48 protein-coding genes (1 of these 48 running past the window's edge) are annotated in these 45,799 nt (G+C 44.0%); 24 read left to right on the top strand and 24 right to left on the bottom strand.

Annotation, left to right across the window (positions count from 1 at the left end):
- From rfbD to DYP60_RS01525, 4 genes are all read right to left on the bottom strand, one after another.
- A partial coding sequence (gene rfbD / locus DYP60_RS01540; protein ID WP_117329098.1) for a dTDP-4-dehydrorhamnose reductase occupies positions 1-694 on the bottom strand: 694 nt, incomplete at its 3' end.
- Between the two features lie 9 nt (positions 695-703).
- On the bottom strand, positions 704-1,588 hold the full coding sequence (rfbA, locus tag DYP60_RS01535) for a glucose-1-phosphate thymidylyltransferase RfbA (protein ID WP_117329097.1): 885 nt from the start codon (positions 1,586-1,588) through the stop codon (positions 704-706).
- A 65-nt stretch (positions 1,589-1,653) separates the two neighbouring features.
- Positions 1,654-2,622, bottom strand: a complete 969-nt coding sequence (locus tag DYP60_RS01530; protein WP_117329096.1) for a glycosyltransferase — start codon at positions 2,620-2,622, stop codon at positions 1,654-1,656.
- Positions 2,623-2,684: 62 nt separating this feature from the next.
- The gene (locus tag DYP60_RS01525; protein WP_117329095.1) at positions 2,685-3,851 is read right to left on the bottom strand and encodes a hypothetical protein; all 1,167 of its coding nucleotides are present in this window, start codon (positions 3,849-3,851) and stop codon (positions 2,685-2,687) included.
- Between the two features lie 502 nt (positions 3,852-4,353).
- On the opposite strand from DYP60_RS01525, the gene DYP60_RS01520 reads away from it, so the two are divergent.
- The 4 genes from DYP60_RS01520 to DYP60_RS01500 all read left to right on the top strand — a co-directional run bounded on the left by DYP60_RS01520 (position 4,354) and on the right by DYP60_RS01500 (position 9,552).
- Complete coding sequence (locus DYP60_RS01520) at positions 4,354-5,526, top strand: polysaccharide pyruvyl transferase family protein (protein WP_117329094.1); 1,173 nt, start codon at positions 4,354-4,356, stop codon at positions 5,524-5,526.
- Between the two features lie 235 nt (positions 5,527-5,761).
- Positions 5,762-7,294: a lipopolysaccharide biosynthesis protein gene (locus tag DYP60_RS01510; protein WP_117329092.1), complete on the top strand. Its 1,533-nt coding sequence runs from the start codon at positions 5,762-5,764 to the stop codon at positions 7,292-7,294.
- Positions 7,287-8,273, top strand: a complete 987-nt coding sequence (locus tag DYP60_RS01505; RefSeq protein WP_117329091.1) for a glycosyltransferase family A protein — start codon at positions 7,287-7,289, stop codon at positions 8,271-8,273. The genes DYP60_RS01510 and DYP60_RS01505 overlap by 8 nt, the downstream gene beginning before the upstream one ends.
- A gap of 265 nt (positions 8,274-8,538) precedes the next feature.
- On the top strand, positions 8,539-9,552 hold the full coding sequence (locus DYP60_RS01500; RefSeq protein ID WP_117329090.1) for a nitroreductase family protein: 1,014 nt from the start codon (positions 8,539-8,541) through the stop codon (positions 9,550-9,552).
- A 318-nt stretch (positions 9,553-9,870) separates the two neighbouring features.
- Here the strand turns inward: DYP60_RS01500 and DYP60_RS01495 are convergent, their stop codons facing one another.
- Positions 9,871-10,623 carry a riboflavin kinase gene (locus DYP60_RS01495; protein ID WP_165849462.1) on the bottom strand — a complete coding sequence of 251 codons (753 nt, stop codon included), beginning with the start codon at positions 10,621-10,623 and terminating at the stop codon, positions 9,871-9,873.
- A complete protein-coding gene (locus DYP60_RS01490; RefSeq protein ID WP_206363087.1) occupies positions 10,620-11,954 on the bottom strand; it encodes an APC family permease in 1,335 nt (444 codons plus the stop codon). Before DYP60_RS01490 ends, DYP60_RS01495 begins: the two co-directional genes overlap by 4 nt.
- A 238-nt stretch (positions 11,955-12,192) precedes the next feature.
- Between DYP60_RS01490 and DYP60_RS01485 the strand changes: the two genes are divergently transcribed.
- The 3 genes from DYP60_RS01485 (at position 12,193) to DYP60_RS01475 (ending at position 13,669) form a co-directional block, all read left to right on the top strand.
- Positions 12,193-12,405 carry a helix-turn-helix transcriptional regulator gene (locus DYP60_RS01485; RefSeq protein ID WP_117329087.1) on the top strand — a complete coding sequence of 71 codons (213 nt, stop codon included), beginning with the start codon at positions 12,193-12,195 and terminating at the stop codon, positions 12,403-12,405.
- A complete protein-coding gene (locus DYP60_RS01480; RefSeq protein WP_117329086.1) occupies positions 12,402-12,728 on the top strand; it encodes a HipA N-terminal domain-containing protein in 327 nt (108 codons plus the stop codon). The genes DYP60_RS01485 and DYP60_RS01480 overlap by 4 nt, the downstream gene beginning before the upstream one ends.
- Before the next feature lie 92 nt (positions 12,729-12,820).
- On the top strand, positions 12,821-13,669 hold the full coding sequence (locus DYP60_RS01475) for a HipA domain-containing protein (protein WP_117329085.1): 849 nt from the start codon (positions 12,821-12,823) through the stop codon (positions 13,667-13,669).
- Positions 13,670-13,723: 54 nt separating this feature from the next.
- Here the strand turns inward: DYP60_RS01475 and DYP60_RS01470 are convergent, their stop codons facing one another.
- On the bottom strand, positions 13,724-14,815 hold the full coding sequence (locus DYP60_RS01470; RefSeq protein ID WP_117329084.1) for a plasmid pRiA4b ORF-3 family protein: 1,092 nt from the start codon (positions 14,813-14,815) through the stop codon (positions 13,724-13,726).
- A gap of 45 nt (positions 14,816-14,860) precedes the next feature.
- Positions 14,861-15,457, bottom strand: a complete 597-nt coding sequence (locus DYP60_RS01465) for a DUF7685 domain-containing protein (RefSeq protein ID WP_117329083.1) — start codon at positions 15,455-15,457, stop codon at positions 14,861-14,863.
- Positions 15,458-15,679: 222 nt separating this feature from the next.
- Between DYP60_RS01465 and DYP60_RS01460 the strand changes: the two genes are divergently transcribed.
- The 4 genes from DYP60_RS01460 (at position 15,680) to DYP60_RS01450 (ending at position 17,716) form a co-directional block, all read left to right on the top strand.
- Entirely contained in the window at positions 15,680-15,877 is a 198-nt protein-coding gene (locus DYP60_RS01460; protein WP_117329082.1) for a hypothetical protein, read from the top strand.
- A gap of 39 nt (positions 15,878-15,916) precedes the next feature.
- Positions 15,917-16,108 carry a hypothetical protein gene (locus DYP60_RS14415; RefSeq protein ID WP_206363086.1) on the top strand — a complete coding sequence of 64 codons (192 nt, stop codon included), beginning with the start codon at positions 15,917-15,919 and terminating at the stop codon, positions 16,106-16,108.
- A gap of 68 nt (positions 16,109-16,176) precedes the next feature.
- Entirely contained in the window at positions 16,177-16,374 is a 198-nt protein-coding gene (locus DYP60_RS01455; RefSeq protein ID WP_133299265.1) for a hypothetical protein, read from the top strand.
- A gap of 127 nt (positions 16,375-16,501) precedes the next feature.
- The gene (locus tag DYP60_RS01450) at positions 16,502-17,716 is read left to right on the top strand and encodes an ATP-binding protein (RefSeq protein WP_117329080.1); all 1,215 of its coding nucleotides are present in this window, start codon (positions 16,502-16,504) and stop codon (positions 17,714-17,716) included.
- A gap of 135 nt (positions 17,717-17,851) precedes the next feature.
- Here the strand turns inward: DYP60_RS01450 and DYP60_RS01445 are convergent, their stop codons facing one another.
- Together DYP60_RS01445 and DYP60_RS01440 are read right to left on the bottom strand one after the other, a co-directional pair.
- Entirely contained in the window at positions 17,852-19,138 is a 1,287-nt protein-coding gene (locus tag DYP60_RS01445) for a type II toxin-antitoxin system HipA family toxin (protein ID WP_117329079.1), read from the bottom strand.
- Positions 19,138-19,389, bottom strand: coding sequence for a helix-turn-helix domain-containing protein (locus tag DYP60_RS01440; RefSeq protein ID WP_117329078.1), 252 nt, complete (start codon positions 19,387-19,389; stop codon positions 19,138-19,140). The genes DYP60_RS01445 and DYP60_RS01440 overlap by 1 nt, the downstream gene beginning before the upstream one ends.
- 718 nt (positions 19,390-20,107) lie before the next feature.
- Between DYP60_RS01440 and DYP60_RS01435 the strand changes: the two genes are divergently transcribed.
- The 5 genes from DYP60_RS01435 to DYP60_RS01415 all read left to right on the top strand — a co-directional run bounded on the left by DYP60_RS01435 (position 20,108) and on the right by DYP60_RS01415 (position 25,050).
- Positions 20,108-21,058, top strand: coding sequence for an ATP-binding protein (locus tag DYP60_RS01435; RefSeq protein ID WP_117329077.1), 951 nt, complete (start codon positions 20,108-20,110; stop codon positions 21,056-21,058).
- Positions 21,059-21,396: 338 nt separating this feature from the next.
- Entirely contained in the window at positions 21,397-21,975 is a 579-nt protein-coding gene (locus DYP60_RS01430; protein WP_165849461.1) for a type II toxin-antitoxin system antitoxin SocA domain-containing protein, read from the top strand.
- A gap of 1,022 nt (positions 21,976-22,997) precedes the next feature.
- Positions 22,998-24,044, top strand: coding sequence for a helix-turn-helix domain-containing protein (locus DYP60_RS01425; RefSeq protein ID WP_117329075.1), 1,047 nt, complete (start codon positions 22,998-23,000; stop codon positions 24,042-24,044).
- A complete protein-coding gene (locus DYP60_RS01420; RefSeq protein WP_117329074.1) occupies positions 24,044-24,532 on the top strand; it encodes a PIN domain-containing protein in 489 nt (162 codons plus the stop codon). The genes DYP60_RS01425 and DYP60_RS01420 overlap by 1 nt, the downstream gene beginning before the upstream one ends.
- A gap of 176 nt (positions 24,533-24,708) precedes the next feature.
- Entirely contained in the window at positions 24,709-25,050 is a 342-nt protein-coding gene (locus tag DYP60_RS01415) for a helix-turn-helix domain-containing protein (protein WP_117329073.1), read from the top strand.
- Positions 25,051-25,129: 79 nt separating this feature from the next.
- On the opposite strand, the gene DYP60_RS01410 is transcribed toward DYP60_RS01415, so the two are convergent.
- Both DYP60_RS01410 and DYP60_RS01405 read right to left on the bottom strand, forming a co-directional pair.
- Positions 25,130-25,711 carry a type IV toxin-antitoxin system AbiEi family antitoxin domain-containing protein gene (locus DYP60_RS01410; RefSeq protein WP_133299264.1) on the bottom strand — a complete coding sequence of 194 codons (582 nt, stop codon included), beginning with the start codon at positions 25,709-25,711 and terminating at the stop codon, positions 25,130-25,132.
- 215 nt (positions 25,712-25,926) lie between these two features.
- Positions 25,927-26,199 carry a MurR/RpiR family transcriptional regulator gene (locus tag DYP60_RS01405; protein ID WP_117329071.1) on the bottom strand — a complete coding sequence of 91 codons (273 nt, stop codon included), beginning with the start codon at positions 26,197-26,199 and terminating at the stop codon, positions 25,927-25,929.
- On the opposite strand from DYP60_RS01405, the gene DYP60_RS01400 reads away from it, so the two are divergent.
- The 7 genes from DYP60_RS01400 to DYP60_RS01370 all read left to right on the top strand — a co-directional run bounded on the left by DYP60_RS01400 (position 26,135) and on the right by DYP60_RS01370 (position 32,757).
- Positions 26,135-26,563, top strand: coding sequence for a carbohydrate ABC transporter permease (locus DYP60_RS01400; RefSeq protein ID WP_240622805.1), 429 nt, complete (start codon positions 26,135-26,137; stop codon positions 26,561-26,563). The two genes, DYP60_RS01405 and DYP60_RS01400, sit on opposite strands and share 65 nt — an antisense overlap.
- Entirely contained in the window at positions 26,560-27,414 is an 855-nt protein-coding gene (locus DYP60_RS01395) for a carbohydrate ABC transporter permease (RefSeq protein WP_117329070.1), read from the top strand. The genes DYP60_RS01400 and DYP60_RS01395 overlap by 4 nt, the downstream gene beginning before the upstream one ends.
- 8 nt (positions 27,415-27,422) lie before the next feature.
- Entirely contained in the window at positions 27,423-28,334 is a 912-nt protein-coding gene (gene murQ, locus DYP60_RS01390) for an N-acetylmuramic acid 6-phosphate etherase (protein ID WP_117329069.1), read from the top strand.
- Positions 28,331-29,239, top strand: a complete 909-nt coding sequence (locus tag DYP60_RS01385) for an N-acetylglucosamine kinase (protein WP_117329068.1) — start codon at positions 28,331-28,333, stop codon at positions 29,237-29,239. Before murQ ends, DYP60_RS01385 begins: the two co-directional genes overlap by 4 nt.
- A 125-nt stretch (positions 29,240-29,364) precedes the next feature.
- Positions 29,365-30,186, top strand: coding sequence for a TIGR04255 family protein (locus DYP60_RS01380; protein WP_117329067.1), 822 nt, complete (start codon positions 29,365-29,367; stop codon positions 30,184-30,186).
- Positions 30,177-30,893, top strand: a complete 717-nt coding sequence (locus DYP60_RS01375; RefSeq protein WP_117329066.1) for a hypothetical protein — start codon at positions 30,177-30,179, stop codon at positions 30,891-30,893. The genes DYP60_RS01380 and DYP60_RS01375 overlap by 10 nt, the downstream gene beginning before the upstream one ends.
- 466 nt (positions 30,894-31,359) lie before the next feature.
- Positions 31,360-32,757, top strand: a complete 1,398-nt coding sequence (locus DYP60_RS01370; RefSeq protein ID WP_117329065.1) for an ATP-binding protein — start codon at positions 31,360-31,362, stop codon at positions 32,755-32,757.
- Positions 32,758-32,844: 87 nt separating this feature from the next.
- On the opposite strand, the gene DYP60_RS01365 is transcribed toward DYP60_RS01370, so the two are convergent.
- From DYP60_RS01365 to DYP60_RS01320, 10 genes are all read right to left on the bottom strand, one after another.
- On the bottom strand, positions 32,845-33,849 hold the full coding sequence (locus DYP60_RS01365) for a substrate-binding domain-containing protein (RefSeq protein ID WP_117329064.1): 1,005 nt from the start codon (positions 33,847-33,849) through the stop codon (positions 32,845-32,847).
- A 24-nt stretch (positions 33,850-33,873) separates the two neighbouring features.
- The gene (locus DYP60_RS01360; protein WP_237446396.1) at positions 33,874-34,818 is read right to left on the bottom strand and encodes an ABC transporter permease; all 945 of its coding nucleotides are present in this window, start codon (positions 34,816-34,818) and stop codon (positions 33,874-33,876) included.
- A 19-nt stretch (positions 34,819-34,837) separates the two neighbouring features.
- The gene (locus DYP60_RS01355) at positions 34,838-36,358 is read right to left on the bottom strand and encodes a sugar ABC transporter ATP-binding protein (protein WP_117329062.1); all 1,521 of its coding nucleotides are present in this window, start codon (positions 36,356-36,358) and stop codon (positions 34,838-34,840) included.
- On the bottom strand, positions 36,358-37,350 hold the full coding sequence (locus tag DYP60_RS01350; RefSeq protein WP_117329061.1) for a sugar phosphate isomerase/epimerase family protein: 993 nt from the start codon (positions 37,348-37,350) through the stop codon (positions 36,358-36,360). Before DYP60_RS01350 ends, DYP60_RS01355 begins: the two co-directional genes overlap by 1 nt.
- A gap of 27 nt (positions 37,351-37,377) precedes the next feature.
- On the bottom strand, positions 37,378-38,517 hold the full coding sequence (locus DYP60_RS01345) for a Gfo/Idh/MocA family protein (RefSeq protein ID WP_117329060.1): 1,140 nt from the start codon (positions 38,515-38,517) through the stop codon (positions 37,378-37,380).
- A 114-nt stretch (positions 38,518-38,631) separates the two neighbouring features.
- The gene (locus DYP60_RS01340; RefSeq protein ID WP_117329059.1) at positions 38,632-39,471 is read right to left on the bottom strand and encodes a sugar phosphate isomerase/epimerase family protein; all 840 of its coding nucleotides are present in this window, start codon (positions 39,469-39,471) and stop codon (positions 38,632-38,634) included.
- On the bottom strand, positions 39,468-40,421 hold the full coding sequence (locus tag DYP60_RS01335; RefSeq protein ID WP_165849460.1) for a Gfo/Idh/MocA family protein: 954 nt from the start codon (positions 40,419-40,421) through the stop codon (positions 39,468-39,470). Before DYP60_RS01335 ends, DYP60_RS01340 begins: the two co-directional genes overlap by 4 nt.
- Positions 40,422-40,424: 3 nt before the next feature.
- Positions 40,425-41,426 (bottom strand): LacI family DNA-binding transcriptional regulator, encoded by a 1,002-nt coding sequence (locus DYP60_RS01330; RefSeq protein ID WP_117329057.1) that lies wholly within the window; start codon positions 41,424-41,426, stop codon positions 40,425-40,427.
- A gap of 216 nt (positions 41,427-41,642) precedes the next feature.
- The gene (locus tag DYP60_RS01325) at positions 41,643-42,059 is read right to left on the bottom strand and encodes a hypothetical protein (protein ID WP_117329056.1); all 417 of its coding nucleotides are present in this window, start codon (positions 42,057-42,059) and stop codon (positions 41,643-41,645) included.
- Between the two features lie 176 nt (positions 42,060-42,235).
- Positions 42,236-42,526, bottom strand: coding sequence for a helix-turn-helix domain-containing protein (locus DYP60_RS01320; protein ID WP_117329055.1), 291 nt, complete (start codon positions 42,524-42,526; stop codon positions 42,236-42,238).
- Positions 42,527-42,645: 119 nt separating this feature from the next.
- On the opposite strand from DYP60_RS01320, the gene DYP60_RS14090 reads away from it, so the two are divergent.
- A complete protein-coding gene (locus tag DYP60_RS14090; RefSeq protein ID WP_165849459.1) occupies positions 42,646-42,969 on the top strand; it encodes a hypothetical protein in 324 nt (107 codons plus the stop codon).
- Positions 42,970-43,137: 168 nt separating this feature from the next.
- On the opposite strand, the gene DYP60_RS01310 is transcribed toward DYP60_RS14090, so the two are convergent.
- Positions 43,138-43,950, bottom strand: coding sequence for a sulfite exporter TauE/SafE family protein (locus DYP60_RS01310; RefSeq protein ID WP_206363085.1), 813 nt, complete (start codon positions 43,948-43,950; stop codon positions 43,138-43,140).
- 711 nt (positions 43,951-44,661) lie between these two features.
- Positions 44,662-45,799 carry the 3' portion of a polysaccharide biosynthesis protein gene (locus DYP60_RS01300; protein ID WP_117329052.1) on the bottom strand. The gene runs 680 nt beyond the window's last position, so 1,138 of the gene's 1,818 nt are visible here — the last part of the coding sequence; the start codon falls outside the window, past its right edge; it ends in the stop codon at positions 44,662-44,664.

Below are 45,799 nucleotides of genomic sequence, written 5' to 3'. Positions count from 1 at the left end.
CAAAGGCATGCCAGCTTACCGGCTCCCCCCCACAGGTGCAGTGGAAGATGCCGGTCTCCGTGGAGGCTCCCAGCAGTGCGAGCTGGTAGGCCAGGTCCACGGCACTGGTGGGGTTTCCCACCTGGTCGCCTACCACCTTCAGCCTGCCGTTCTCCCTGGCCAGGCGCAGCATTGACTTGACGAAGTTGTTTCCCACATACCCGTAGAGCCAGGCGGTGCGGCAGATGCAGCTGTTGCCGCAGGAATCCAGCACTGCATTCTCCCCTGCAAGCTTGGTCCGCCCGTAGGCGGTATTGGGACTGGGGGTGTCATGTTCGGTGTATGGTCTTTCCCCATCCCCCCTGAATACATAGTCGGTGGAGACATGCAGCAGGCGTGAGCCATGCTTCTGGGAAGCGATGGCCAGGTTCATGGGCCCGAGTGCATTGACTCTGTAGGCACGTTTCTCGTCGCTCTCACAGCCATCCACATTGGTCATGGCTGCACAGTTGAAGACAAGATCCGGCTTGTGCCGGGAAAAGAAGGAGTCCACCGCATCTGCCGAGGTGATGTCCAGCTCGTCCACGTCGACCGCAAGGACCTTGCATCCTGCATAGGCTGCAGGAAGGTCTCCCAGTTCACTGACTCCCTTTTGGAGTATGTTGTTCAGTTCGCTGCCAAGCTGGCCCTTGGCCCCGGTTATAAGAATTACCATTCCTGTATCCTAATAGTGTATGCGGCCTTCGGCAACCTGCCTGAGGTGCTCGCCGTAGGGACTCTTCCCGTAGCGGGAGGCACTGCTAACTAGTTCCTCCCTGCTGATCCATCCATTGCGGAACCCGATCTCCTCAGGGGCTGATATCTTGATGCCCTGTCTTTTCTCGATCATGCGGACAAAGTCCGCTGCATCCACCAGACTGTCCATCGTACCGGTGTCGAGCCAGGCAAACCCCCTGCCCAGCAGCTGGACATGCAGGTCCCCTGCTTCCAGGTAGAGCCGGTTTAGGTCGGTTATCTCGAGCTCCCCGCGGGAAGATGGCTTCACTTGCCTTGCAAGCCGGACCACCCGCTTGTCATAGAAATAGAGCCCGGTGACGGCATAGTTGCTTTTGGGATTTGCTGGTTTTTCCTCAAGGGATACAGCTCTTCCTTTATGGTCGAACTCCACCACCCCAAAGCGCTCAGGGTCACTGACGTAATAACCGAATACGGTTGCCTTGCCTGACTCTGCATCCCCCACAGCCTGTCTCAACAGCGGGGAGAATCCGTTCCCATAGAAGATGTTGTCCCCCAGCACCATGGCACAGGCATCATCACCGATGAATTCCTCCCCCAGCAGGAAGGCCTGGGCAAGTCCATCGGGTGAGGGCTGTACCGCATAGGAGAGATGGACGCCGAACTGGTTGCCGTCCCCCAGGAGGTTTTCGAACCGGGGGGTGTCCTCGGGCGTGGAGATGATCAGGATGTCCTGGATCCCGGCAAGCATCAGGGTGGAAAGCGGGTAGTAGATCATCGGCTTGTCATATACAGGCAGCAACTGCTTGCTGGTGACCAAGGTCAGGGGATAGAGTCGGGTGCCGGCGCCGCCGGCCAGGATGATACCTTTCATGCTATTTCCTCATTTGGTTAATCCTTAGGAATAGAGATAAAAGCCGGACAACACCGTTCTTCCTGCTATCTCTGCATCCTGCACTTAATACCATACCAGATTAACAACAGGGAGAACACCTTGTTTACAACCGGATTAAGGGTAATGTTCTTCGTAAAAAAAGACATTGGAAAGGACTTTTGTTGTAAGGCAAGTAGATTACTCTGTTGCTGGTCTATCGACTTTAGTAAATGTCTGCGCTCTTTGTTGGACAACTTATTGGTATACACTTCATACACAAAAGTGTGCATTTTTAAAATATGCTGGACACTTGTAATCAAATGCTCTCGATTGCTTGTGCGATGAGAAACAGTAGTTGAAGGCGCAGACGCATTTGCAGTATGTACTCGAAACTGAACAAGCGGTTTATGAAGAAGCATGAACCCTTCATGAAACATTGCAATAGCTCCGATAGGAGTGTCATAGGTAAGATCGTGAGAATGAACCATATCTTCCAGCTCATCCAGCAATATCTGTTTAAAACCCAAGGCTTTCCCAGAGCTACAGAGAAGACGTAAGTATTGAGTATAAGATAGTCTTCCCAATTTTTTTATACTTGGTGCGTTTTTATAGAGCGAGTAAAGCGTTTTGTGAGGCTTCCCTTCAGAATCTATCATGCTGTATTTGGAAACAACTGCTGAAGGATTATATCGTAGGAACACCTGCTCCATCAGTTCTAACTTATCAAGCGCCCAAAGATCATCCTGGTCGGAGAAGAAGATTAAATCTCCGGTACACTTTCTTGCACTCTGCAAAAAATTTTCCACATAGCCAAGATTTGTTGGGTTGATACATACAGACCACGTTTTGGACAAGGCATTGTTTTCTATGAAAGCATGAATCTTCTCAACGGTATCATCTTTGGAACCATCATCGCAAATTACGACCTGATCAGGTTTCCTTGTCTGATGGTGAATTGAATCAAGTTGCTCCTCAATATACCTTGACCCATTGTATGTAGTCATTGCAATTGAAATGGTGAATTTTGTTCCCACTACGATTCCTCTATCTACTTCTAGTACCTGTGTACATACTATACACCCTCAAACATAGATTTCTACGATGTTCTTTTTCTGTTCCTCAGTGGGAAAATCCGTTTATCCAATCGCTTTGGAGGATATGCAAGCATTAAAAGGGGCATTAATAAAAATGTACCTTCTTTAAAAGGAGCTACGGTCTCAGGTATCGAATATAGACACCATATTAGCAAAAGGCCAAATTGCAAGAATGATTTTTTTGTTAGACGATAAAGAGCTCCAAAAATTAAAATTATAAAGAAAACGCCTATTATACCGTACATCGAAATTAAAGCAAAATATGAATTATGAAGATTCGCATTTTTGCTAGGATGAAAACCTAGAAAGAAATTCCGTAAATTCAACTCGGAAAAAAAATATCTGTAGATTTCTAAACGACCATTGCTAGATAGTCCTTCAGATGCAAAACGAGAGTCATTAAATAATTGTGAGAATATTATACCAAGCAAAGCTAAAACTATTATGAAAATTAAATATACCCATTGCCTTCTTGCTTCCCAATACTCCGAAACTCTCATTCTAATGTACCATTGAACAGTATTATATATTAATAATAGAGATAAGAGAACTATTGAAGCGAGGAACCCGGTCCTGCTCTGGGAAAGAAATGAAATCCATACAGTGGCAATACTAGGAAAAATGCAGATGTATTTTTTTCCTAGTATAGAACTTTCAAGCACATGTAAAGAAACTGTAAACAAAAGTATACGAGGGAAAGTATTTCTATTTAAGTTAAAAGCTTGTAAAGTCGATTCAACCTTTAGCACATAAAAAATATAAAAAAAGGGAAATAATACAATAATAGATATTCCGATGAAAAAGAATCGTGGAAAGGTTGCGTATCGGAATAGCAAGCCAAGTGATAATCCAACCAATAAATATGGCATATTAAGAAACGTAGAAGCATTCCCTCTGTACGATCCAAAACGGAAATATGCAAGTGCATAAAATAAAATCACACCAACAACAAAATCCTGCCATGTTAATTTATTCCGCAATGTAAGAAGAGTATGCCCTAATATAACAATTGTTAAGCTTGCATAAAAAAACTTTTCAAACCCAAAGCTAAAAAATAAATTATAAATATGCAAAACTAAATATAACGATAAGATAAACATTAACGAGAAAGGAACTGCTATGCGTTCACTGGTTTCCTTTTTCAAATTTAATATGTCATTAGCATTCACCAATATTCTCCCCAAGCACAAAACGCTCTCATTTTTCTCGACCTCTTGGTAATACTTTTACCAAATGAAACCGCCCGTGTTTGAATTACCATGGATGATAGTATAACAAAGTATGTGGAACACTACTACAAATAATCATTGGGTGATATCCAGTAAATCATCTAATTAGGAGAGAAATAGGGAATTGTTCGAGCTAGGATGACATACGCATAGCATAATGGTTACACAACTTCCTATTAAGAGAGAGAAGAATCAATAAACATTTCATTGAATGTCTATCCAAATAGGCAGCACCTTCACCGAACATTATCACATTATTAAGAATACTCTTTGTCAAAATGTAAAATTCATATAAGATTTAGGTTGTCTTATTATTTCATACTAGTGAGAAAACGAGAAAATCATGATGTTTCTTTATAACGGTGAATTCCCTTTCATTACTACCCAAGAAAATTAGCATATTATTCATCATGTAGAATAAGCTCACAAAGGAACACAAGAATTGGAAAATTTTAATAGTGAAAGCAAGAAAAAATATAAAACGAATGCAGCCATTTTAACTTTAAATGGCTATCATAATTACGGAAATCGATTTCAGAATTATGCTTTACAGCAGACTTTACTCAAATACTTCGATACGGTTGATACTTTATCCATCAGAAATAAAAATGAAAACTTACTCGCGACCCAAAGCAAATCGTCAAATTTATTCAAAAAAATTAATAAGCTTACTTTTAGTAGATTGGTTGAAAAATTAGTTAATTTCTTTTGGAATGAATTGTTATTACGTAGGACAATAGAGAAACGACGCCTAATCCGCCAAAAAGCATTCTTCTCATTTTCAAACACTTATATAAAGGAAGTTGATATCGGATTGTACCCAGACTCAATTCCTAGTGAGCTTGGAGAGAAATATGATTATTTTATTGTTGGGAGTGACCAAGTTTGGAATCCGACTTTCCCTGAATTTTCTGAGTTATTTTTTCTTACGTTTGCTCCAAAAAACAAGAGAGTCACATATGCCCCAAGCTTTGGGCTAGTAGATTTACCAATAGAATTGAAGGAAAATTTTACGAGGTGGTTGAAGGAAATAAAGCATATCTCTGTGAGAGAGAAAGCAGGTGCTGATATCATCAATAATCTAACAGGTAGAGATGTTCCTATTGTCTTAGATCCAACAATGTTACTCACGAAAGAGGAATGGTTGAAAGTTTCAATTCCTATCAATGACAATCCAAAGGGACCTTATATTCTTACATATTTTCTTGGTAAGCTAGACTACAAAACAAACAATGAAATCGTAAGATTCGCAAGGAAACACCATATGAAAATTGTAAGGATTAATGAACCGACTTCAAAATATTATACATCTGGTCCAGGAGAACTACTGACACTGATTAATCAAGCATCATTAATTCTAACCGATTCATTTCATGGCACAGTATTTTCATTATTATTTCAAAAACCATTTCTAACTTACAAAAGATCCGGCAATAGAGATAATATGTTTTCTAGAATTGAATCGTTGTTCTCATTATTACATCTTCAGAAACGTCTGGACATGTCGCTCTCTGACCCCAATCTCTTGAATATTGATTATTCAGAGGTAAACCGATTATTACAGTCAGAAAGGGACAAGGCTATCGACTATCTTGTGACATGTTTTGAAGTTTAGTATCCTAAAGCTTCGCTGATACTTTTAATGGATAGAAAATGGATCAAAACAAAGCAGGGGTTAATCTTTCAAAAAAGACTATGGCACTACTATTTCTGTATTTCGCTTTAGTATACGTGTCATTACCTTTAAACTACTATAAATTGTTACAAGCGTCTCTTTTTGTGTTTTTCATTCTCTCACCTTGCCAAACATATCTACAACAATTAAATTGCATAGCATTGGAGGAAACTCGTTGAGTAGATTATATAAAGCACAAAATAATATAAAATTTGGATATCTCAATACACTAATCTCTTTGATACTAAAGTTTTCATTGAGAACAGTATTTATCTATTCAATTGGGGTAACCTATTTAGGTGTTAATGGATTGTTCACCAATGTTCTCTCAGTTTTATCATTAGCAGATTTGGGAATTTCTACTGCTTTAAATTATAGTCTATACAAACCGGTTGCTGAGAATGATATTGATAAAATCAAAGCACTAATGAAGGTGTTTAAAAAGGCATATATAGGGATTGCATGTGTTATCACGATCATGGGGATTATGCTTCTACCATTCTTGCATATTATAATAAAAGATCCGGTAGGCATTAGTTATACAGAATTACAGATATACTATTCCATATTCCTATTTAATACTGTTAGCACATATTTCATTGCGTATAAATATAGTTTAGTTAATGCTGATCAAAAGAATTATATACAAACAAATTTTCACACTGCTACAATTATCGTTACCTCAATCTTTCAAGTCATTGTTTTATTGATATACAAAAGTTTTCTCCTTTATCTATTATCTGCAACTCTCGTCGAACTATTTCAGAAATTTTTGGTTAATGCTTATATTAATAAAAAATACCCATATCTAACTTCCTCTTCTGGTAGAAAACTCTCAAAAGAAGAACTTGCTCCAATTAAGATTAATATCAAAGCTCTTATCTATCATAAAATTGGCACTGTGGCAGTGCATCAGACTGATAATATCCTGATATCTTCTTTTATCAACATAACAACTGTAGGTATTGTTTCCAATTATACTCTGGTGATTACATCGATTACAAGTTTTATCAATATTATATTTAATTCCATTATTTCAAGTCTTGGGAACCTTGTAGCTACAGAAAATATTGATAAGCAATACGAAGTTTTCAAGATTTATCGATTTGTTGGATTCTGGTTATACGGAATGTTTACAATATCATTTGCGTTACTGTTGGGTCCCTTTATAAGCTTATGGTTAGGGCCAGAAATGATCATATCTTCAAGTGTCGTTTACATGATTTTAATTGATTATTACTTGAAAGGGCATCGTATAGTTGTAAATAACTTCAAGACTGCCGCAGGTGTTTTTAACCAAGACAAATATATTGCATTAACCCAAGCAGTTGTGAACTTAGTATTATCCATAATACTCGTTAGATACATCGGTTTGATTGGAATCTTCATTGGAACTGTTGTTCAAGGTTTGATAGCGACAGTGTCACGACCTTTTATTCTGTACCGCGATGTATTTAAAAAACCTGGACTATTATATTATAAAGATTCTTTACTCTATCTCATTGTGTTAGCTCTACCATATATTGTACTGGCATTTATTCAGAATGCTCTTTTCAAAGACATTTCAATTATTAATTTCATTCTCTTTGGTATGATTGATGTGATAGTAATCAATACCTTTTTTATTCTTCTGTTAAGGAAAAGAGATGAATTTATATATCTCAAAAAAATTATAAAGATGAAGTTTCTTAGGAGAACTTATGAATGAAAATTCGAGCCCATTAGTATCTATGATTACCCCCTGTTACAATGGTGCCAAATATTTGCCCAGGTTCCTGGAAAGCGTATTGCAACAGAGCTATAAGAATATTGAATTTATTTTCATTGACGATGGTTCAACTGACAATACTAAGGATATTGTCTCAAACTATTCAAATGGATTTCATGATGCGGGTATCAAATTAGTATATATTTATCAAGAGAACCAAGGACAAGCTGCCGCCCTAAATCAAGGACTCGCAATTTTCACAGGCAAGTATTTAACTTGGCCAGATTCTGATGATATTCTACATGTGGACAATGTCAAAAATCGTGTAGAGTTTCTTGAACATAATCCATCTTGTAATATTGTTCTCTGTGATAGTGAGATTGTAGATATAGCAGGGAATACTATCCGGCCATATAAAAGAATCCCTCCAGAAGGGGAAGATAACTTTTTCTTGGATTTAATCCTTGGTAGAAATGTATTTTATACTGGGGGTGCATATATGGTTAGAACAAAAACATTCCTAGAATGTATCCCTAGTAGAAAAATATTTGTTTCCTCTGGAGGTCAAAACTGGCAAATGCTTTTGCCAGTCCTGTATAGCAATAAATGTAAATATTTACATGAGACGCTATATTTTCTTGTAGAACACGATGATAGTCATTCTAGGGACCCAAAGACTTTTGATCAATTGTTATCTAGAACATTCGAGCATGAGGCTATCCTCATAAATACAATTAACTCAATCAATGAAATTCCAACAGAAGAGAAACTCCAATATCAGAAAATTGTCGAGAGTAAGTATCGTAGAAAAAGATTTAGTCTAGCAATTTCATTTAAGAAACAAACAGAAGCAAAAAGGTACATGAATGATTTGAAGTCTAGTGGAAGTTTGAGACTTAGAGACCATGTGTTATATCTAAGTACGCATAATAGGTTGATTTTATTTGCAGTAAAGACAAAACAAAAGATTTTCAAATAATGTAACTTCCATTCAGTTGAAGAAGAATTGAGCATGAGGAAAGCACCCCGATATACAAGAGATCATATCCAATGGGTATTGAATCGGATTTGGAGTATGCGTAATAGTAAATAAATCACTATATCCAATATAGATGAATCATGAGAGTAAGTATAAGATAAGCTTGGTAGAATAATCTTGGGGATTATTTCGGATGAGTCTGAATGAAATATATTTTCTTTGCGTGCAATTTGATTGGTGTATATTTAAATAATTGGAGATTTTCATGCCAAAACGTAGTTATAGAATTCTGAGGAGCCTAGTTCCAAATTTCATGAGAAATATTTTAAAGCCTGTTATCCAAAAATTCAAACTTTCAAGAGAAATAAAATCAGAAATTGAAAGAACAAAAAAATTTGCATTTGGATTAAATAAGAAAAATGATATTCATAATCTATTCGCTCGATTAACCTTTCATTCCCATGCATTGGAAAAGGGCTTAAGCAATCCGAATTTCAGAAAAGGTTTTGGACAGAGAGCTTTGATGAGTTTAAGAGAGGCTATGACTGAGTATAGAAATGCAGATTTTCCTCTAGATGAAGAAAGATTCCTTTCTGCAATTATTGTCTTGCAGGAATATTGTAAAGCTCATGAATATCTGCCTGAATATACTTCAGATATTGAAAATTTCCTAAAAAAATTTGAAATTACTCCACCAAACCTCTTAGTTGGTGCGGTTGAGTACCAGAAGGAAACAATACTAGAAAATTCAAAAGCCATGTTCTCTAATCTTGCTTTGAACAGAATTAGTGTAAGAGATTATTCACCTACTGAGGTTGATGATACATTAATATTTGATTCTATTAGAATTGCAATGAAATCACCATCAGTATGTAATAGGCAATCATGGCGAGTTCATTTAATAAAAGATAGGGATCTACTTGAGAGGACTCTCACATTACAAGGTGGTTTTGATGGAAATGGAACCAACCTGAATAAATTACTATTAGTCACAGTTGACTTAAGATATTTCTCAAATTTCTACGAAAGAAATCAAGGTTATATAGATGGTGGCATATTTTTAATGTCTCTTGTTTACGCCTTAACATATAATGAGGTTGCTACCTGCATACTCAATGCAATGTTTAATAGAAAAAGGGATCAAGAAATTCGGGATTTGATAGGACTTGAAGAATCTGAAGTAATGATTGGATTTATTGCCTTAGGACACTATCCAGATGTATTTAAAGCGCCTGCTTCCTTGCGTGATTCAGTAGATAAATGCTTAAAAATACATTAACACTATCGGTACAAAGTGGAGTTGTTACGTTTAATGAATAGCAAATTATCATGATCAGCCAACTTAAAAGTTACCACAGGTGAAGAGCCCAGGCGAAAGGCTTTCAACTCACTGTGACTGGTTGCAGATAATTTCGTTGTACTGAACCGTGAATGTCATGCTACGGGGAAACCATCAATCATCCACCCTTGTGCGATTTTCGTTGGGTAGGGGGGCCAAGGTGGCCCGGATTTGCATGTGAGCGGTAAGATGTTTTTACCGGAGTGCCCCTAGCGCTCAATTGGAGTTAAGCTGGTTTTGCAATTGCCGTGTATCAACCTACTCCAACCCCTTCTCCAACACGAACAAGACATCCTTGTCCACCTGTTCCCTGACAGCCTGAAGGCTCTCGAACTTGGTTATGGGACGAATGAAGTTCTTGATCTCCATGGTTATAACCTGACCATAGAGGTCACGATTGAAATAGAGGAGAAAGGTCTCAATGGTAACCGTAGGGTAATCATCAACGGTAGGTCGGGGACCGATGCTTGTAACACCGATGTATCTCACTCCATCAACGATGGTAATGGTTCCATACACTCCATGGCGAGGGATAAGCTTGTTTGTAGCTATCTTGAGATTGACGGTGGGCATGCCCACCGTTCTCCCCAGCTGTCTCCCATATACCACTTCCCCGGTCATGGCGTAGGGGTGTCCAAGCATCTCCTCAGCTTCTTCAATCTCTCCCCTGAGCAGTGTATCGGTAATGCGGTCAGCGGTAATTGGTTCATCCTTGTACAGCACAGGTTCAATAAGATCAAGTTTTGCATTGTGCTCCTTGAGCGAGGCAAGAGCGGGGTGGTGGCTTCCTACGATCACAGAGTTGAACCCTTTGGTTTCAAGGCGTTTATCCACGTGAATGATGTTGCACTGCTCCCCAGCATACTGCCTGATCAAGGCATCACGCTCTTCATCAGTGGTAAGCACTGCTTGCCCGGTAACCGGCTGTATATATATGTTCTCTGGCTTATGGGCAAGGATGGCCTGATGCCCACGATGCACCCCATCAAAATGCCCGAATGCTACACTCATACCTGCCTCCTCGGCTTTCGGTAGAAAAGAAGCCCAATTACATAGTAAATCATTGTTGCTACCCAAAGTTGCCATCCGCCTTGTATAATACTCGGAATATAACTGGCTACCAACACGGCCAGTGTCAGAATGGGAAGGAGGTTTCCTCCTGGTGCATGGAAGAAACCTGCTTCCTTGGTTGGGTGTTGTTTTCTCGACGCAATGACTGTCACACAGACGATTGCCACCACAATGACATTACAAAGAGCCCCAAGATTGATCAAAAGATTGGTGAGTTGGGGGAAGGCGGCAAAGAATCCGGTTACCAGCACTACTACTGCTGTTGCTGTCAGTGGGGCGCCATTCTCCTTGCCTGTTCTTGCAAGGAAATGTGGAAGCGCACCCTGCTCTGCCGTTGCTTGCAGGGTATGGCTTGCAAGAGCCATGGTTACGATCATGGTAGTGAGAAGTGCCAGTACTGCTGAGATGGAGATAAGAGGAGTAAGGAAGGCTAAACCAGGAAGACTGAATGCTGCAGCGTAGAGAGGAATGTAGCGCATCTCTTCATTCTCTTGCAGGTAGGATGAAGGTACCAACCCCAAGGTTGCCACCAGCACTACCAAGTAGAGCACCAAGACAACACTCATGGCAATGGCCATCGCCTTGGGAATAGTCCTGTTCGGTTTCTCTACTTCCCCAACCAGAAAAGAGAGGGCAACAATAGACCCATAGGCTACCATGGCAAGCGGAAGCGCATCCAAGAACCCTGTGACTCCCCCGCTTCCCTGGCTGAAGAATGGAGTAAACATAGAAGCGTCCCAGCTCCCACTTGAAAATACTGAGACAGAGAAGATGAGCAAGGTGAGACCAAGAAAGAGGGTAAGAATGGTAGTAGTTTTTCCAGTAATACGGAAACGTACTGCGTTCAAAACTCCACTAAAAAGGACTGCAGTAATACCAAGTGGAACCTGCCAGGAACCCATGACGGGAAAGGCGACGGAAAGATAAATACCAATATAGATAGCCGAGAAGGCAGCTCCTGCAATACACCCAAAAAGGTAGGCCCACGCTGAGATCCACCCCCACAGATTGCCTTGCTCCCTTGTCTTACCCAAGAGCAACGCTGGAAATGCGAAGACCCCTCCGCTTTGGGGATAGCGGGAGGCAAGCTCTGCTGTCTGCAAGCCATAGGCAAGCAGGATGAGCGCACCAAGAATCCAGGAGATGATGGCTGCCGGCCCTGCGCTCAGGATAGTCATTCCAGAAAGAGAGAAGATGGCACTGCCAATCATTCCCCCGATCAGGAGGTGTACACTGTCAAAGGTCCCAAGTTTTTTCTGCTTTGTTGCCACAATAATGCCTCCAACGGAGTCAATCATACCGTGGTAGCAAACTCGTGTGCAAGGAAGCAGACCCCCCCAGAGAGAGAAATCCTAGATAAATACTTGGCGGATAGAAAGACCAGATATAATTTTCATATTATACCCGTTCGGGTATATATTTACTCATTAAAGCATATTTAATACCCGTTCGGGGATAATCTACAAAGATTTTTCTTGAAATATACCCGTTCGGGTATATAGTATAACCATGAACGTGATTGGAATGTTTATTCGAGACCAAAGAAAACGTGCGGGACTCACCCAGGAGGAGTTTGCACTTCGCTCTGGGTTGGGACTTCGTTTCATCCGTGAACTAGAACAAGGGAAACAAACAGTTCGTTTGGATAAAGTGAATCAGGCACTCAAGATGTTTGGTCATGTTGCGGGACCAGTCCCTATGGATGGAGAGTACAGAACATGAAAAGTACACGCCAAGGACGAGTATTTGTTAGAAACATCCCAGCAGGTATTATTGCACAAACTGATGAAGGCTATCAGTTCACTTATGATCCTAGGTATCTACAAGCCCCTGGAAGTGTACCCATCAGCCTTACCATGCCTCTTCAGGAAGCTCCCTATCAAAGCACAACGTTCTTCCCCTTCTTTGATGGCCTCATCCCAGAAGGCTGGCTCTTGGAACAAGCATGCCGTAATTGGAAACTGGACAGAAGAGACAGGATGGGATTGTTGCTCCATGTATGTCGTGATTGTGTGGGATTTGTATCAGTTGAGGAGGTATTGTGAAACGTTGTCTCTATTGTGGGCGGATTTTAGATGAGCCTCATTTACATGGATGGCACCAGAGATGTATCCTTTCTTTCTTTGGGACGAAGGAGATGCCGATACTAGATTTTGATCAAGCTAATCTAGGCCTACACGCGACACAGAGTGGCTATACAATCCCAGGAGTACAGAAAAAGTTTTCCCTCTCTCTCGATCATACGAAACAGACAGACCGTCTCACATTGGTTGAAAAACCCCCTGGTTACATTGTAAAACTGCAAACTGAGGCATATGAAGCACTGCCAGAGTTGGAACATGTGGTCATGCATATGGCAAAGATTGCCAAGATTGCTACCGTTCCTAATGCACTTATCCAACTAAATGATGGTTCATTGGCCTATATTGCAAAACGAATTGACCGTATTTTTGAGAAAGATCATGTAATTCAACTTCCGATGGAAGACTTTTGTCAGCTCACTGGTCGATTAACTGAGGATAAGTACCAAGGTTCTTATGAGCAGTGCGGAACTATCATTCGCACCTACTCCAGACAACATATGCTTGACCTCACGAACTTTTGGTATGTCTTGGTATTTTGCTTCATCACTGGCAACTCTGACATGCATCTCAAGAACTTTTCACTCTATGCACCGAAGGATGAACACTTTCAGCTCACCCCAGCATATGATTTACTACCGGTACAACTCATCCTCCCTGAAGACCCTCAGGAGATGGCATTAACACTCAGGGGAAAGAAATCACGACTAAAGCGTTCAGATTTCTTACACCTTGCAGAGCATCTGGAGATGCCTGAACAGGTTGCTGAGCGACTTGTCAAGCGGGTTTCTGGTTTGTTTCCTCAGTGGGAGGTACTCATCAAAGAAAGCTGTATACCTGACCCCCTGAAGCCAGAACTTATGGAACTAATCAGGTCAAGAATCGATAGGATTACTGCAGAATAGCAATACTTCTCTCGTACTTTCACCATTCTGATCCTCTGAGATTCAAGTGTATAGTTACCAGTTCCGCAAACGTCTATTCACATATCCCAAATCGAACAATTGATGGCGACTTCCTCTATACCACTCCATCATATCCTTGTATTCAGGATCTTCTGGGTTTTTCAGTATTCCCAACAACTCAGCATATCCGTATCGCCCCCCTACATCCTCTGGAGGAGCTTCTCCCTCCCAGTCCAGACACACTGGATGATTCTTATCGTAGTCATCAACAATTTCATGGAGACGGATATGAACTATCCAAGAATCCCCAAAATCATAGTTGTAGATGATTTCCCTGTACTGCGGGAATACATCGTGGAGGAACACCAAGCTGTCATCCTTTGTTGTTTCCCCCTCCTCTTCAAACTCCCGGGGGAAACCGGTCAAAGTATATTTCAGCCTTCCATTTGGATGTCGTTCTATCCAGAAATCATGGAGATGGTGATTCAACCAACCAAACAGAGTCTGCAATACATTGTGGAACTCTCGGAACGTACAATTAAGGGGTATGAGAACGCGGCGGTGACATGTACTATCCAGCTCCAGGTCTACGTCAAAGACAGCAGCCTTGCATCGAAAGAGAGGTTGCCCATATTTCTGCTCAATATCACTGGAGAATTTATCGGAAATATGTACATAACCGCTTCCTTCTGTAGTCTTAACAGTCAGGAAATTTGTATTGAGATACCGAATTACCTGCCTCTGTAGCAGTACCTCGGGTGAGTACCTGTTAAAAAAGAAGTAGGCATGTTCACAGACATTGTTCAGTCCTGCAACCACCGAACGATTTGCTGTCTTGCTGAACGTTACTTGTTCTCCACAATCCTGGAAGTACTGCTCAATGATGGAAGGAGCAAAGCACATAGTTTCCAGGCAGGCTCTCACCCCCTCAAGGAGCAAAATCTCGATATTCTTCACATCGCCTCGCTTGATGCCATAGAGAATGAACGCATAGCGAGATGCATCATTGCTTACCACAATCGTTCTCCTCTGGTTTACCATAATCATATTGGCACTCCACGAGAAGAGTGGATCAATTGCAGTATCTACCGGGACTGCTTGTATCTTCAAGTAATCCAGGAGTTTCTTTGTACATCCTATTTGCATGAATTGCCTCTTCTATTGTTTTAGCTGCAATACCATCTCTTTACACTACAGATCATCATCGTGTGTTTTCGGGAGTAATTGCTCTTCATTGCCAAACCACTGGGCCTCCAAAGATGGCAATCTGGGTTCCGCGATATAGAGGAGATTTGAACCACGATAGTTCAGCAGCAAATCCAGGAATTCCTCTGAATCATACCGTTCACCATCAATGACGAACGCCAAATCATCATACGTTTCCTCATCATACTCAACACCTATCACTCCCATGGGGGAGAGAAAATCATCTTCCATCATGGTAGTGGGTATAAGCAACTTGGCAACACGTTGTTTCAGCTCTTCGACGGCAAGCTTCCCGTCCATTTCGAAGGGGGCGGTAAAGGATATTGTTTGTAGAGCATCCGGCTTCCCTTTGTAGGCATAATAGATAACACCATCATGATAAATCTCCATCTTCACCTTGAAACGTTGCCGATTGACAGTAATAGTCTTTGGATGAGCATATTTGGCTACATCCAACCCCAGCCGCTCACAAAGATAGGCATTGTAACAATCCCAACAGAGATGCAGCACCTTTTTATCAGCTTTCTCAATATGGTGGTCTGCTTCTTGGGTACATCGGTCACACTTATGCAATAACATCATTACTCGTTCCTCCTTAGGCAAAGCATAGAGTAACCCATGTAATGAGACAAGGAAAAGCTACAAATTGTTACGTCTTTCTACTCTTGTAACTTATAGAACCAATAGGGGTGTTGGTACGCAACAAGAGTGATTTCAATAGAAGATGGCTGTATTTAAGAATCAGTGACTACGACACTATATGTTACACCTGATGGGATAAGCTGTCAGCAGGAGGCAAGACATATGGCCAAGATGACAGCAGAGGAAGTTGTTGAACGGATGAAAGGGATACCTGATTTCATCCTCAGCAAGATTGCAGAAATACCCGATTCCTATGACAAGGAAGCCACGGTTGCAGAAGGATCCATATTTGAACGATGTCCGAAATGCGGATTGCTTCATCCGAGGGTCATAAAGGGTGGCAAGACATCCACCGGGTGAGCAGATGTTCAGATGCTTGGATTGCCAGAGCCGTGAAGCATGGAACGACATGATCAAGATGACGATTGCAGGCGACAGTCTGCAAGCGGTTTCACTTGCTTTGGGCATAAATGTCGCAACGGCATTCAGGATGAGGCACAAGCTCCTGTGTTCCTTGGAGGAGGAAGAAACCACGGCAATGCTCACGGAGCAGGTGGAACTGGACGAGAAATACTTTCCCAAAAGCCATAAGGGGAAGAAGCTGGGGGATGCTGCAGGAAAGAAGAGGGGTGCCCCCTCTTCCAGGAGGGGCCTGTCAAATGAAAGGTATCAATACCTCAGGGCAAGAGCTGAACTCAGGAGGCGTTGCCTCCTTTTCCGCCCAAGGGACGGGGTATCTCACCTTGCTTTCCCTGCACTCGCTCCCGAGAGGAACCATCATGATGATTCCTTTCCTCTCGCTCCATTGGGGAATGATCATGCGAAACACCGAGAAAGCTGGCATTGTCCTCTTATAAGAGAAAACTATTGGGTTATACCCATAAGAACTGGTAGTTTTTCCAGAGTTTTTAGGGTTATACCCATAAAAACTTTCTTTACTTATGTAGTTTTGCTGGGTATAATCTTTATAAGAGGTGTTCATTCATGCTCAATCGACCGTTGTACTATGAGAAAATCAGACCATTTATAAACAAACCCTTTATTAAAGTAATCACAGGGATTCGTCGATGTGGAAAATCGACCATGATGCTGCTCATACAACAACTCCTAACCGAAGAGGGAGTAGAAAGCAAGCAAATTATCTCAATCAACTTTGAGAGTATGAAGTACTACCACTTACGCACTTCACTCGCTTTATACAACTATGTGTCAGAACTTCTAAAAACAATGAAGAGCCCTGCATATGTGTTCTTCGACGAAATACAAATAGTGGAGGATTGGGAAGAAGCAGTAAACTCACTATTCCTCGATTTCCAAGTTGATATGTATATTACCGGATCAAACTCACAGCTTCTTTCATCGGAGCTCTCTACCCTGCTTACTGGCCGCTTCATTCATATAGAGATGCAGGTATTGTCCTTTAGTGAGATGCTGGAATTCAGATCAGGCAAGACGGATACGCAAGAAAATCTGCTTTGGTTCTATATCAGGCGAGGAGGTTTTCCTGCTGTTCATCTGACCTCCGATTACGATGAAAATTTGGCATATATGATCATCAACGACATCTTCGATTCCATAGTCCTTCGTGATGTGGTCCAGCGATATAAAATTCGGGACGTCGAGCTATTGCGAAGAATTTTGAACTTCATCGCTGACTCAGTCGGGAATACCATTTCTGCAAAACGCATTGCCGATTATTTCAAGAGCCAGGCAAGAAAGGTTGATATCAATACCGTCTATACGTACCTCGATGCATTGGTTAGCTCTTTCCTGATCACGAGAGTCCAACGATATGATATCCAAGGTAAAGAACGGCTGAAAACACAAGAAAAGTACTACCTTGCCGATTCCGGTCTTCAACATGCCGTCTTTGGGTATAGGGATAGGCATATATCCGGCATATTGGAGAATATCGTGTATAACGAGTTGGTCAGACGGGGATACACGGTATACATAGGAAAGCTGGATACCCGGGAAGTCGACTTCATTGCAGAGCAACCTCCTAATAAACTGTACGTGCAAGTTGCCTTCAAATTAGAAAGTGAAGAAACGGTACAAAGAGAATTTGCACCGCTACTCGCCATCCGTGATTCGTATCCAAAATTCGTGGTAACAATGGACTCTCACTTCCAAGACACCATTGAAGGAGTACGGCATATAGGGTTATATCAGTTTCTCACTGATGAACATCTGTTTTAATGAAAGGAAAGTATGGAGCTATCCCTTATCTAACGATGCAAAATTACTTTTCTGATACCGCTTGTGAGAAGGAGAGTAGATGGCCTCAAGGGAAATAGAGAGAAACGCAACTTTACAAGAAATGCTTATACTCCCCTACTCCAGCCTCATTGCAGCCTTTTTCATTCCCTCAAAGATGGAACTTGAAACTTCCTTTGGAAAGTTCGCAGGAAGCTGTTCAGAGGTCCTATCGATTGCTCCAGGCAACTGCTCAAGCATCTCAGTGAATATCTCTTTCATACTACTACCAGCACCACATATCCTGGCTGTCTCTTCCCAGTGTCGTTTTAGTATTCTGTTCCACTCATAATGCCCATCTAGAGTCATAGCCATCTTGAAATTCTTTGGCGAAATCATTCGGGCTCCATGGCCCATTACCGGATATACAGACATAACGTCATACAATGGTGTTAACGAGTATCGGCCTTGTTTCCCGATAGAGATGCTAAAATTCTTTGCATGCCCGTCCGGGGCTGCAAGCAACCAAAAGAGAAGCTGCGTTTTCAGAAATAGTTTTCTATCTCTTTGCGGTTCACTCGATGAAAGCAAGAAATGCATGATCTCAACAATACCAGGCCCTCCTTCATGCTCATATTTCTTTTCAGGGGAGACTCCCAGAGCCTGGCATAGGTCTTCCTGCGGAAGCCTCATCCACCAAGAACCATCAGAAGAAAGTTTCCTGTCAAAACGTTCAACAACAAGAGTTCGCTGCGTTCCAAATACTGCAATATCTGCTTTAGCAACATCGAGACCAAATGCTTCAAGAATCTTGAGGCACAACCATTCAATTTCTATGGATTCACGCATATCCACCCTCAATGCCCCGATTTCACCAAGTGGCAACTTGAAGATATGCGTAGTCGGTGTTGCTCCAATAGGCTTACACCACTGTCCATTATTTCGAAGTAATGCTGTTTTTTCTTGTGCCCCGGCAATTGAGATACGTAGCGTATCATCACCAGGAAGAGAACCCGTGGAACTCGCATGGAGAACCTTCTCAATCCCTTTCTCGCTGAGAGGTTCTCCTTCGATTACATGAACATCTGGAACAATACTTCTTTCAGGCAATATCTGGAGAGCACCAACACAATCGCGACCTATTTCAGAAAGTAAGTCGAAAGGAGAGCTAGAAGAAAGTCCATACCGCCTTTGAATCCTCTGTCTTATATCCGCATTATCTGGGAGAAGATTGTCAAAGAAGGATGCTACCTCTGGGCCTTTTATTTCTTTGGAAACCGGTCCAAGCGGAAGAGAGAGGGAAAGAGGACGTGCATTTTGGTCTCTCAGATACGACTCCACATACCTAAAGGATTGCTCTGATCCTAAGCGCGTCCATTTCCCAACATGTTCACCGTTCATCCAAATATCCAGTGTCTGTTTCATCACCACGCATCCTTCTCTGTCTCTTCATCTGGGAGGGGCTTTGGTTGCAGAAGCATCTCAATCTCCAGAGCAGAGACAAGCTTGAAAAAGCTTTCAAGGGAACACCGCTCTGGATGTGATTCCAGGGCAGATATGGTCTTGGGCAACAGTCCCACAAGTTCTCCAGCTTGCTTCTGTGTGAGGTTCAAGCTCTTTCGTCTACTTTTTAGATAATAGGCAAGTTGGAACGGGGTCAATATTAGGTTCTGCATAGGTCCTCCACAAAAACAGCATACCCCATAAGGTATATATTGTAGATATACCCTATAGGGTTAATTATAGATTTTTACCCTTTAGGGTATAGAACGACCAATAATCTAAGTTATATTTCACAAAAAATCGAAATACTGAAAATTTTTGCCGGTATCGGCAGTAATTTTCAGAAGCTCCTCACATGGAACTGTTAGAGACCTACAACGATGCTACGAAAGCTTTCTTCCCAAGACAAAATGACATGACTGATTCTTCTCTATGTATGCAACACTGGCATACCCCGGAGTATCACACGCTGGTCATTTATACATTTTGAAAGTTTTTTATAAAAGACAACGGCATCATGTACACAAACAAGCCAATTTCTATAAAAGACGGAGCAAGAAAGCAATGTGCCTAGCATATTGATGCTTGTAATAGCAAGTTTCTTAGATCAACCAACCATCTATGACCCATTTGCCACATACTGTCGCTTACGGTTAAGCCACTCTGTGGGAGTTTGCTGTTCCAGCCTCTTCGTCGATCAGAGCGGTGATATTCAGTCCATCTGGTCCATGATCTACAATCAATAGTGAATTTTCACTTTATCATAGTGAATATTCAGTATATCCTGGAATATATGATAGAAAACTGCGGAAGAAAGAGCTCAAGCCGGCAGGAGTATATATACGGCAAGGAACTTCAGCTGCCCCTGCCTCCGATGAAAAAATACGTCAAATGATCAAGATTAGTGATGGAGATTATTATGAACGTATGCGCTCCCTCATCCAGGACTTGACCTTTGAACAAGCAAGGCTCGTATACAAAGAGAAAGACATACCGTTTGAAAAAGAACATTTCATTCGACTTGGCATCATTGAAGAGACTGGGCTTTATACAAATCTTGGCCTTCTACTCTCAGATCAGTGTATGCATACTATTAAGGTAGCTGTATTCAGTGATGAGGCAAAAACAACCTTTAATTCTGCGAAAGAATTCAGTGGTTCGGTCCTGACACAATTGGAAGATACCTATACCTATCTTATGTTGTGTAATCAGAATCGTTTTCAGATTGACGATCTCTCTCGTCGCGAGTATTGGGATTACCCAAAACAAGCCCTTCGGGAAGCATTACTCAACGCAATCATACATAGAGACTATGCTTATAGTGGAAGCATCATCATAACCATTACCAAAAAACACATTGAATTTGTTTCCATTGGGGGTCTTGTGGGAGGGCTAACCACAATGGACATTATGGCTGGTATTTCACAACCAAGGAACCGTTTGCTTGCTGATATCTTTCATCGTTTGGGTTATGTTGAAGCTTATGGGACCGGACTACGTAGGATCAGAGAACTATATACACATATGGCAGCCCATGAACAAATCGAAGTCACACCCAACACATTCAAAATAGTCCTTCCAAACCAGAACGAGAGTCAACCAGTGGAAGCAAGTGCAAAGGAACCTATTCCGCTCTACTCGTCCAAGCAATTCAAACAAATCTTGGAGGAAATTCAAAGAGTTGGTTATGTCACTGATGAATCAGCACAAACTTTGCTTGGAGTAAAGAAGACCCGTGCATACCTCATCCTCCGTCAGATGATTGATGCTTCCCTGATCAAAAAACAAGGTCGGGGAAAAACAAAGAGATATGTACTGAAACGGATCTTGATCAATCGATAGGTCTGGTTAGCCAGGGGAGATATCTTCACATCCTTCTCTGCAGAGGAAAGCTCCAGCTCATTGAGCATCTGGTAAATCGTCAAGTTGGCGACAAAGGGGTCCAAGCCCCCTCGTTGATGAACCACCTGAAGAGCTGTTCCATCCTCACAGCTCTTGCAATGTTTGCATGTTTCTTGACTAGCATTGCATTGTTAGGAATACGTATTATAAGCACTATAAGTGCTGAAATATAGCTATTTATACAAAATCGTAGAAGACACTCGTTGACTTCAGCCTGTCATTAGAATATCGTATATATAGAATATACACTTAGTATTGTATGGAAAAAGGAGCATGTCTTGGCATACGAGAAGGAAAGATTAGAAAACGCTCTTGCGTATATTGCAATCATCCATAAGAAGCTCACAAACAAGCCTGCATATCAGACATATATCTATAAGTATCTTGCTTTGATTGATTTTACAGAAGTAAAAGAAACTGGAAGAACAATGTTCGACCTCGATTATATAGCACTCACAAATGGACCAGTGCCGAGTGTACTGTATGATAACCGTGAAGAGAATTTGAGAAATCAACCATTTAGAGATACCGTAGTTCTGAAAAAGACCAGTGAACAACAGATAATCTATGAACCAGTGGCAGAACCAAATCTGGAATTCTTTTCAGATCATGAACTTGATTTGATAGAATCAACTCTAGAGAAATATGCATCTCGGGATATCACTTGTGATAAGATTTGTGAAATTACACATAGAGAAATCCCGGCTTGGAAAAAGGCCTGGAGCAAGAGAAATACGAGTCAAAGAGTACCGATTAATCCACTGGATTCGTTTCCAAATATCTTGGAAAAGGATATTACTGCGAGAACTCCTATCGAAGAGGCTGCAGTCCAACATTTCATGAAAAATGTCATCTAGATAGGAACTCAAAATTGTGAACCTCGACAATTTCCAAGTTGGAGTATTATTCAAGTGGCATGACTTTCCATTTCAGCAAGATGAGATTGTGAAGGATTGATATTTCATGTATCTTGGATGTCCAAATAGCATGATTACGCCTCAGATTGAATACTTTTTGGTCACTGGCACTTCTTTAATACAGTATTACGAACCAAACGGAGAAAGGTGCCATTCTCAACACATACGTTTCAATGCAAATGAGCATAACCTTCCCCTCGATACAGTCTTTGATATAGATATCGGGTTTGATCATTTTCCTGAAGACACAGTAAGTCTCCAATGCAGAAATATGAAAATAATGAGCCATCTATCTGAGGAAGGGTTAGGTACATTATTTGGTTGTATAGTAAATTAAGCGCATAGTTCACTCCAAGTAAAGAGAGATATCAAAAGCGCATTCGAGCATTTTGGATTATGCAATCTACCCACAGTCACGCAACGAAGAAGGGGTAAATATTCATTCAGATAACAATATCGTGCATATCGTATTCTCATCAGTTTCTTATAGATAGATGGAAGACTCCTCACTCATGTATACAAACAAGCAAATTTTTACCTACTCAACGACACTGTCTGGACAGGATCAAGTACGACGCCTACAAGACAAACATCCAAGCGGTGGGTGAAAACCATGACAGGTCAATGCGTGAGCTCTATGGATTGAAACCTGAGGAATCGCAGTAAAGGCCGTTTGCTTCGACTCCGCCTGTTTTGAGATGGCTGAGGCCACCCCATTCAAGCAGTCCCGCTACAGTCATCATCAACGGTTCGGATTGATTCCCTCGGTATCGGACAAGCGCTTTCAGCGCACAAGAATATTCAGACGAAGCGATAGTTACTCACACATCCTTAAGGAGCGTTGTTTCAGTAATTGCTCGTAACCTAGAGAACTATATCAATAATAATCCCAAAATATCTACTCTTTTGGTTTACGTTTTTATTAAATTACTATATTATATAAACCGTAAGGAGGTCCTGCCATGTTTGGAGAACGATTTAGACGTGCTCGCTCTGCTTCCGGATTATCAATGAAGGAACTTGGAGACAGCGTTGGTGTCAGTGCAAACATGATCAAGAAATATGAACATGGAGAAAGCATGCCTTCCTCTCCTGTGCTCATTCGTCTCGCAAAAACTCTAGGAGTAAAGAGTGAATACTTTTTTCGCCCCAATACGATAGTACTGGGTGAGATACAGTATAGGAAAAGAGCATCCCTTCCAAAGAAGACATTACACAAGATAGAAGCTGAAGTAGTAGATCAAGCAGAACGTTGGATGGAGCTCAAGAACCTCTGGCCTAATTTTCCGATCGATTCACCGAATTTGGACCTACCGGTAAATACCCTGCATACCTATGAAGATGTAGAAATGTATGCAAATAGCATCCGTGAGAAATGGGGACTTGGATCACAGGGCATTACTGATCTTACGGCCCTTCTAGAAGAACATGGGTATATAGTCATCATGATTTCATATGCGAGTGAAGGTATGTGCGATGGATTACAAGCAGTAATTGAGGACATGCCAATCATCGTGTGCCAAAGCAATGGGGATGGAACACGCCAACGATTTACGATGGCGCATGAACTTGCACATCATCTCTTATCTAGTTCGTTGGATAGCAATCTCGATGAAGAGCTCTGCTGCCATCGTTTCGCAGGATCCTTTCTGCTTCCTCTCGACTCTCTTAAGAGAGAGATTGGAGAGAAAAGACATTCCTTGGAAATAGCTGAGCTCTACCATCTGAAACAACGCTATGGCATCAGCATGCAAGCGTGTATAAGAAGGGCTTTCGATACAGAGATCATATCACAAACTGAATACACGAACGTATGTAAACTATTTTCCTCTAGAGGTTGGAGAAAACAGGAGCCGGGAGAACCATACCGCTGTGAACAATCTTCCCTCTTTACCAGACTTGTGTATCGTGCTCTTGGAGAACACATCATTGGAGAATCGAAAGCTGCAGAATTATTGGGAAAGAACTTGATGGAGTTCCATGCGGATAGGTTTATGGGAAAAGAGTGATGCCAGTTCTCATTAGTGACACTAATATCATTATAGACCTAGAAGAGGGTCATATTTTAAAGGAATTATTCAGTCTCCCCTTCTCTTTCGCGGTTCCTGACATTCTTTATTTCGAGGAACTGGAAAATTCTCATGAGTACTTGCTTGATTATGGCTTGTTACTCCAAGAACTCTCCATCCACTCATTGAAGGAAGTCACTACTATAATTGAGAAATATCCAAAACCAAGTAGAAATGATTGTTTTGCGTTAATGCTTGCAAAGCAAGAACAATGTCCACTTCTTACAGGAGATGAAGACTTAAGGAGTGCTGCAAGGGAAGAGGGAGTTGCCTGCATGGGAACTCTTTGGGTTGTAGAACACATGGTTCAATATGATATCATTACCAAGAAAACAGCATTTAATGCATACCAAGAAATGAAAAACCATAAACGAAGACTCCCCTGGAATGATGCATTCAACCGACTTGAAGCACTTGCCACACAATAAACCCTCCCTGTATGCATGTTATCTGTTACCTTGCATGGGTGTCTTATGGGTACTCGGTATCACTGACGCATAAATAATGTTCAATATTAAAGACTATATGCTATATTTGTTTCTATAATTAAACATTAACCTGTCAGTTCATTGAAAACTCGATAGAAAGAACCTAAGCTTTTTCTATGGGACAGAAAACGATCACGCTGTTACCCTCAGCACAGCGAAAACTCACTCAGATGGGTGTACAGATAAAACTAGCCAGACTACGAAGAGAACTCCCTGTAACCCTGGTTGCGGAGAGGGCGGGGATCAGCCGGGCAACACTCTGGGCAATCGAGAAGGGCTCACCTTCTGTCTCGATGGGAGCATATGTACAAGTTCTGCTTGCCATCGGGTTTGTTGATGATTTGCTTCTCATTGCCAAGGATGATGTATTGGGAAGAACACTCCAGGATATGAAGCTTCCCATTGGCAAACGTGCAACAAAGAGGAAAACTCATGGCAAATGTAAGACCACTTCCTGAACAATTTCCTTCAAAGCATTCACCGAATCCCTAGGAGACTCTAAGTGATAGAATTCCAGCATCTTCTCGATTTCTCTCTTCATACATGTTCCTTCCATCGTAACAAGGTCTGTAAGGTGGTACTGTGATACAGAGGAGCCAAGGAAGACATCATCTCCCAATCCAGTGCATATACTTGGTCTTCAGAAAGCCGCAAATCATCAAACAACAAATCTTGGATAGCTTTTTTACTCTGAATCTTGCGAATTTTATAGAGTGTATCAAGCAATGCTTTCTCCGGTGTTGCGAGACGAAACCCATGGCCTTGCTCCGGGGCTGGCTCCAACGCCCAGGGGAAGACAGATTCAGGAATATACAGGAAACTATATCGTCCGAATGGGGTTTCATAGTGTTTTTCCTTGTTCAAGCGAAACCCTGCGCTTTTCATTTCATATACTCTCTCAGGTATCATCTGATGATAGGCCAGCGCAGTTTCAAAGGAGATATAGCTCGGGCTATAGATCATACCAGCAACAGGGAGATGAGGATCAGAAAGGCTATCAGCATACACTCCACGGATGATCTGGATAATCTCACCTTTTTTAATCATCTGGGTGAGTTTTGCCTTTGGGGAGGCATATGAGGACAACTCATACATCACATACTCCCGTGTCTTTAGCACTATCCTATCTCCTATACGTATGATTATATCATACTTTCAGAAGATAGAGAGCATATTTTGAACACTATTCAGAATATAGTGGTATCAAGCGGCTAAAGTAGCGCTTGAAAGTGAATCTACTGACAATACGCAGAGTAATTTTCACGCTATACTCCGACAATACGCAAAGTAATTTTCACGCTATACTCTGACAATACGCAGAGTATTGAGTCACTTCATCCCGACACATGCCTGGCTGCCTCCCTTTTCCGTTTAAGCAGGGCACTGACAGTTGTGTGGCGGCGGGCTAGGATCATGGTGTAGACCAAGTCCACCACCAGGAGTTGAGCGAATCGGCTGAGCGTGGCCCCTTCACGGAAGAGCGACTCGCTATTCACGACATTGAGCGTGTAATCTGCCTGGCGGGAGAGGGAGTTTCCCCCGATGCGGGTAATGGCAATTACTGTTGCACCATTCTTCTTCGCCTCCCTCGTATTCCTTGCTGCCATCGACAACGTTCCCCAGGAGTGCCTAGAAGCTGCCTACCTGGAAGGAACTGGAGAGTGGAAGCTCTTCTGGAAGATTATCTTCCCCTTAATCATTCCCTCCATCACCATCATCACGGTACTTACCATTATTGGAAGCCTTAACGTATTCGAGCAGATCTATACGATGACCGGCTTGGATGGAGCTCCGAACTACTCCACTGACACCATCGGGACGCTGTTCTATCGAACAGCCTTTGGCTCGATCGACGCAGGAAGTCCAGAGATAGGGATTGGCTCGGCGATCGGCCTGGTCATCTACCTGTTGACCTTCACGGTCTCCCTCCTCTCCATCTTTGTAACCAGAAAACGGGAGGTACAGCTATGATCACCGACTTCCGCTACCGTGGAGCCTCCACAGGAAAGAAACTCTTTATCTCCATAGCCATCTTCGTGATGTCTCTCTATGTACTGCTCATCCTCTATCCTTTGATCAACATGGTGCTCTCCTCATTCAAGGACAACCGTGCAATTCTCACCACCCCGTTCTCCCTCCCGGAGGAGTTCAGTTTCTCCTCCTACAAGACGGTATGGATAGACAAGGGCTTTTCCAGGTACTTCGCCAACAGCCTGTTGGTGACCACCACCAGCATGGCCTTTGTACTCCTCTTTGGTTCCATGGCTTCCTACGGTATAAGCAGATACACCTACCGGCTCAACACGTTGGTCTACATGCTCTTCCTGAGTGGAATCATGCTTCCCTTGAAGGCTGCGATCATCCCTCTCTTCCTCCTGATCAAAACCTTGGGGCTTATCAACAAACCACTTTCGGTCATACTCATCTTCATGGCGATGGGACTCCCCTCCACCGTCTTCATCCTGGCAGGGTTCATGAAGGGAATCCCGTTGGAACTTGAGTATGCTGCCAAAATCGACGGATGCAATGACTTTGCCATCTACCGCCGTGTGGTGATGCCGATGGTTGCCCCGGCTATTGCCCTGGTCACCATCTATAACGCTGTACCCATCTGGAACGACTTCTTCTTCCCCTTGGTATTCCTCCAATCAGACAAGGTGAAAACCCTGCCTGTTGGACTTTCGACGTTCTTTGGCCAACACAGCACAAACTGGAGCTTGCTCTTTACCGGCCTATCCATAGCAATACTGCCCATGTTGATCCTGTACTTGTTCATGTCCAAGTACTTCATCAAGGGAATGACCGCTGGTGCGGTTAAATAGGAGAATCCATGTCCCATACCAATCTACCTACCACAGAGATGAGAAACCCAGCTTCCTACCGCATCGACACCAAGAGCACGCTTGAAATACTCACCATCATCAACCAAGAAGACCAGAAGGTCCCCCTTGCTGTTGCCCAGAGGCTACCCGAAATCGCTTCCCTGGTGGATGATGTCGTGGTCTCCTTCAAGAAAGGAGGAAGACTCTTCTACATCGGGGCTGGGACTTCCGGGAGGCTTGGGGTACTGGATGCCTCTGAATGTCCTCCGACCTTCGGGGTGAAACCCACCATGGTCCAGGGGGTTATCGCTGGGGGGCTTCCCGCCCTTACCACTGCCATTGAGTCGGCAGAGGATGACCCAGAGGCTGGGATTGAAGAACTGAAAAGGAGAGGCTTCACCTCTACTGACGTCTTGGTAGGCATTACCGCCAGCGGCCAAGCACCGTATGTCATTGGGGCAATGGCCTGGGCACAGGAGCTCGGGGCAAAGGTGGGAGCGATCAGCTGCAATGAATACTCAGCGGTATTCGACCATGCAGACCATAAGATCTACATCGCCGTCGATGCTGAAATCATCACCGGCTCAACGAGGATGAAATCGGGGACAGCCCAGAAATTGGTGTTGAACATGATTACCACCACTGCGATGATCCGAATCGGGAAGGTGAATAATAACTTGATGGTCGACATGCTTCCCCTGAACGCAAAGCTGGTAGACCGTGCCAAGCGCCTGATCAGTGAGGTGACTGCCTGTAGTCGAGAGGAAGCAGAATTGCTGTACGAGTCGAGCAACGGGAATGTCCGAGTTGCCATCCTTATGCATATGCTCTCCCTCAATGCAGAGGATGCGAAAAACTTGCTTGAGAAGAGTGAAGGAAGCCTGAACCGGGCACTGGACAGCAGAGGAGTGGTACATTGAGAGAAGGCTTTACCTTTGGTATTGATGGAGGAGCAACCCGTTCACGTCTTGCCGTCCAGGATACAGACGGGAACCGGGTACGCTCGGTAACTGGTGGACCAACCAACCTCTACACCGGAAAACCCGAAGAGGCTGCACTACACCTGCGCGAGCTCTTTGACCAAGTCAAGGAGTTTGGACCATTCAAAGCAGGATGCATTGGTTCAGCCGGACTGGGAAGAGAGCAAGAGAGAAATACCTTTTCCAGCATCCTGGAGACACTGCTTCCCTCTGTTCCTGTCAAGCTCTGCAGCGATGGGGAGATTCTCCTGACCGGTGGCCTTGGCGGCCCCGAGGGGTATGCATTAATCAGCGGAACAGGCAGTATTGCAATGAGCAGAACAAAGAAAGGAAAAACCATACGTTCAGGTGGGTATGGATACCTCCTGGGTGATGAGGGATCGGCCTACTGGATTGCTCATCAGGCTCTGATGAGGTCACTCCGCTCACTCGATGGACGGGACCTTCCCACAGCAATGCTGGAGAGGCTTCTGGAAGCCTGTGCTCTTCAGAAGAGTGAGGAGTTGGTCTCTTATGTGCACCACAAAGCCAGCAAGGCTGACATCGCATCCCTCGCCCCGATCGTGACCACGTTTGCAATACAGGAAGACCCCCTAGCCCTCGCAATTCTCGAACAAGCTGCAAGGGAGTTGGTTGCCTTGGTGAAAGCAGTGCAGAATCCAGAGATTCAGAACAATGAATTGGTGGTAGCGGGTGGTGTTTTGGAACACGACCCAGTCGTGCGTCCACTCTTTGAGCGCTTTCTCTCTGAACGCCTGGAACACCTTGTCATCATTGAAAGCAGAGGAACTGCTCTCGATGGAGCGTGCCTGCTGGCAAGGGATTTGGAGAGAAAAGAAAAATAAAAAATCAAATCATTTACTTATATAAAGATATAAATACCTAACAAGCAGTTCAAGTCCAACATTTCTTCGCTAATTTGCCTTGCATATGTGTAAAGTATGATGTAAAGTGTGATTGGAGGCTAGGTATGAACAGGACGAAAATGACATTATCGAATGGCCCACTGACCGCCGTGCTCATCCAACTAAAGTTCTCACCAATTATGCAAATTGCAGAATATATCCCAAAAGTACAAGATCTGTTGAGGAGAAAAGATTTTCCTCTATTTGATGTGCTACAAGGGGAGAACTTTCAAACAGGCCCACATGGCGAAATTAAAACAGAGAAGTTAGAGCAATGGGTTTTTTCATCCAATGATTATTCTGAGAATATTCTCATCGACAAGGATACCCTCACCTACCAAATCACTGACTGCAGTGGGTATGATTACCAAGCATTTATTGGAAAATTTATCGAGGCTGTGAACAGTTTCGATTCCATTGTTGATATCTCAGCCGTCACTCGTCTTGGTCTAAGGTATATTAATGTAATCCCAGAAAAAGAGAACCTTTCTTGGAAAGAAGTATTACATGAGCATTTTCATGGAATGCAATTTCCAGAATCGGTATCATGGAGTGACAATGCCTTATTTGCTTACTCAACACAACGTGGTGTTCAAATAGAGTCTATAAAAATGTTGAGCAATTTCCAATTGAGGATTATGCAAAACCTCAATGGATATAAATATCCCCAGGATATCATCAAATTCCCATTGGGAGCTCCGGAAGTTTTTAAGGATATAAACCTCGTCACCTTTGTTGATATTGATCACTACATTCTCCTGAAAGCAGCAAAAAAGCATGAGGTCATTGAACAATTGGACTCCATCTTTGGGGAATTGCATGCAACCATAGAAGAGGTATTCTTTACTAGTGTAATTTCAGAAAAGGCAAAAATAGTATGGAAGTAATTGTAGCTTATAAAGAAATGTATCCAAATACTCTGCTCGATCGCTGGCAATCCTCTGTTGCTGAATATGGGAGATATACGCAAAAACAGGTTTCCTCAACAGGTTACGACCAAATCCAAATAACCAATTCGATTATTACAACCAGTACGTATAGTAACGAGATTATTAGATGGTATGCGGGTAATTCTCATTTCCCAAGGTTCTGTATCTCAAATAGTTTCATTTTCGAGAATACTATTGAAAATGAAAATTGCTCTGGACTTGAGTCTATTGAAACGAAAGACTATCAAGAGCAATTTGCACAGATCAGCCGTTTCTTCTCCTTCAATAAATCTGAATGGGCGCGAATCTTTTCTGTATCAAGAGTGAGTATCTATGACTGGTTAAGCGGAAAAACAACCCCAACAGGAGAGAAAGCATACAAGATCAGTAGTATCTACAAATTAATAGGCACCCTACCTGATACGAGCATTCCGATTTCCCGAACATACCTGTATCAGAATATCCAGAAGTATAATAAATCATTATTAGACATATTCTTAACAAGCACAGATATTAGTAAGGATTATGAAAATTTATCTGATATCTTAGCAATTCTGATCCGGCGATCAAAAAACACCCATGACAGATTAGCCAGACTCGCAAAAGACAGGAAGCCAAATGAAGCAACCTTGGATTATAATCTTAGTATCACTGGAATCAGATGAAACAGTTAAAGACACAATACACCATAAATTTGAAGCATTGTTCCAAATCGACCGTATTGCACTTGAAGAGATGTATTGCTTATTTGAAGATGAGATGACACTGTATGAGTTGGGAATCTATAAAGTCTGGGATAAAGAATACATAACCTTACGAAGTGGGTGCCAGGAATGATCCGTTTGCCACCCTATATGGTATATTTCTGACCTTCTGGAAACATGGTTTACATACCAACAAATGTACAAACACACCTTCAGTCAAACCAGACAATATCTCTCTATATTTTAATACGTTAGTATCTTTTGCGCTATTCCACCGGAGACTTTTGCATCATGAAAAAACTGTGGATACCATTGGCAGATTGAATACAGTATTTTGTTCACCATGCTACAGATATGCCTATTTGCATTTTAGGGAATTACGAGTATAATACTCATAAGTATATTATATAAGCAGGAGAGCACCACTATGTTTATAGGAAGGGAGAAAGAGTTAGGATTGCTTGAAGAACTGCATGCTTCCGGAACCTTCAAGTATCTAGTTCTCTATGGCAGACGACGTGTTGGGAAAACCTCGCTCTTGAATGAATTTAGCAAGAAAAGAAATGTGATATTCTATTCTGCACAAGCCAAAAATGACAGGCTGAACCTCTCAGACTTCTCAAAGACACTACAACTCCATTTTTCTGGATCATCCTATGGGGCGTTCGAAGATTGGAATGCAGCATTCTCCTATGTATTTGATCAAACATCTGAGGAACGAGTTACCCTGATTATTGATGAATTCCCTTATATTGCTGAAGAAAACCCCTCAATCAAATCCATTCTTCAACATGCAATTGATAAGAAATGGAAGCATAAGAATATTTTTCTAATACTATGTGGTTCAAGTATTAGCTTCATGGAAACTGAAGTCATGGGTGCAAAAAGCCCTCTCTACGGAAGGGCTACCAGTAGCTTGGAACTACAATGTTTTAATTATATAGAGAGTGCTCGTTTCTTCCCTAACTACTCCATAGAGGAAAAACTCCTGTGTTACGGCATTCTCGGAGGCGTCCCCTGTTATCTTGCTGCTTTCAATGACAAGAAAACCATTACTAAGAATATTGAGAAAAACATTCTTCGAACAGGATCATTCCTTAAGGAAGAAACCCAGAATCTCCTAAAAATGGAACTGAGAGAACCTAGAATATATAACAGCATCTTTGAGGCTATCGCTACAGGTGCAAGCAGACTTAATGAAATTGCCCAGAAAATCCACGAGGAACAAACCAAATGTTCCAAGTACATCAGAACCTTAAAGAACATGCGATTGGTTGATAAGGTAACTCCAAGCGGTGAGAAAGACTCCAGCAAAAAGAGCATCTATCAAATTAGCGATAATTTCTTTCTGTTCTGGTATCACTTCATCTTTTCAAACAAGAGCTACTATGAGCTATTGGGTGATGAGGAAGCCGCACAGGAAATATTTGAACATCTTTCCCACTATATGGGTAGCGTTTTCGAAAATATTTGCATGCAATACCTCACCATACTCGCAAAGCAAAGAAAACTACCCTTTGTCCCCCACACCATGGGAAGGTGGTGGGGCGGTAATCCAAACACAAAAAAGGAGGATGACATAGATATTCTTGCTTTTGACGTTCACAAGCAATCTGCAATAGTGTGCGAATGCAAATATCGTAGCAAATTGTTTGGCATTGATGAATATAAAGACTTTCTCCGCTCGGCGGAACTATTCCACCACATTGAAAACCGTTACTACTACCTATTCAGCAAATCGGGCTTCACCGAAGCAGTAAAAGCCAACGCCCAGAGAGAGGGCGTTACGCTTGTTGCACTGGAAGACCTGTTCTTGGTTGACTAACCAGAACTAGCACCGGGTAGAGGGACCATGCACCTAAAAGAGGATCACCAGCATGTGGTGACCCTCCCAATGATAGAAATGCTCTTTTTAGAATACAGAATCTGGGTCGTAGTGATCCATCACATTGCTCTTGTCAACCAAGACAGAGGGGATCACTACAGAAGTTGGCTTAGAAGCGGTATGGAACGCATCAGACTTTCTGCCTTCTGCAACATCCAGACAGTACATGATGGCATCATAGACCATTGACGGGTGGTAGGTGGCTGTTGCCTTTACCAACGGGTCATCGTTCATAATCATCTCGTACGCTGCCTTGGAGCCTGCACCACCAAAGACCAGCTTGATATCCTTTCGGCCACTCTCCTTGATGGCCTGAAGGACTCCTGTCATGACATCATCGTCCTGACAGTACACCGCATGGATCTCAGGATACTTCTGGATGTAGTTCTCCATCAGCTCCAAGCCCTTCTGCGTCGACCAGTCGGCGAAGTCATAGTTTCTTCCACCGGCGAGGTTTACCAAAGATTTCTCCTTCTGCATCTCGTCGAAGAACGCATTCATTCTTTCGCCATCAATTACCACAGGCATACCGCCCATGGCAACATACTTGGTCAAGCCGTTTTTCTTCATGTAGTCTCTCATGAAGATACCGGAGACCTTGCCCATCTCAGTGTTATTACCTGCGAGGTTGATGTATCCGAAGGACGTATCGGTCAGACCACGGTCAACTACGATACACTTCACGCCAGAGGCATGTGCTTCCTTCACCACAGGGGTAAGGGGAGCTGACTCATGAGGAAGGATCACCAAATAATCCATGCCCCATACCATGAGGTCTTCGACATCGGAAATCTGCTTTGCATACCCATCAGCATGCAAGACCTTGAACTCATACTTGCCAGGATATTGCTCCTTCAGTTCCTTCACAGCCTTGTCTGCCCACCAGCCGATACCTCCAGTCCAGCCGTGGTCAGGAGAAGGAACCGCAATACCAATCTTGGGAACACCAGTCTGTCCCTCAGAGACACCCTGGGCGAAGATCATACCGACGGCAAAAATCATACAGAGAGCGATAATCGTAACTCTTCTCATTTCCAATCCTCCTTGATTGAACCTTTATTTGTTACCGTTGTTGTACTGCAAGAGCACCGCAACAATAATGACAAACCCTTTTACTGCCTGCTGCAGGAAAGCACTGACGCCCCCCATAACAAGCATATTGTTTATGATCCCAAGCATCACCGCCCCCATCATGGTACCGATGACGCTTCCCTTTCCTCCGCTCATCAGGGTTCCCCCGATGACCACCGCTGCAATTGCGTCCATTTCATATCCAGCACCGTCGCTGGGGTTGATGCAGTTGAGTCTGCTCGACCACATCACCGCCGTCATTCCAACCGTGAAGCCTGTGATGATGTAAGGAAGCCACTTCACAATGATGATGTTTATCGCCGAGTACTTCGCAACCTGCTCATTGCTTCCTGTTGCACAGAGATACCGGCCAAAACTCGTATGGTTCAATATAATATGCAAGAGAATTCCCACGATGAAGAAACACCAGACCGGAATAGGAAGGCCTAATAATACGCCGCTGCCCAGCTTTCCATAATCCATATTCTCCGAGAGGATGGTACCTGCATTGGAGAAGTACTGGATCAGAGAGCGGAAAATCGACATGGTACCGAGGGTAACGATGAACGGTGCCATCTTGAACTTGGCCACCAACAAACCGTTGAGTGCTCCGCAGAGCGATCCTAGCACCAAGGCAAAGAGAAAGGTCAGGACTATACCCCAGATTGACTCAGGACCAAAGAGATTGAGAAAATAGATTGCAATTCCCCCTACAAAGGCGGTCATGGAACCTACCGAGAGATCAATACCCCCACTGATGATGACCAGCGTCATCCCCAAGCCAATGATCCCTGTATAGGAGATTTGCCTAAGAATGTTCGTCAGGTTCCTGATCTTCAGGAAATTGGGCCACCCGAGAATGGTGGCGATCACCACAAGGATAAGGAACGCCATCCCCAGGGAATGATCCTTGAACCGAAACTTTTTCATAGATGACAGCAGTTTATTCTCACCCATCTTTTTCTACACCTTTCTTGATTCCTGTCGCATTGAAGACTATGTTTTCCTCAGTAATCTGATCCTCATTCAAGCAGCTGGCTATCTTTCCTTCCCGCATGACGTAGGCTCGGTTGCACATGCCAATAATCTCCTCCATCTCAGAGGAGATGATGATGCAACTGATCCTCGCCTCGGAAAGGCGGTGGATAAACTCATAGATTTCCCGCTTCGCATTGATATCGATTCCCCTGGTCGGCTCATCAAGGATGAGAATCTCAGGGTCGGTATCCATCCAACGTGCAAGATATACTTTCTGTTGGTTTCCCCCGCTGAAGAACCGTAGCTCCGACTTGGCTGAAGCGGCCACAATGTTGAACTCATCGATATAATGGTCACTTGCTGCTGTTTCGGCCTTCTTATCAATCAGGAACCCCTTCATATACTTATCCTTCAGGGAGATCAAGCTGATGTTCTTGATAATGTCATAGTTCATGACGATACCCTTGCCCTGCCTGTCCTCGCTGATGTACCCAAGTCCATGGGAGACAGCATCCTTGGCATTTCGTATTCTCACCGGCTTACCCTTGATACGAATCTCTCCAGACTCCAATTTTCTGAGCCCCATCACCGCCTCCATCGTTTCGGTACGCCCGGAGCCAACAAGACCGGCAAAGCCCAGGATCTCTCCCCGATGCAGGGAAAACGAGACATCTTTCACCATGTTACCGCTACTGAGGTTCTCCACCTCAAGCACATACTCTTCCGCCCTCCTGTCTTTTTTTGGAGGAAACACCTGACTGAAGTCTCTTCCAACCATCTTCTTCGCAAGGATATTTGCATCGAGATTGGCCACTTCATCCACACTCACAAGTTTCCCGTCCCTGAGCACGGTAACCCGGTCACAGATATTCATGACCTCCTGCAGCTTATGGCTCACAAAGAGCATGGTGACCTTCTTCTCCTTGAGCTTTCGCATCAAGGAGAACAGGGTCCTAACCTCTACCGGGGTAAGGGTGGTGGTCGGCTCATCAAAGATCAGAACCCTTGTATCGAGAATCATGGCCTTCGCTATCTCAACCATTTGCTTTTCAGCCACCGAGAGCTCACTGATGTACTTATTCACGTCGAGCGGCATCTTCAAGATTTCAAGTTGCGCCTTGGCTTGCTCTCTCATCTTGGACTTGTCCAGGAGGAGTCCCTTATGAATCTCGTTTCCAAGAAATATATTCTCAAACACCGTCAGATAGTTGATCAGGTTGAACTCCTGGGGAACGATGCCGATCCCCAGTCGTTTTGCCGTAATGTAGTCGGGGATATTGGTGAGTTGACCATCCATGCGGATGGTTCCCTCGGTCTTCTGGTAAATCCCACTGAGAATCTTCATCAATGTCGATTTACCAGCACCATTCTCCCCGATGAGCCCCATGATCTCCCCCTCTCGAATATTGAAGGAGACCCGGTCGAGCACACGGACGGATGAGAATTCCTTGACTATGCCTTCCAAGCTGAGAAGGATCTTAGGTTCGTCCATCAATTCTCCATTGCTCCATCGAAATCAACATTCGAGGGATCGAAATCAACGCTTCTTACCAGGTTAAGTGCTTCTCTCGCACCGAACAACCGATCCATGCCATTGTCTTCCCATTCAACTGACAAGGGGCCGCGGTATCCGGCTGCATTCGCCTCGCGGATGATCATGTCAAAGTCGACATCCCCATGACCTGGGGACACGAAGTTCCACCCTCTTCTCAAATCACCGAAGGCAAGGTGGGAACCAAGAATACCGCTCCTTCCATCCAGCTTCACCAAGCTGTCCTTGATATGCACATGGTAGATTTTGGGAGCAAAGTCACGGAAGAAAAGTGCTGGATTGAGCCCTTGCCACTGCAGGTGGCTTGGGTCGAAGTTGATCCCAAGGGCTTCTCTCCTCTCAAACTTCTCCAAGAGACGTTGGGTACTGTAATAGTCATAGGCAATCTCCGAGGGGTGTACCTCGAGTGCAAACTTCACACCCTGTTTGTCGAACTCATCGAGGATCGGGGTCCAGAGGTCGTAGATTTCCTGATATCCTTCCTCGATCAACTGCTCTGTGTTGGCAGGGAATGAATAGAAGTACTTCCAGATAGGACTGCCCATAAAGCCGGTGACCACCGAGCAACCCATGTTCTTTGCCGCCTGTGCGGTGTATTTCATCTGATCAATACCCCACTGGCGGATTGCCTTGTCATCACCCTTGAGGCTCTTGGGTGCGAAGCCTGCAAGACGAGGATCGCCGAAGGCATCTCCGACACACTGTCCGGCAAGATGATTTCCCAAGGCATAGCATCCAAGGTTGTATTTCTTCAGGATTGCTTGCTTCTCTGCAACATAGGCAGGATCCTTTGCAGCCTTCTCAACGTTCATGTGATCACCCCAACAGGCAATCTCGACCCCGTCATAACCCATTCCACTTACGGTCTCGCACATCTTCTCAAACGGAAGGTCTGCCCACTGTCCTGTAAAAATAGTTACCATTCTAGCCATGGATTTGCTCCTTTTCTTAGTTGTTTCTTATAGGTTGACCCAAACAGAGCCCTGCTTACTGCTCTCCAGGCACCGATTGATGAATTTCACACCCTCGAGGCCAGCCTCGACTGTGGGGAAGTCAAGATCAATCTCATCCAGCTTTTCTCCACGGAGTTGCTTTGAGAGTGCCAGAATGAAGGGTTTATAGATATTTGCGAATGCCTCATAGAGCCCCTCGGGGTGTCCTGCAGGCACACGTGAGTATTGCTGGGCGCTCTCATCAAATTGGTCTCGCCCACGGCTCCACTTCTGTTTCGGTCCGTCACACGGGGTAAAGTAGAAGTAATCTGGATCCTCCTGGACCCACTCCAAGCTTCCTTTCTCACCAAAGATGCGGATACGCAGTGCATTGTCATACCCGAAGGCAATCTGGCTTGACCAGTAGAGTCCCTTGCCTCCTCCCTCATACTCAACCATCACCGAGGCATTGTCATCCAGCGTCCTGCCCTCAACCAAACTGTCAAGACGTGCACAGACCTTCTTGATCTTCTTCCCGGTAACCGTTGCAACCAAGTTCTCGATATGGCTGCCGATATCACCAAGACAGTTTGTTGCCCCTGCTACCTTGGGATCCATTCTCCAGGGAGCAATGGAGCTATGTTCATCAACTGGACCAGCCAGCCAATCCTGCGGGTACTCGGCGTTTACAAATCGGATCTTTCCCAGCTTGCCATCCTGAATCATCTTGCGCATCTGCTTCACTACAGGGTATCCGGTATAGGAGTAGGTGACACCAAAAAGCAGGTTCTTCTCCTTGCTGATCCTCATCAGCTCCTCACTCTGCTCAACAGTCCACGTCAAGGGTTTGTCACACACCACATGAATTCCCTTGGAAAGGAACGCCTTGCATATGTCATAGTGGGAAGCGTTGGGAGTAACACAAACAGCAAAGGCAATACCGTCTTCCCTGCTTGCTTCCTTCTCTGCCATCTCGTGGTAATCAGTATAGAGGCGGTCGCCCTTAATACCGAGCTCTGTTCCAAAAGCTTTCGATTTCTCCACGTCCCGTGAAAAACAGCCGGCTTTCAAGACGGCAAGATTATCAAGACGAATGGCTTTTCGATGCACATCCCCTATAAAGGCTCCTTTTCCACCTCCAATCATTCCATAGGCAATTTGTTCCATATTTTCCTCCTATGCACGTGCGTGCATAACATCCCTAGAAGCATCGCACGTATTTGTTTCGCACGTGATAATCGTACCATGTATTCTGAGTTTTGCAAGGGACAATACCGACTATTACAAGCTCCTGCGACACTCCTTGAGATAGGCGAGAGAAGCTACTGTCTCCTCAAAATTGGCAAAAAAGGAGGGTCCTCCAGCCTCTATGTCGATGCTACCCTGGTAGCCTCCCTCATGGAGAATCTGCATCAAGGACCTCCAGTCGGTATCGCCAAAACCAGGCAGCGTAGGCTTGATGGCCTTATTGGGAGCATACAGGCCGATCTCACTGAGCAAGGTAGCATCCACATGAGCATCCTTGCCATGTACATGTAGCACCTTTGCTTTCCAACGTGTCAGTTGAGCAAGTGGTTCGACCAATGCCTCCACCTGGTGACATGGCTCCCACTCAAGTCCAAGGAGGGGATCATCAAGGGTATTGAAGATTAGAGACCACGCCGCATCATTGATTGCAATATTCCAGGCACCCCGTTTCCAGAGATCTCCCATCCTGCAGTTCTCCAAGAGCAATCCCCTGCAATTATGGCGATAAATCTGTTCCAGCAATTCGCTGAACACTTCCTTGAACTTGGGCAACGATGCATCAACGCTCCCAGCAGGGACACGCCCGGCAAAGCCCGTTACAAACGGATTCCCGAACCGATAAGCTTGATCAATGAGGGTTGTTAATCCCTGGCGTACCTCTTCATTTGCAAGCGGGTTGCCCCAGAGGGAAAGAGCAGTAACAGGTAGCCCTGCTTCCCCTACACAACGTGCAAGACTGGCAAAATCGGTTTCCCCTAGGGTTTCCCAGAAGCAGATGCTGATTGTTTCAAAGCCCATTTCTTTCAGCGTTTCGAGATGCTCATTGTTCACCTCTGAGGCATATAGCAAAGCTCCGAGCTGTATGTTCCTCATCGCATTACCTCCAAGAGTTGTTGTACCCTATACCCATCTTCAAACGCAGGGGTTACAGTTGTCATGCTCCTGACAGCGTTGAAGAACCTCTGATAGGTGGAAACAGACGGTATTCCTTCCACCTTTGTAGAAATACCGTCCTTCGTGGTAAGAGTCACCTGCTTCCTATCGAGTGAGGTATTCATAGTGAGAGTAGCTTCACTACCCTGTATGGTCAGTTGCAAGGAGTCATCCCACTCTGGATCTTGGTAGGAACAGTGCAGCGTGCAAGGGATGTTGTTCCCTACACGCAACAAAGCCCCATATTCAACCAAGGCTGGTGTGGTGACCTCATGAGTCTTTTTTTCATAGCGGACTGTTCCAAAAAGAAGAAAGAGGATATCAATCAGGTGGCTACCGAGGTCAGAGAGACAACCACCCAGATTATAGGCAGGCAGCAATCTCCATTTCCAGCGAGAGACCTCCTCTGGGTCTCCCCAGATATGGCTCTTATACCAGCTTTGCAGGTAGGAAATCTGAATATGCTCGATTTTCCCAAGCACACCACGAGAAAGGACTCCCTGGACTGCAGAGAGTGCAGGGATATGTCGTTTTGAAAAATTCACCATGAATGGGTGTTTTTTTGGGAGCCTTGCCAACAAATCAGCCTCTTCTTGGGTTGAGGTGAGCGGTTTTTCGCAGAACACTGCCAGATTTGCTCTCACCGCTGCCTCACAGCAGAAAACGTGAAAACAGTCAGGGAGACAGCAACTCAGGGCATCAGCCCTAAGAGAGAAGGAGGAGATCATATCCAGATTGCTGTAGCTCTCTTCCACTTCAAAGGTTTCACAGAAACGCCCCAGGTGCTCCTCGTTGTGATCGATCGCGCCTACAATCTGGGCTCCGAGGGCCCGAAATTTCTGGGCTTGGTACGTCCCCATTCCTCCACATCCCACTATGACAAGTTTCATCATTCATTCTCCCAGGGGTCGGGTGGACTTTCGAACCACAAATCCGGTCTCTGCCCATCTTTGTTCTGCTGCTTTCCCGTGCTCGATCATGTTGACCAACATCTGTACTGCCTCACTTCCCATCTGCATGATCGGATGGTCGACAGTAGTCAAGGGAGGAGTACTGGTACCCGCCGGCTGGAAGTTGTCGTATCCAATAAGAGAGATGTCCTGGGGAACTTTCTTGGAGTGCTCACTACAGGCCTGCAGGAAGCCGAAGGCCTGCCGGTCACTGGCAGTCATAACCAATGACTCCTTTCTCCCGAACTGCCTAAAGGCATTGAAGCCTGAGTTTCTGGAGAAGTTTCCTTCAACAATGGTTGTCTGTAGGTGGTAGTGGGAGGCAAGTTCTTCAAATGCTTGGAGCCTATCCTTACCATTCTTGAACTGAAGGTCTCCGGTCACATACCCGATGTGGTGGTGTCCGAGCTCATGGGCATGGGCAAAGGCCTTCCTCATTCCCTCATCAGGACGTGCATAGATACTTGCGGCACCCTCTTGGTAGTTGTTCACCAGTACAAAGGGAAGGTCGTGCTCGATGAGAGGGTCAATCTCAGGAAACTGGTCCTTGGTGATAGCGAAGATCAAACCATCATAGCTATGGCTGGTAATGAGGTCCCGGTAACTACGGTACTTGCCCAGATAGTTCTCAAAGACGATGCCAACATTGTAGTTGTACTGCAGTGCTCCAAGCAACAACCCATCCAGCAATGCAGGAAAGTAAGAACGGGTGAAGGGTAAAATCTTCTTGTAGTAGGGAACAACAAAGCCAATGGCAAAGCTTCTATTGCTTGCAAAGAGCGTAGCAGTACGTGAGGGCACATAGCCCAGCTGTTCTGCGGCCAAACGTACCTTCTTCTTGATCTTGTCGCTGATAAGGGGGGAATCGTTGAGTGCACGGGAGACCGTGGACTCAGATACCCCTGCTGCCTTTGCAACGTCAGCTCTTCCTACAAGCTTTTCCATGTAGGCCAGTGTACCATTTTTACGGAGAGTATGGTACGGCTTTCTTGCGTGTTAGCAACACTCACGTTGCATTAGTATTTAGGAATTAGAACCGATACCTGAGGCTTACCTGAGGATACATATCCACATTAAGCGTGGAGGTGTTGAGCTCATACATACCCATATAGACAAATTCAGTACTGATAGCAAAATGTTTGAAGAGGATGGTCTCGACGCCTATTCCGCCTCCAATGCCCAAGTTGAGGATGAGAGGTCCAGCACTATATACGTCAGGGTCAGCTGAAGTAAGTTTTGCTTCCTATACCCTTGGTGGTGTACTCCCCCTACGAAATAAAGCGTTCCGGCAAGAGAGGAGTTCACTTCGTGGTACACCAAGGGGTATTGCAACTCAAACCCGATGTTATAGACCAGTTGGTCATTGCCATACTCCATCTCTGGGTGGTACAGCAAACCACCAGCTACTTGGTAGCCAATGTGCTCCTGCCATCGCTGGTAACTTATACCAACCCCGGCCAAGCGCCCAACCTGGACTCCCAATGCCTGGGAATACTCGCTTCCCTCTGCAAACAAGGGTGTGAAAAGAGAGGCAAGTAGAACAAGCAAAACCATGAAGGAACGCATGTTTGTTTTCATACAATAAGGTTACTACAATTCTTTACTTCTGTCTGGTTTCTTGCCATGGAAAATGCTCTGAATTACGGAGGACTTTAGGTACTGCTTCAGAAGGAATGAAACGGCAGAAATTACATTTTACTCTTATGTACTTTCACTAGACCTATAAACCCAAAAAGCAGCTCTTGGGATCTTTTTTACCGGTTCAGAATTTTCTTGATATATTGAGGATCCTCGGATGCTACTTTTAGAAGGGCCAAAGCAGACCCCTCTGGAGTTCTCCTACCCTGTTCCCAATTCCTTAGTATAGCTACACTGACGCCAATCATTGAGGCAAATTCAATTTGTGTTGCCTTTACGTTTTTACGTATACCTTTTATATCAGGTGGTGAGAATACAAAAGTACGGGCAGGCTCTTTTTCCTTTCGCAGGATTTTTCCACCTTCTTGTATACTCTCTACCAACAATTCAAAATCTTTCTCGTTCATACTAGCTCCTTCCTAACCAATGCCGAGAGCTTCTGCAATTGTGCTTCTGTTATGTTCTCTGTAACGTTCTTTGCATAGGCATACAACAACAGAAACTGTCCATCAGAATGGATATGGTAATGAAAGGTATCAATACCCCAGGACAAGCCCTGGACTCAAGAGGCGTTGCCTCCTTTTCCACCCCAAGGGACGGGGTATCTCACCTTGCTTTCCCTGCACTCGCTCGGGAGAGGAACCATCATGCTGATTCCTTTCCTCTCGCTCCATTGGGGAATAAATTACCCGTATACCACCACGTTTGCCACGACCACTCCCTGACCATCGAATTTTTCTCAGCCCTCCAGCCCCAGGTATTACAGCCCCAGCATCAGGTCTATAAACCTGCTGTTTTTACAATTCTCTATAAGATTCATCGTCAAGGAATTCTTGAATTTGCTTGCTAATATACTCGTTTCGATGAATTCCATATGGTTATTATATACGCCATTGGCTTATATTTGTCAAAGTTCGAAAAGCAGTAATCAATCATACCTGGCCGAGACCATGTGACCTGAAAAAGATTATGTGACATATTGGGTTGCAAAACCTACCTTGTCAACTATAGCAAACTTTTAGAAGAACATTGAAATTGCCATTACCATAATGAATACAATAAAAAACGGGCCATAAAACTTTTCCAAAGCTTTTTTGTCTATCCGCTTACCCAACAAAGGCCCAAGGAATGCACCGGTTATCGTGCCGGATGCAAGCAAGATCACCAGTAGCCAATTCAGAGTTCCAAATGCACTATGGGTTATCACTCCTGTAACAGCTATAAAAAATAGCACCATGACTGATGTACCCACTACCTCCAAAGAGGAAAGACCCATACTATACAGACCTGCAAGGATTGGAGGTGTGCCGCTTGCACCGAGCATACCTGACATTAGCCCGCCAAGTAGTCCAAATACCGAGCCTTTTACTATAAGAAGCTTTGAAATAGGCTTACTTCCATGAGCGTCAGCTTCTAAGAGTTGTTCGCTTTCTGATATTTCTTCTTTGACTTGCTTTTTCTTTCTCGATATCACCATTCCGGCTCCCATGACAAGAAGAAAGACCCCAAATATTATTTTAAGAACTTTTAGGGGAATAATGGTAACAAGATAAGAACCTGCAGCTACTCCAATAACTCCGCCTGCTACCAGGAGAAATCCTATTTTTGGCTTTACATTTCCTGCCCTATAGTGACTTATTGAAGCAGCAAGGGTTGTCGGGATAATTGTTGCAAGAGATACAGACACAGCCTGATCCATGGAAACAGCAAACAATCCTGTCAGCATCCCAACATAAAATATTCCTCCACCTCCACCCATTAAAGAAATCAGAATCCCTATGACAAGCCCTGCCACAGGTAATAGATAAATCGGCAAATGCAATGCTATCACCTTTTTTAGTATCCTTCACTACCTATTGTAGCTTCCAAGTATCCCTCGATGAGTTGTTATTACAAATCCCGGGGTAAGCTAGAAGAATATCCAATAACCTACCATAATGTATAATATTATTAAAAATTTGCTACAACTAAACAGAGTCAGACAGCAACCTCTTCCTCTGCTACATCTCTCTCGACTGGCTCCCAAAGTCATGTCCCACGCTCAGACCTCAACAAACTTCGGCAACCCCCATGAAAACTTTTCTCTATTTGACAAGGTATTTTCTGATCTATCATTCTTATCAAGCAACTCATAGACAAATGAAAAATAATCTAAGGTGGAATGGATAGTCAAGACAGATTTTGAAACGGAAAAATCTTTTTCTCCTTTCATCTTGCTACACGAGAAACTAGCTGGTATCTTCGGACTTGCAAGACCACTTCCTGAACAATTTCCTTCAAAGCATTCACTGAATCCCTGGGGAAATCCAAATGATAGCATTCCACCATCTTCTGGGCATCGTAGCAAGCTCTGTAAGGTGGTATTGTGCTACAGGGGAACCAAGAGAAACGTCATCCCCCAATCCAGTGCATATACTTGGTCTTCAGAGAACTCCCCACTGCTACACATACCCTCTTAAATACTTGGGTCTACCTGCTTTGTAGAAGAGCATGTGCAGTTCCACAAGATTGAGATTCTGTTACAGTCTTATTGCATAACACCCTACATCTTTGGGCCCTTGAACTCCGGAACCAGTTCATGAAGCATCTTCAGCATCTCTTCGGGAGTACTTTTCTCAAAGGCAGTAAGATAGTGATTGAGGAAGGAGAGTTCACTGATGGTATGGTTGTTTACCTTTGCCTTGAACACCAGCTTCTCCTCGGTAGGAATGGTGGTGTCCTTATTGGCAAGGAGTTCCTCATAAAGCTTCTCACCCGGTCTAAGCCCGGTGACAATGACTTGGCTTCTGCTATCCCCATAGTACTTCACCAACTTCTCTGCGAAGTCATAGATCTTGACCGGCTGACCCATATCCAAGACCATCACCTCTCCACCTTTTGCCATGCTGGCTGCCTTGAATACCAAGCCTACTGCCTCAGGAATGGCCATGAAGTAGCGGATTATGTCCCTATGGGTGACCGTAATGGGAACTCCTGCCTTGATCTGATCTATGAAGAGGGGAAGCATGCTTCCCCGGCTTCCTAGGACATTCCCAAACCTTACACAAACAATCTCGGTTTCCTTGCTGTTGAGCATACCGGCCATCAACTCAACCACCCGCTTGGTAGCTCCCATCACATTGGTCGGGTTCACCGCCTTGTCAGTGGAGATGACTACCACTTTCTCAACCTGATGCTCCTTGGCACTTTTAAGCACTGCATAGGAGCCATTGATATTGGTGGTAATGGCTTCTTCTGGATACAGCTCCTGAAGCGGCACATGCTTGTATGCGGCAGCGTGGAATACCAACTGTGGTCTGTACTGCGTCATGATGCGGTCAATCTTCTTTCGGTTCTTGATATCACAGACAATGGGAATGACAAGTTCACTCCACTCCCTCTGGTAGTTGTGCAGCCGTAAGGAGAGGTCATGGAGCTCTGTCTCATCAACATCGAGCAGTAGGAGTTGCTCAGGACCGTAGGTAAGCAACTGGCGGCAGATCTCGCTGCCGATACTCCCACCGGCTCCGGTAACCAGGACACGTTTTCCCCGGACCATCTGTCTGATCGGCTCCTTGTCGATGCTGATCAGGGGGCGACCAAGAAGGTCTGCATAGTCTAGGTTTCTGAGGTCCAGCTCTTTCTGTCCCTCCTGCATCTCAAAAAGGGAAGGAATTACTTTAATATCACACCCCACTTCT

This window comes from Sphaerochaeta halotolerans, from assembly GCF_003429665.1.
Taxonomy (GTDB): Bacteria; Spirochaetota; Spirochaetia; order Sphaerochaetales; family Sphaerochaetaceae; genus Sphaerochaeta; species Sphaerochaeta halotolerans.
The sequence above is the reverse complement of the archived record's forward strand: the minus strand, read 5'-3'. Positions and strand labels throughout refer to the sequence as shown.

Coding starts and splice junctions, on each gene's coding strand:
- DYP60_RS01500 (WP_117329090.1), top strand. CDS start 8,539: ATGCCAAAACGTAGTTATAGAATTCTGAGGAGCCTAGTTCCAAATTTC.
- DYP60_RS01320 (WP_117329055.1), bottom strand. CDS start 42,526: ATGAACGAGAAAGATTTTGAATTGTTGGTAGAGAGTATACAAGAAGGT.
- DYP60_RS01440 (WP_117329078.1), bottom strand. CDS start 19,389: ATGCAGAACCTAATATTGACCCCGTTCCAACTTGCCTATTATCTAAAA.
- DYP60_RS01505 (WP_117329091.1), top strand. CDS start 7,287: ATGAATGAAAATTCGAGCCCATTAGTATCTATGATTACCCCCTGTTAC.
- rfbA (WP_117329097.1), bottom strand. CDS start 1,588: ATGAAAGGTATCATCCTGGCCGGCGGCGCCGGCACCCGACTCTATCCC.
- DYP60_RS01480 (WP_117329086.1), top strand. CDS start 12,402: ATGAAAAGTACACGCCAAGGACGAGTATTTGTTAGAAACATCCCAGCA.
- DYP60_RS01395 (WP_117329070.1), top strand. CDS start 26,560: ATGATCACCGACTTCCGCTACCGTGGAGCCTCCACAGGAAAGAAACTC.
- DYP60_RS01495 (WP_165849462.1), bottom strand. CDS start 10,623: ATGAGTGTAGCATTCGGGCATTTTGATGGGGTGCATCGTGGGCATCAG.
- DYP60_RS01370 (WP_117329065.1), top strand. CDS start 31,360: ATGTTTATAGGAAGGGAGAAAGAGTTAGGATTGCTTGAAGAACTGCAT.
- DYP60_RS01325 (WP_117329056.1), bottom strand. CDS start 42,059: ATGAAAACAAACATGCGTTCCTTCATGGTTTTGCTTGTTCTACTTGCC.
- DYP60_RS01465 (WP_117329083.1), bottom strand. CDS start 15,457: ATGATGTTATTGCATAAGTGTGACCGATGTACCCAAGAAGCAGACCAC.
- DYP60_RS01360 (WP_237446396.1), bottom strand. CDS start 34,818: ATGAAAAAGTTTCGGTTCAAGGATCATTCCCTGGGGATGGCGTTCCTT.
- DYP60_RS01450 (WP_117329080.1), top strand. CDS start 16,502: ATGCTCAATCGACCGTTGTACTATGAGAAAATCAGACCATTTATAAAC.
- DYP60_RS01345 (WP_117329060.1), bottom strand. CDS start 38,517: ATGGAACAAATTGCCTATGGAATGATTGGAGGTGGAAAAGGAGCCTTT.
- DYP60_RS01375 (WP_117329066.1), top strand. CDS start 30,177: ATGGAAGTAATTGTAGCTTATAAAGAAATGTATCCAAATACTCTGCTC.
- DYP60_RS01445 (WP_117329079.1), bottom strand. CDS start 19,138: ATGAAACAGACACTGGATATTTGGATGAACGGTGAACATGTTGGGAAA.
- DYP60_RS01365 (WP_117329064.1), bottom strand. CDS start 33,849: ATGAGAAGAGTTACGATTATCGCTCTCTGTATGATTTTTGCCGTCGGT.
- DYP60_RS01335 (WP_165849460.1), bottom strand. CDS start 40,421: ATGAAACTTGTCATAGTGGGATGTGGAGGAATGGGGACGTACCAAGCC.
- DYP60_RS01435 (WP_117329077.1), top strand. CDS start 20,108: ATGATCAAGATTAGTGATGGAGATTATTATGAACGTATGCGCTCCCTC.
- DYP60_RS01400 (WP_240622805.1), top strand. CDS start 26,135: ATGCGGGTAATGGCAATTACTGTTGCACCATTCTTCTTCGCCTCCCTC.
- DYP60_RS14415 (WP_206363086.1), top strand. CDS start 15,917: ATGGAACGACATGATCAAGATGACGATTGCAGGCGACAGTCTGCAAGC.
- DYP60_RS01420 (WP_117329074.1), top strand. CDS start 24,044: ATGCCAGTTCTCATTAGTGACACTAATATCATTATAGACCTAGAAGAG.
- DYP60_RS01330 (WP_117329057.1), bottom strand. CDS start 41,426: ATGGAAAAGCTTGTAGGAAGAGCTGACGTTGCAAAGGCAGCAGGGGTA.
- DYP60_RS01470 (WP_117329084.1), bottom strand. CDS start 14,815: ATGCAAATAGGATGTACAAAGAAACTCCTGGATTACTTGAAGATACAA.
- DYP60_RS01355 (WP_117329062.1), bottom strand. CDS start 36,358: ATGGACGAACCTAAGATCCTTCTCAGCTTGGAAGGCATAGTCAAGGAA.
- murQ (WP_117329069.1), top strand. CDS start 27,423: ATGTCCCATACCAATCTACCTACCACAGAGATGAGAAACCCAGCTTCC.
- DYP60_RS01415 (WP_117329073.1), top strand. CDS start 24,709: ATGGGACAGAAAACGATCACGCTGTTACCCTCAGCACAGCGAAAACTC.
- DYP60_RS01380 (WP_117329067.1), top strand. CDS start 29,365: ATGAACAGGACGAAAATGACATTATCGAATGGCCCACTGACCGCCGTG.
- DYP60_RS01485 (WP_117329087.1), top strand. CDS start 12,193: ATGAACGTGATTGGAATGTTTATTCGAGACCAAAGAAAACGTGCGGGA.
- DYP60_RS01405 (WP_117329071.1), bottom strand. CDS start 26,199: ATGGCAGCAAGGAATACGAGGGAGGCGAAGAAGAATGGTGCAACAGTA.
- DYP60_RS01425 (WP_117329075.1), top strand. CDS start 22,998: ATGTTTGGAGAACGATTTAGACGTGCTCGCTCTGCTTCCGGATTATCA.
- DYP60_RS01460 (WP_117329082.1), top strand. CDS start 15,680: ATGGCCAAGATGACAGCAGAGGAAGTTGTTGAACGGATGAAAGGGATA.
- DYP60_RS01455 (WP_133299265.1), top strand. CDS start 16,177: ATGAAAGGTATCAATACCTCAGGGCAAGAGCTGAACTCAGGAGGCGTT.
- DYP60_RS01350 (WP_117329061.1), bottom strand. CDS start 37,350: ATGGCTAGAATGGTAACTATTTTTACAGGACAGTGGGCAGACCTTCCG.
- DYP60_RS14090 (WP_165849459.1), top strand. CDS start 42,646: ATGAAAGGTATCAATACCCCAGGACAAGCCCTGGACTCAAGAGGCGTT.
- DYP60_RS01340 (WP_117329059.1), bottom strand. CDS start 39,471: ATGAGGAACATACAGCTCGGAGCTTTGCTATATGCCTCAGAGGTGAAC.
- DYP60_RS01475 (WP_117329085.1), top strand. CDS start 12,821: ATGCCGATACTAGATTTTGATCAAGCTAATCTAGGCCTACACGCGACA.